This window comes from Actinopolyspora xinjiangensis, from assembly GCF_900104475.1.
Taxonomy (GTDB): Bacteria; Actinomycetota; Actinomycetes; order Mycobacteriales; family Pseudonocardiaceae; genus Actinopolyspora; species Actinopolyspora xinjiangensis.
Genome location: NZ_FNJR01000003.1, coordinates 323,138 through 377,055, shown reverse-complemented (window position 1 = coordinate 377,055; position 53,918 = coordinate 323,138). Strand labels below are relative to the sequence as shown.

62 protein-coding genes and 3 pseudogenes (2 of these 65 running past the window's edge) are annotated in these 53,918 nt (G+C 67.1%); 37 read left to right on the top strand and 28 right to left on the bottom strand.

Annotation, left to right across the window (positions count from 1 at the left end; translation table 11 throughout):
* Window positions 1–328 carry the 3' portion of a hypothetical protein gene (locus BLQ75_RS06680; RefSeq protein ID WP_092599363.1) on the top strand. The gene continues 62 nt to the left of window position 1, outside the view, so the window shows 328 of its 390 coding nt (coding positions 63–390); its start codon lies beyond the left edge, outside the window; it ends in the stop codon at window positions 326–328.
* A 293-nt stretch (window positions 329–621) separates the two neighbouring features.
* Here the strand turns inward: BLQ75_RS06680 and BLQ75_RS23380 are convergent, their stop codons facing one another.
* From BLQ75_RS23380 to BLQ75_RS06660, 7 genes and pseudogenes are all read right to left on the bottom strand, one after another.
* Entirely contained in the window at window positions 622–819 is a 198-nt protein-coding gene (locus BLQ75_RS23380; RefSeq protein ID WP_170837365.1) for a hypothetical protein, read from the bottom strand.
* Window positions 820–851: 32 nt separating this feature from the next.
* Window positions 852–914: pseudogene (locus tag BLQ75_RS24685) on the bottom strand (hypothetical protein); the annotation flags it as partial.
* Between the two features lie 23 nt (window positions 915–937).
* On the bottom strand, window positions 938–1,426 hold the full coding sequence (locus BLQ75_RS06675) for an NUDIX domain-containing protein (RefSeq protein ID WP_092599360.1): 489 nt from the start codon (window positions 1,424–1,426) through the stop codon (window positions 938–940).
* Window positions 1,423–1,680, bottom strand: coding sequence for a hypothetical protein (locus BLQ75_RS06670; RefSeq protein ID WP_170837364.1), 258 nt, complete (start codon window positions 1,678–1,680; stop codon window positions 1,423–1,425). The genes BLQ75_RS06675 and BLQ75_RS06670 overlap by 4 nt, the downstream gene beginning before the upstream one ends.
* Window positions 1,681–1,789: 109 nt before the next feature.
* Window positions 1,790–1,933: a hypothetical protein gene (locus BLQ75_RS23375; RefSeq protein WP_170837363.1), complete on the bottom strand. Its 144-nt coding sequence runs from the start codon at window positions 1,931–1,933 to the stop codon at window positions 1,790–1,792.
* On the bottom strand, window positions 1,930–2,202 hold the full coding sequence (locus BLQ75_RS06665; RefSeq protein WP_092599354.1) for a hypothetical protein: 273 nt from the start codon (window positions 2,200–2,202) through the stop codon (window positions 1,930–1,932). The genes BLQ75_RS23375 and BLQ75_RS06665 overlap by 4 nt, the downstream gene beginning before the upstream one ends.
* A 2-nt stretch (window positions 2,203–2,204) precedes the next feature.
* Entirely contained in the window at window positions 2,205–2,453 is a 249-nt protein-coding gene (locus BLQ75_RS06660) for a hypothetical protein (RefSeq protein WP_043573509.1), read from the bottom strand.
* Between the two features lie 199 nt (window positions 2,454–2,652).
* Here BLQ75_RS06660 and BLQ75_RS06655 point away from each other — a divergent pair, with 199 nt between their 5' ends.
* The 4 genes from BLQ75_RS06655 to BLQ75_RS06640 all read left to right on the top strand — a co-directional run bounded on the left by BLQ75_RS06655 (window position 2,653) and on the right by BLQ75_RS06640 (window position 4,327).
* A complete protein-coding gene (locus BLQ75_RS06655) occupies window positions 2,653–3,510 on the top strand; it encodes a helix-turn-helix domain-containing protein (RefSeq protein ID WP_092599351.1) in 858 nt (285 codons plus the stop codon).
* 76 nt (window positions 3,511–3,586) lie between these two features.
* Window positions 3,587–3,781, top strand: a complete 195-nt coding sequence (locus tag BLQ75_RS06650) for a DUF397 domain-containing protein (protein ID WP_092599348.1) — start codon at window positions 3,587–3,589, stop codon at window positions 3,779–3,781.
* Between the two features lie 147 nt (window positions 3,782–3,928).
* Entirely contained in the window at window positions 3,929–4,126 is a 198-nt protein-coding gene (locus BLQ75_RS06645; RefSeq protein ID WP_052428140.1) for a hypothetical protein, read from the top strand.
* A gap of 6 nt (window positions 4,127–4,132) precedes the next feature.
* Window positions 4,133–4,327, top strand: a complete 195-nt coding sequence (locus tag BLQ75_RS06640) for a DUF397 domain-containing protein (protein WP_043573503.1) — start codon at window positions 4,133–4,135, stop codon at window positions 4,325–4,327.
* Here BLQ75_RS06640 and BLQ75_RS22995 read toward each other — a convergent pair.
* Both BLQ75_RS22995 and BLQ75_RS06630 read right to left on the bottom strand, forming a co-directional pair.
* Window positions 4,269–4,985 (bottom strand): hypothetical protein, encoded by a 717-nt coding sequence (locus BLQ75_RS22995; protein WP_139182932.1) that lies wholly within the window; start codon window positions 4,983–4,985, stop codon window positions 4,269–4,271. The genes BLQ75_RS06640 and BLQ75_RS22995 overlap by 59 nt on opposite strands.
* A 2-nt stretch (window positions 4,986–4,987) precedes the next feature.
* Window positions 4,988–5,308 carry a zinc metalloprotease gene (locus BLQ75_RS06630; RefSeq protein WP_092599342.1) on the bottom strand — a complete coding sequence of 107 codons (321 nt, stop codon included), beginning with the start codon at window positions 5,306–5,308 and terminating at the stop codon, window positions 4,988–4,990.
* Window positions 5,309–5,450: 142 nt separating this feature from the next.
* Here BLQ75_RS06630 and BLQ75_RS06625 point away from each other — a divergent pair, with 142 nt between their 5' ends.
* From BLQ75_RS06625 to BLQ75_RS06615, 3 genes are all read left to right on the top strand, one after another.
* Window positions 5,451–5,630, top strand: coding sequence for a DUF397 domain-containing protein (locus BLQ75_RS06625; protein WP_092599710.1), 180 nt, complete (start codon window positions 5,451–5,453; stop codon window positions 5,628–5,630).
* Between the two features lie 1,020 nt (window positions 5,631–6,650).
* The gene (locus BLQ75_RS06620) at window positions 6,651–7,589 is read left to right on the top strand and encodes a serine/threonine-protein kinase (RefSeq protein ID WP_170837361.1); all 939 of its coding nucleotides are present in this window, start codon (window positions 6,651–6,653) and stop codon (window positions 7,587–7,589) included.
* Window positions 7,590–7,745: 156 nt separating this feature from the next.
* Window positions 7,746–8,213 (top strand): tetratricopeptide repeat protein, encoded by a 468-nt coding sequence (locus BLQ75_RS06615; RefSeq protein ID WP_092599336.1) that lies wholly within the window; start codon window positions 7,746–7,748, stop codon window positions 8,211–8,213.
* 130 nt (window positions 8,214–8,343) lie between these two features.
* Here BLQ75_RS06615 and BLQ75_RS23370 read toward each other — a convergent pair whose 3' ends face one another.
* From BLQ75_RS23370 to BLQ75_RS06595, 4 genes are all read right to left on the bottom strand, one after another.
* A complete protein-coding gene (locus BLQ75_RS23370; protein WP_170837360.1) occupies window positions 8,344–8,511 on the bottom strand; it encodes a hypothetical protein in 168 nt (55 codons plus the stop codon).
* 1,201 nt (window positions 8,512–9,712) lie between these two features.
* Window positions 9,713–10,183, bottom strand: a complete 471-nt coding sequence (locus tag BLQ75_RS06605; RefSeq protein WP_092599330.1) for a trypsin-like serine peptidase — start codon at window positions 10,181–10,183, stop codon at window positions 9,713–9,715.
* Window positions 10,184–10,195: 12 nt separating this feature from the next.
* Window positions 10,196–10,777 carry a trypsin-like serine peptidase gene (locus BLQ75_RS06600; RefSeq protein WP_139182931.1) on the bottom strand — a complete coding sequence of 194 codons (582 nt, stop codon included), beginning with the start codon at window positions 10,775–10,777 and terminating at the stop codon, window positions 10,196–10,198.
* A gap of 423 nt (window positions 10,778–11,200) precedes the next feature.
* Window positions 11,201–11,947, bottom strand: a complete 747-nt coding sequence (locus BLQ75_RS06595; protein WP_092599324.1) for a DUF427 domain-containing protein — start codon at window positions 11,945–11,947, stop codon at window positions 11,201–11,203.
* A gap of 334 nt (window positions 11,948–12,281) precedes the next feature.
* Between BLQ75_RS06595 and BLQ75_RS06590 the strand changes: the two genes are divergently transcribed.
* A complete protein-coding gene (locus tag BLQ75_RS06590; RefSeq protein WP_043573498.1) occupies window positions 12,282–13,199 on the top strand; it encodes an AurF N-oxygenase family protein in 918 nt (305 codons plus the stop codon).
* Between the two features lie 3 nt (window positions 13,200–13,202).
* Window positions 13,203–14,813, top strand: coding sequence for an FAD-dependent oxidoreductase (locus tag BLQ75_RS06585; RefSeq protein WP_092599321.1), 1,611 nt, complete (start codon window positions 13,203–13,205; stop codon window positions 14,811–14,813).
* Between the two features lie 158 nt (window positions 14,814–14,971).
* On the opposite strand, the gene BLQ75_RS06580 is transcribed toward BLQ75_RS06585, so the two are convergent.
* A complete protein-coding gene (locus tag BLQ75_RS06580) occupies window positions 14,972–15,607 on the bottom strand; it encodes a TetR/AcrR family transcriptional regulator (RefSeq protein WP_092599318.1) in 636 nt (211 codons plus the stop codon).
* Between the two features lie 93 nt (window positions 15,608–15,700).
* Here BLQ75_RS06580 and BLQ75_RS06575 point away from each other — a divergent pair, with 93 nt between their 5' ends.
* The gene (locus BLQ75_RS06575) at window positions 15,701–16,918 is read left to right on the top strand and encodes an FAD-dependent oxidoreductase (protein ID WP_092599315.1); all 1,218 of its coding nucleotides are present in this window, start codon (window positions 15,701–15,703) and stop codon (window positions 16,916–16,918) included.
* A gap of 122 nt (window positions 16,919–17,040) precedes the next feature.
* Here BLQ75_RS06575 and BLQ75_RS06570 read toward each other — a convergent pair whose 3' ends face one another.
* Window positions 17,041–18,090: a DUF4185 domain-containing protein gene (locus tag BLQ75_RS06570; RefSeq protein WP_092599312.1), complete on the bottom strand. Its 1,050-nt coding sequence runs from the start codon at window positions 18,088–18,090 to the stop codon at window positions 17,041–17,043.
* Window positions 18,091–18,224: 134 nt separating this feature from the next.
* Here BLQ75_RS06570 and BLQ75_RS06565 point away from each other — a divergent pair, with 134 nt between their 5' ends.
* Window positions 18,225–19,187: a DUF2332 domain-containing protein gene (locus tag BLQ75_RS06565; RefSeq protein WP_092599309.1), complete on the top strand. Its 963-nt coding sequence runs from the start codon at window positions 18,225–18,227 to the stop codon at window positions 19,185–19,187.
* A 355-nt stretch (window positions 19,188–19,542) separates the two neighbouring features.
* Window positions 19,543–20,175 (top strand): DUF4360 domain-containing protein, encoded by a 633-nt coding sequence (locus BLQ75_RS06560; RefSeq protein ID WP_170837359.1) that lies wholly within the window; start codon window positions 19,543–19,545, stop codon window positions 20,173–20,175.
* Window positions 20,176–20,798: 623 nt separating this feature from the next.
* Here the strand turns inward: BLQ75_RS06560 and BLQ75_RS06555 are convergent.
* On the bottom strand, window positions 20,799–21,779 hold the full coding sequence (locus BLQ75_RS06555) for an Acg family FMN-binding oxidoreductase (protein ID WP_092599303.1): 981 nt from the start codon (window positions 21,777–21,779) through the stop codon (window positions 20,799–20,801).
* Window positions 21,780–21,855: 76 nt separating this feature from the next.
* Window positions 21,856–22,659 carry a universal stress protein gene (locus BLQ75_RS06550; RefSeq protein ID WP_092599300.1) on the bottom strand — a complete coding sequence of 268 codons (804 nt, stop codon included), beginning with the start codon at window positions 22,657–22,659 and terminating at the stop codon, window positions 21,856–21,858.
* Between the two features lie 695 nt (window positions 22,660–23,354).
* Between BLQ75_RS06550 and BLQ75_RS06545 the strand changes: the two genes are divergently transcribed.
* From BLQ75_RS06545 to BLQ75_RS06510, 8 genes are all read left to right on the top strand, one after another.
* Window positions 23,355–23,732 carry a 6-pyruvoyl trahydropterin synthase family protein gene (locus BLQ75_RS06545; protein ID WP_092599297.1) on the top strand — a complete coding sequence of 126 codons (378 nt, stop codon included), beginning with the start codon at window positions 23,355–23,357 and terminating at the stop codon, window positions 23,730–23,732.
* Window positions 23,733–23,780: 48 nt separating this feature from the next.
* Window positions 23,781–24,545 (top strand): 7-carboxy-7-deazaguanine synthase QueE, encoded by a 765-nt coding sequence (locus tag BLQ75_RS06540; RefSeq protein ID WP_092599294.1) that lies wholly within the window; start codon window positions 23,781–23,783, stop codon window positions 24,543–24,545.
* A 3-nt stretch (window positions 24,546–24,548) separates the two neighbouring features.
* The gene (gene folE, locus BLQ75_RS06535) at window positions 24,549–25,154 is read left to right on the top strand and encodes a GTP cyclohydrolase I (protein ID WP_092599291.1); all 606 of its coding nucleotides are present in this window, start codon (window positions 24,549–24,551) and stop codon (window positions 25,152–25,154) included.
* Between the two features lie 42 nt (window positions 25,155–25,196).
* A complete protein-coding gene (gene guaB, locus BLQ75_RS06530; RefSeq protein WP_092599288.1) occupies window positions 25,197–26,369 on the top strand; it encodes an IMP dehydrogenase in 1,173 nt (390 codons plus the stop codon).
* A gap of 222 nt (window positions 26,370–26,591) precedes the next feature.
* Window positions 26,592–27,155: a phosphoribosyltransferase gene (locus BLQ75_RS06525; protein ID WP_092599285.1), complete on the top strand. Its 564-nt coding sequence runs from the start codon at window positions 26,592–26,594 to the stop codon at window positions 27,153–27,155.
* A complete protein-coding gene (locus BLQ75_RS06520; RefSeq protein WP_092599282.1) occupies window positions 27,152–27,661 on the top strand; it encodes an NUDIX domain-containing protein in 510 nt (169 codons plus the stop codon). The genes BLQ75_RS06525 and BLQ75_RS06520 overlap by 4 nt, the downstream gene beginning before the upstream one ends.
* The gene (locus BLQ75_RS06515; RefSeq protein WP_092599279.1) at window positions 27,658–28,866 is read left to right on the top strand and encodes a UbiD family decarboxylase; all 1,209 of its coding nucleotides are present in this window, start codon (window positions 27,658–27,660) and stop codon (window positions 28,864–28,866) included. The genes BLQ75_RS06520 and BLQ75_RS06515 overlap by 4 nt, the downstream gene beginning before the upstream one ends.
* A gap of 21 nt (window positions 28,867–28,887) precedes the next feature.
* Window positions 28,888–29,493, top strand: a complete 606-nt coding sequence (locus BLQ75_RS06510; protein WP_092599276.1) for a UbiX family flavin prenyltransferase — start codon at window positions 28,888–28,890, stop codon at window positions 29,491–29,493.
* A gap of 4 nt (window positions 29,494–29,497) precedes the next feature.
* On the opposite strand, the gene BLQ75_RS06505 is transcribed toward BLQ75_RS06510, so the two are convergent.
* Window positions 29,498–30,430 (bottom strand): PfkB family carbohydrate kinase, encoded by a 933-nt coding sequence (locus BLQ75_RS06505; protein ID WP_139182929.1) that lies wholly within the window; start codon window positions 30,428–30,430, stop codon window positions 29,498–29,500.
* Between the two features lie 109 nt (window positions 30,431–30,539).
* On the opposite strand from BLQ75_RS06505, the gene BLQ75_RS06500 reads away from it, so the two are divergent.
* Window positions 30,540–31,772 carry an MFS transporter gene (locus BLQ75_RS06500; RefSeq protein WP_092599270.1) on the top strand — a complete coding sequence of 411 codons (1,233 nt, stop codon included), beginning with the start codon at window positions 30,540–30,542 and terminating at the stop codon, window positions 31,770–31,772.
* Window positions 31,773–31,911: 139 nt separating this feature from the next.
* Window positions 31,912–32,385, top strand: a complete 474-nt coding sequence (locus BLQ75_RS06495) for a GNAT family N-acetyltransferase (protein WP_092599267.1) — start codon at window positions 31,912–31,914, stop codon at window positions 32,383–32,385.
* Window positions 32,386–32,471: 86 nt separating this feature from the next.
* Here BLQ75_RS06495 and BLQ75_RS06490 read toward each other — a convergent pair whose 3' ends face one another.
* A complete protein-coding gene (locus BLQ75_RS06490) occupies window positions 32,472–33,311 on the bottom strand; it encodes an NAD-dependent epimerase/dehydratase family protein (protein WP_092599264.1) in 840 nt (279 codons plus the stop codon).
* 1,572 nt (window positions 33,312–34,883) lie between these two features.
* On the opposite strand from BLQ75_RS06490, the gene BLQ75_RS23365 reads away from it, so the two are divergent.
* From BLQ75_RS23365 to BLQ75_RS06480, 3 genes are all read left to right on the top strand, one after another.
* The gene (locus BLQ75_RS23365) at window positions 34,884–35,048 is read left to right on the top strand and encodes a hypothetical protein (protein WP_170837358.1); all 165 of its coding nucleotides are present in this window, start codon (window positions 34,884–34,886) and stop codon (window positions 35,046–35,048) included.
* A 45-nt stretch (window positions 35,049–35,093) separates the two neighbouring features.
* Window positions 35,094–36,353: an MFS transporter gene (locus BLQ75_RS06485; protein WP_092599261.1), complete on the top strand. Its 1,260-nt coding sequence runs from the start codon at window positions 35,094–35,096 to the stop codon at window positions 36,351–36,353.
* A 92-nt stretch (window positions 36,354–36,445) separates the two neighbouring features.
* Window positions 36,446–37,435, top strand: a complete 990-nt coding sequence (locus BLQ75_RS06480) for an aldo/keto reductase (RefSeq protein ID WP_092599258.1) — start codon at window positions 36,446–36,448, stop codon at window positions 37,433–37,435.
* A gap of 140 nt (window positions 37,436–37,575) precedes the next feature.
* Here BLQ75_RS06480 and BLQ75_RS24155 read toward each other — a convergent pair whose 3' ends face one another.
* The 5 genes from BLQ75_RS24155 to BLQ75_RS06455 all read right to left on the bottom strand — a co-directional run bounded on the left by BLQ75_RS24155 (window position 37,576) and on the right by BLQ75_RS06455 (window position 42,220).
* Window positions 37,576–39,348, bottom strand: a complete 1,773-nt coding sequence (locus tag BLQ75_RS24155; RefSeq protein WP_244515283.1) for an MAB_1171c family putative transporter — start codon at window positions 39,346–39,348, stop codon at window positions 37,576–37,578.
* 7 nt (window positions 39,349–39,355) lie between these two features.
* Window positions 39,356–39,898, bottom strand: a complete 543-nt coding sequence (locus BLQ75_RS06470; RefSeq protein ID WP_092599255.1) for a hypothetical protein — start codon at window positions 39,896–39,898, stop codon at window positions 39,356–39,358.
* Between the two features lie 368 nt (window positions 39,899–40,266).
* Window positions 40,267–40,965, bottom strand: coding sequence for a hypothetical protein (locus tag BLQ75_RS06465; RefSeq protein WP_092599252.1), 699 nt, complete (start codon window positions 40,963–40,965; stop codon window positions 40,267–40,269).
* Window positions 40,962–41,864: an ATP-binding cassette domain-containing protein gene (locus BLQ75_RS06460; protein WP_092599249.1), complete on the bottom strand. Its 903-nt coding sequence runs from the start codon at window positions 41,862–41,864 to the stop codon at window positions 40,962–40,964. Before BLQ75_RS06460 ends, BLQ75_RS06465 begins: the two co-directional genes overlap by 4 nt.
* Entirely contained in the window at window positions 41,861–42,220 is a 360-nt protein-coding gene (locus BLQ75_RS06455; RefSeq protein ID WP_092599704.1) for a GntR family transcriptional regulator, read from the bottom strand. Before BLQ75_RS06455 ends, BLQ75_RS06460 begins: the two co-directional genes overlap by 4 nt.
* Before the next feature lie 486 nt (window positions 42,221–42,706).
* Here BLQ75_RS06455 and BLQ75_RS06450 point away from each other — a divergent pair, with 486 nt between their 5' ends.
* The gene (locus BLQ75_RS06450) at window positions 42,707–42,913 is read left to right on the top strand and encodes a nuclear transport factor 2 family protein (RefSeq protein WP_092599245.1); all 207 of its coding nucleotides are present in this window, start codon (window positions 42,707–42,709) and stop codon (window positions 42,911–42,913) included.
* A 255-nt stretch (window positions 42,914–43,168) separates the two neighbouring features.
* On the opposite strand, the gene BLQ75_RS06445 is transcribed toward BLQ75_RS06450, so the two are convergent.
* Both BLQ75_RS06445 and BLQ75_RS06440 read right to left on the bottom strand, forming a co-directional pair.
* Entirely contained in the window at window positions 43,169–44,257 is a 1,089-nt protein-coding gene (locus BLQ75_RS06445; RefSeq protein ID WP_092599242.1) for an LLM class flavin-dependent oxidoreductase, read from the bottom strand.
* Window positions 44,258–44,357: 100 nt separating this feature from the next.
* Window positions 44,358–44,570 (bottom strand): RNA-binding S4 domain-containing protein, encoded by a 213-nt coding sequence (locus tag BLQ75_RS06440; protein WP_092599239.1) that lies wholly within the window; start codon window positions 44,568–44,570, stop codon window positions 44,358–44,360.
* A 168-nt stretch (window positions 44,571–44,738) separates the two neighbouring features.
* Here BLQ75_RS06440 and BLQ75_RS06435 point away from each other — a divergent pair, with 168 nt between their 5' ends.
* From BLQ75_RS06435 to BLQ75_RS06420, 4 genes are all read left to right on the top strand, one after another.
* Window positions 44,739–45,530, top strand: a complete 792-nt coding sequence (locus BLQ75_RS06435; RefSeq protein WP_244515282.1) for a pyrimidine reductase family protein — start codon at window positions 44,739–44,741, stop codon at window positions 45,528–45,530.
* Window positions 45,531–45,668: 138 nt separating this feature from the next.
* Window positions 45,669–46,538 (top strand): dihydropteroate synthase, encoded by an 870-nt coding sequence (folP, locus tag BLQ75_RS06430; protein WP_092599233.1) that lies wholly within the window; start codon window positions 45,669–45,671, stop codon window positions 46,536–46,538.
* 66 nt (window positions 46,539–46,604) lie between these two features.
* The gene (locus tag BLQ75_RS06425; RefSeq protein ID WP_092599230.1) at window positions 46,605–47,642 is read left to right on the top strand and encodes a glucosyl-3-phosphoglycerate synthase; all 1,038 of its coding nucleotides are present in this window, start codon (window positions 46,605–46,607) and stop codon (window positions 47,640–47,642) included.
* Complete coding sequence (locus BLQ75_RS06420; RefSeq protein WP_092599227.1) at window positions 47,633–48,337, top strand: class III extradiol dioxygenase subunit B-like domain-containing protein; 705 nt, start codon at window positions 47,633–47,635, stop codon at window positions 48,335–48,337. Before BLQ75_RS06425 ends, BLQ75_RS06420 begins: the two co-directional genes overlap by 10 nt.
* A 68-nt stretch (window positions 48,338–48,405) precedes the next feature.
* On the opposite strand, the gene BLQ75_RS06415 is transcribed toward BLQ75_RS06420, so the two are convergent.
* Complete coding sequence (locus BLQ75_RS06415) at window positions 48,406–49,743, bottom strand: NAD(P)/FAD-dependent oxidoreductase (protein WP_092599224.1); 1,338 nt, start codon at window positions 49,741–49,743, stop codon at window positions 48,406–48,408.
* 262 nt (window positions 49,744–50,005) lie between these two features.
* On the opposite strand from BLQ75_RS06415, the gene BLQ75_RS06410 reads away from it, so the two are divergent.
* Complete coding sequence (locus BLQ75_RS06410; protein WP_139182928.1) at window positions 50,006–50,260, top strand: hypothetical protein; 255 nt, start codon at window positions 50,006–50,008, stop codon at window positions 50,258–50,260.
* Window positions 50,261–51,601: 1,341 nt separating this feature from the next.
* Here the strand turns inward: BLQ75_RS06410 and BLQ75_RS24680 are convergent.
* Window positions 51,602–51,748, bottom strand: a pseudogene (locus BLQ75_RS24680) (helix-turn-helix domain-containing protein); the annotation flags it as partial.
* Between the two features lie 157 nt (window positions 51,749–51,905).
* Between BLQ75_RS24680 and BLQ75_RS06400 the strand changes: the two are divergent.
* The 5 genes and pseudogenes from BLQ75_RS06400 to BLQ75_RS24675 all read left to right on the top strand — a co-directional run.
* Window positions 51,906–52,154: a hypothetical protein gene (locus BLQ75_RS06400; protein WP_092599217.1), complete on the top strand. Its 249-nt coding sequence runs from the start codon at window positions 51,906–51,908 to the stop codon at window positions 52,152–52,154.
* 687 nt (window positions 52,155–52,841) lie between these two features.
* Window positions 52,842–53,114: a helix-turn-helix domain-containing protein gene (locus BLQ75_RS23790; protein WP_211481198.1), complete on the top strand. Its 273-nt coding sequence runs from the start codon at window positions 52,842–52,844 to the stop codon at window positions 53,112–53,114.
* 54 nt (window positions 53,115–53,168) lie between these two features.
* Window positions 53,169–53,570: a transposase gene (locus BLQ75_RS24450; RefSeq protein WP_425286436.1), complete on the top strand. Its 402-nt coding sequence runs from the start codon at window positions 53,169–53,171 to the stop codon at window positions 53,568–53,570.
* Entirely contained in the window at window positions 53,518–53,850 is a 333-nt protein-coding gene (locus tag BLQ75_RS24445) for an IS30 family transposase (protein ID WP_211481214.1), read from the top strand. Before BLQ75_RS24450 ends, BLQ75_RS24445 begins: the two co-directional genes overlap by 53 nt.
* Window positions 53,851–53,900: 50 nt before the next feature.
* Window positions 53,901–53,918 (top strand): annotated as a pseudogene (locus tag BLQ75_RS24675) (carboxymuconolactone decarboxylase family protein) (its annotated part continues 33 nt past the right edge of the window); the annotation flags it as partial.

Genomic DNA, 53,918 nt, shown 5'->3' with positions numbered 1-53,918 from the left:
CGTTGTGGCCCTGGCCGCTGTGATCGCGCTGGGCTGGGCCGGGGTGTCGGCGTTCGTGTGTGCCGCTGTATTCACCGGCGTGCAGGCGATCCTCGTGACAGGGTGGGTCGCGATCCGCTCGGGTGGGAGTGATGCGCTGCGTGTTGGCCTGGCGGGGCTGGGTGGGCTGATCGTCCTGTTCGCGTTCGGCGCTACCGGCATATTCACCTTCGCTGACCAGAATGTCTGGTCCGGGCTCAGCGGAGTGATCGGTATCGTGACCGCGACCGTGCTCCTGCGGGTATCCATGCCCCGTCGGAACCACGGCATCCAGTCCCAACAGTGCTAGTCGGCCTCGTGCTCCCAAGACTGGCCTGAGGCGAGTGCGGCCAAGATACGCCCGAAAGGGCCGAAAGGGACAGTGGGGCCGGATAGCCAGTCCGCACTCACGAGAACCCGCGCCGGAACCCCGAACATCCGGATCGTTCTACGCTGCCCACAAAGCGACACTCAGCATCTCTGACTCTGTGAACAGCAGAAACGACCCCTTCCTTTCCGGGTTTTCCCGGCCGGGAGGGGGTGTTTTCGTGTCTGCCGCCGAGAGCGGCATCGTTCAACTCGTCGGCGATGTGCGGACGGGTATTACTCCGCCTGATCGATACGCTCGCGCGGGCCACCGGCCAACTCGGCCAGGTCCTGGCGCTCCTCGGTCAGGGGCCCGCCCTCGTGGCCGGCCTGCCGACGTTGGCCCTCGGTGTAGCGCTGCGGCGCCTCACGCGGCATGGTGTAGGTGTCCGAGGTCCAGTGTGATCGTGGCGCTGTCCGGAGGACTTCGCACACGGCGGCTCAGCAATCTTCAGCTGTCCTGCCAGAAGGTCCACCACAGCAGTGGGAACCTCCAACGGATCCGCCAGGAACGTGCCCGAACAGCGCACCGTATCCGACTGCGGAGCAAGTCCTAGCTGTAGGTGCTTGCGGGGTTGTTCAGTGTGTGTAGGCGGTGTGCGGGGCTGGCGAGGTGGGCGTCGATGAGTCGTTGTACTTCGGCGCTGACCGGATGCTGGTCGGTGGTGACCACCCAGGCGGACTCGTCGTGTTCGCTGAGGTGTACCTCGGCGGGGTTGGCCACGGTGACGGTCCAGGTGTGTTGGCGGGTGTGCTTGCCGGAGCCGGAGGTGTAGTCGAACGCGCCGAGGTAGCCGGTGATGGTCGAGATGGTCAGGCCGGTTTCTTCGGTGACTTCGCGGTGAAGCGCGGCGTACAGGTCGGTATCAGTGGGTTCGACTTTGCCGGAGGGTAGTTCCCAGGTGCCGCCGCGGAAGTCGTCGGCGGGGCGTTTGAGCAGGAGGAGCGTGCCGCCGTGGTCGATGACGGCGCCGACGACGTGTTGGTCGATGCCGTCGGCGGCGTCGGCATGGGTGAGTTCGTCCAACTCGGGTGTGTTCATGCGAGGATGCCTTCTTTCAGATCGTGACGATGGGTCCAGATTTCGTCGAACGCGGCGAGACAGCACTCGGTGAGGCCGTCATCGTCGTGAGGCACGGGCAGCTTGAGAGTGTGCCGTGCCAGCGCGTCGGCGGTGGGGAACTGTCCCGGACGGCGGCCTGGTTCCGGGGCTGTGTAAGGCTGCAGTGGGTTGCGATCCGAGACCAACACCGAGTCGGCACGACCGGGGAACCAGCGGAAAACCGCGATGGCCAACAGATGGTCCACAGGGGGCAATACGGTGCCTTATCCGCTGGTTCGACCGTCGTATCCAGGGGTGACGAGGACACTCGCTTGTCGGTGTTCCTTTCCCCCGTGGGCGTTCTCAGAGCCTTCGGAGTCCGTCGAGTACTCGTACGAGCATCGAGTACGGCACCGTGGTTCGTCTCTTCGGTGGTTCGTACAGGTCGCCGGAGAAGGCGGGGACGTAGCCGCGTACGCGGTCCGGCTCGCGGTGCCGTCCGGTCACCGTTCCCCCTCGGGGCTGCCGGTATCCGGCTGCTCGGCACTGGCGGTGCCTGACTGTTCGGTGATCAGGAGTTCGGTGCAGTCCGGGCAGGTGGGGGCCTGGAACCAGTCCAGTTCGCTGGGTTTGGCCATCGCGCACGGCTTGCCGCACACCGAGGTGTCGGCCGGTCGGCCGTCCCAGTGCTTGCCCCGGAAGGCGTGCCGGTGCCACTGAAACCCGCTCCGGCTCGGCACGGGTAGCCAGTAGTGCTGTCGTTCGACGGTGTCCACGGTTAGTCCTTCCAGCTCGGTTGTCCACGGTCCAGCCGCAGGTATTCGTTGAAGCAGTCCTCGCAGAACGGTCGAATATGGTTCATGCGCCGGTCTTCGACCGGGGGAGCTTCGGCGTAGGCATGTCGCCCCAAGGTCAGCACCGGCCCACCTTCGGCCGGTGGCTCGCGCAACGTCGCGTGCTGGTAGCGATCTCCTTCCGGAGTGAACCAGTACACCGCGATGCGCTCCATCTCCTCACCGATCTCCACAGAGCTCCCCCCGTTCCACGGCAGCCCGCCCCAGATCGCGGCCTGCCCACACGGCGCTGATCGGCCGTGGTGATTGCGCTGTGCTCACGATCAGTCACACTAGCGAACTGAAATCTTTGACTCAAGATTTGAACAACATAGATGCGTAGCTCATTTAGGTGATAGTCGTGAGATAGTTGATCGACTACAGTGCTTGGCTATGGCACTCGGACCAACAGCACGTAGACGACGGTTGGGCGCGCATCTTTCCGAGCTTCGCGAGAAGGCGGGGCTTACCGTCTCCGGTGTGGGCGAGCACATGGGCGCGTCGCCGCAGACCATCCGTAACTGGGAAAAGGGCCAGGCCAGCATGAAGAAGATGGAGCTGGCCGCCCTGTTGGAGCTCTACGACGCACCCCACGAAGTTCGACAGACTTTGGAGGACGCGCGCCGGGAAGGCTCCAAGCGCAGCTGGTGGTCGACCTACCGTCTCCCCGAGTGGTTCAAGCCGTTCGTCGGTCTCGAAAGTGATGCCGCGTTGGTGTGCAACTTCGAGCAGGAATTGATCCCCGGCTTGCTACAGACCGAGGATTACGCTCGGGCGATCCACACCTCGGGTGGACACATCACCGATCCCGAGGATGTCGAGAAACGCGTGGCCGCACGGATGGAACGGCAACGCCGTCTGTTGGACAAGGACAATCCGCTGGAACTGCGTGGGGTGGTCAGCGAGGCGGCCCTACACCGCAAGGTGGGCGGCAGGAAAGTTTGGAGTGAGCAGCTGGAACACCTGTTGGCTCTGGCCGAACGACCGAATGTGATGTTCCAAGTCGTCCCGTACGATACTGGGGCACATGCCTCGATGACATCCGGTTTCGCGGTGCTGAGTTTCGCGGAACAAACCGACCCTGACGTGGCTTACATGGATGGTCCGTTGGGAGGGCACGTGATCGAGGACAACTCGGACGTGACGCTGCTGCGGAACTTGTTCGACGAACTGCGATCCTCGGCGATGCCGCAGCGCGAGTCCATCGACCTGGTGCGCGAAATCGCCCCAGGGCAGCCTCTGACTGCGTAGTTCGCCCCTGCCCTGTCTCGTTAGTCTGGGGTCGTACGATGCCCTCGGCGAGATCGAGACTTCGAAAGGGGCGGCAATGGCAGACCTGTCGCGCGCGACGTGGCGGACAAGCTCGCGCAGCGGAAACGGTGGCAACTGTGTTGAGGTTGCGGTGACCTCGGAGGTCGTCGGGGTTCGTGACAGCAAAGACCGTGCGGCCGGTCACTTCGCAGCGGCCCCCGCGCAGTGGTACGCCTTCATCGATGCTGTTAAGGCCAACCGGTTCGATTGATCGACAGCCGGAGAGCATCGCACCCTCGGATCCGTTCCGGGGGTGCTTTTTATCGCGTGCACAGTCGGTAGCGAACGGCGAAGCCACGCTGTATCGACAGATCGGTGAATACCAGGTGTTCGTGATCAGCTTCAACACCCGCGCGAGATGACCAAGCGCTACAACGTCGTTCCGCGGGTAATCCCGTTCACGACCGGCGAGTACGTCGTGCTCGGCAGCGGATGGAAACTGTCGCCGACAAGCGGTCGATTCGATAGGCTGCGCGCGGCGGCGGCGTCCGAGCGCGAAACCGCGACGATGCTTGACCGTCGAATCAAGGAGCTGCGACACCAGACCACGGAGTAGGTAAACATGGCTGATCTGACCGGCGTGACCTGGCGGAAGTCCAGCCGCTCGCAGGGCGCGGACAACTGCGTTGAGGTCGCGGTGACTTCAGACAACGTAGGCGTTCGCGACAGCAAGGACCGCGAGGCTGGTTTCTTCACCGCTACCGGCTCGCAGTGGTCGGCCTTCCTCGACGCCGTGAAGACCAGCCGGTTCGACTGAATGAAGTTTTCCGGTCGGACTGTCGGGTGCGACCGAACACGAATTCGGCCGCACCCGTTGGGGCTCGCTCAGTCGAGGCGAGCCTTCCGTAGGCATCATTCAGCGATATCGACCGGTCGAGTTGAGAAGGCTTGGCCCCTTGGGGAAGCTTCCCGTTTTTCACGGCGTTTTTCCATTGCTCCATCGCGGGATCGTCGATGCCGCTGACCTCGCTCGGTTCGAACGAAGAGGGAACATTGTGCCATCCGGCTTGGGTGTTCAGCCGACTGGCGAGAACGTAGGTCTGTCCCGCACGTAGCGAGGGAGAGTCTCCTACTCGCACGTTGTCCCGGGTCACAGGGTTCTCACTGCCGATCCGCGCGACCCGCACTGTTCCCTCGGCCTTGCCTTTGAGCGTGGACACCACCTCGGCCCGGTACTTGGTGTACGGGATACCGGACGGGCTGTTTTCCGAGCCGATCTTGCTCGTGATCCGGGCGACGAAGACATCATCGGCCCACCCGGCTGCTTTTTTCGGTGTATCCAGCTTGAAAGCGTAGGTCGCCTCAGCCTCGCCCGGCTGAGTGGGCATCACGAAAAACCAGCCCACTCCGAACGCGATTCCCACGGCACCGACGAGGGCTCCGGCCCACAGCGAGATGCGTTTCGTTCTGTTCATGATCAACCCCAATATGAACGGTACTGCGCTATGTCCGACTGCGCCGGAGCGTTGGGCACTCTACTGTCGTCGTAGCAATACATGAGCGTGTATCGATCATTTCGGTGCCCCGATTTCAACGCATGACCGAACTCGTGTTCGACGACGGCCTGCCTGTTGTACAGGCTGTAGTCCTGCAAAAAATAATTATTCAGATGGATCTCGTGAGAACCGACGGTGGCCGTCCACAGGCCCGACCAGTCGGCTGTCTCTTCATAGGCATCCATGACGTTCACATCCGCGTAGACACCGGCACTGTCCGGGCGGACGTCAATGCTTCCCAAGGCACTCCAGTCCCGGTCAGCAGCGTCGACTTCATTACATCTTCGACGAGGTCCGCTCGGCAACGCTGTCGCAGCGGGAGTCCGTGAAGTTGGCGCGTACGATGATCCCCGCATGAGCGGATGCGACATGAGGGAACGCACCATGAGCGCGTGGCGTCCGAGCTCGTGCTCCGGGCAAGGCGGTCAGTGCGTCGAGGTCGCGGTGACTTCAGACAACGTAGGCGTTCGTGACAGCAAGGACCGCGAGGCTGGTTTCTTCACCGCTACCGGCTCGCAGTGGTCGGCCTTCCTCGACGCCGTGAAGACCAGCCGGTTCGACTGACCAACAGCCGAACTGCTTCGCACCCTCGGATTCGTTCCGGGGGTGCTTTCTATCGTGTGCACGATCGGTCACGAACAAAGAAGAGTCCCCTGATCGTGACCAGGGGACTCCGTGTTATTTTGTATCCGCCAAGAAGCAAAATAACAGTGCTGAGCGTAGCACGGAATACGCTTCCCGCCACATGCGGTCCAGGCAGCGTGTGGGGAGGGTTACAAGTCCTGGCCACGGTTCACAGCCGTGCGGGCCGCCGTCAGAGGGCGTGCAGCTCGCGCGTCAGGCAACGCACGATCCAGGCGAACCCGGCCGTGTCCTTGGTAAGCCCTGGCGTTCATGTTCGGGCACTATCGGCCCATCATCGCCGCTCTGCCCGTAACCCCCGGCTCGGCGAGCCCTTAATCCGGCTCGCGGGGTGAAGCTCCGAAGTCACAATTCCGGTAGACCGAGACCTTCACCTCCCCCTCGATCCCAGGAGAACTGTGTCCGTTTCACGGCTCACCCGAGATCGAGGGGGGCTCGCAGCCTTACGGGTCCACGCGGTTCCCGAGCCCCGGCATCGCCTCCGGCTCAAAAGACGGACGGCGGCCTGGTTCCGGGGCCGGGTGAGACTGTCGGGGGCCGCGGTCCGAGACCGGGATCAGCCCCGAACGCAGGGGAGGTCTCTGGACCTCACTGGGAGCCGGTGCGCTGCGAACTCGAAGCAAAATCTCCGAGGCTCGGGGTAGCGACGAGTCAGCGCGAGCGCGGCCCCATCGGGAAACCGCGAGGTCCGACAGACGAGTCGCAGCGGACGACACATCGCCTTGCCCGCTGTTTTGACCGCTGTTCTCCGGGGTGATACGGATGATCTTCTGTCCGTGCGTTGGTAGTGGGACGCTGTCGTCCCGGTTTCGGGCGGTCATTCGGCGGAACCTCTCGCCGGCCCTCGCGGCGGTGGCGGTCGGCGCGCACCGGACGCATCGGGCGGGACACGCGGTTCCGGGTGGCTCGGGCTCGCCCGCCGGAGTGGTGCTCGGGTGCGGCGTGACGGTGGAAGGTGACGAGGAGGAGCCGGTGAGCGGCAACCGGGTGATCGCGCGGCGCTACGAGTTGACCTCGCCGATCGGGCGGGGATCGATGGGCGAGGTCTGGTCCGGCTACGACCAGCGACTGGACCGGCGGATAGCGGTGAAGCTGCTGCCTTCGGCCAAGCTGGCCGAAGCCGACGACCCGCAGCTGTTGACCAAGCGGTTCGTGCGCGAGGCGCAGCTCACCGCCAAGGTCGAACACCCCGGCGTTCCGGCGGTGCACGACGTCGGCACCGAGGGTGACGAGCTGTTCCTGGTCATGCAACGGATCTCCGGCACCGATCTCGCCGACATCATCGCCGAGCACGCGCCGCTGTCGGTGTCCTGGGCGGTGTCGGTCACCGCGCAGATCGCCGCCGTGCTGACCTCGGCTCACGAGGCCTCGTTGATCCACCGCGATCTCAAACCGAGCAATGTGATGATCGCCGAGAGCGGCACGGTCAAAGTGCTCGACTTCGGCATCGCGGCCGTGCTGGAAGGCGGGCACACCAAACTCACCCGTGCGGGCGACAGTATGGGCACCCCCGCCTACATGGCACCGGAACAGGCCATGCACAACACCGCCACCCCGGCCGGTGACCTGTACTCGCTGGGATACGTGCTGCACGAACTGCTCAGCGGTGAACGGGTGTTCGACGCTCCCGGTGCGCCCGCGATCGTCCACAAGCACATGAGCGTGCCACCGACCCCGTTGCGGGAGTGCGGCGTGGCGGTTCCGGCGGAGCTGGAACGGCTCGTGCTCGATCTGCTGGCCAAGAACCCGCAGCAGCGCCCCGAGGACGCGAGGGAGGTCTACCGGCGGCTGCTGCCGTACCTGCCCGCGCCGGAGGACTCCGCCTCCGTCATCGACAGCGGTGACCCGACAGCTCCCTACCGGCATCCGCACGCCCCGTGATCCTCGCGACGTCGGCCCGAGTCCACCGAGCCTCCCGGCGAGGTTCCGGTCGCCGACCCGCGAGCGGCCGAGGAACGCATCCGCTCGGAGCAGCAGCGGGCCAACGAACTGGTCGACGAGGCACGCTTCACGCAGGCGGCGGAACTGCTGCGCTCGTTGCTGCTGGACCGCTCGTTGCGGCGACGGCTCACCCCGGAGCGCAGAACGAAGATCAGGCGCAACCTCGCGACCTTCCACTTCCTCGGCGGCGACTACCGGGCGGCGCTGGAGGAGTACACCACGCTGCTCGCGGAGTTCGGCGACGATTCGGGCGTCCCGGTCGCGTCCGTGCTGGAGTGCCGGTTCATGGCCGCGACCTGCCGCATGGAGCTCGGCGAGGACCAGCGGGCGGCCCGCGAACTCCGCTCACTGCTCAACGAATACCTGCGCCTGCTGCCGAGCGAGCTGGAACGCATCCTGGAGGTTCGTGTCCAGCTCGCGACGCTGCTGTCGAACACCGGTGAGACGAACGCGGCCAGGGAACTGCTGCGGCAGGTGCTGGCCGCCGCCACCACCGAGGAGTCCCAGCTCCACGCCGAGCAGGCACGCCGGATGCTGGCCCGGCTCGACGAACTGGGGCGATGAACCGCACGCCAGCGCGTCCCGGCCTTTCGCGGCGCCGGGAGCCGTCGCCATGGTGGTTCCCGCGAGCCACGTGCCGAGCCCGCACGGCTCGTCGGCTGAGCGGCGGCCGGCACCGTTCAACCGGCACCGCTCACCCGAAGAGCTTGGCGAAGAACCACCCGATCCGGCTGACCTTGCGGATCCTGGGGTTGTCGGCGACACCGTGGATCTCCCACTGCTGTCCGCACTCCTCACAGCGCCACAGCCCGATCCGCGAGGTGTCCGGTTCGCACGGATGCCCGTTGCGTCCTCGTCGCATAACCCGATCACACCACGGATCAGGCCGGATGTCCTGAGATCGGGGCTTGATCCTGGTGAGCTCTTGTAGTCGAGTGATCCGAATTCGGTCGGGGTGTGGTGGGGGCACTGGTCGTGGTGGCTGGGGCGTAGCGGTTCCAGGTTCCTCCGGCTTCGGTCAGGACGCGGGTGGTGTGTTTGTCGTGGAAGTCGAGCAGGGTGGCGGCGAAGGGTGCTGGGGCTTGAAGCATGAGGGGGCACAGGGCTGAGGTGCGTCCGGTTCGGGTGGGGACGCCGTTTGTGGTGGAGGGACTCGCTGAGGCTGCGTGGCTGGAGAGGTTGGCCTGGTTCGCGGACGAAGGAGGCTGTGTGCCGGTCCGACAGTGCGGCCAGTGCTTCTTGCGTCATGGGAAGCTCTCCGTGAGCCACGGTCGTCAGCGGAGCGGGGCCGGGTGACCGCGAGCCAGTCCAGGTCTCGTTTCGGGTGCCGAGTCGCCAGGACACCTTCCAGCGCCGGCACCAGTTCCGGGCGGATCTGCCCGGCGCCGTCGTCGAGGGGCTGGGTGAGCTTGTAGCCAGGGTGCGGGGTTCGCAGCGGCGCCCGCCCAGCAGGCAGCCCTCGAATCCGCATCGTCCGCAGACGAAGTCGCGGGTGATGCCCGCGCAATCCCGGCAGACCGAGTCCGCATCACCCGGATTTCGGCGGCCGGGCAACAGACGGTGGACGCCGCGATCGGGCAGTCGTCCCGAAAGGCCGTCATTCACCTACTGACATGCCTCGGCATTCTGGGTAAGTGATGCGTCACGTCCCCGCAGGACCCTTTTCGTCGAGGGCGGTCGAGTAAGAGTGTTGGGAGATGGTCGGACTTACCGGCACGGACCGTTGTAACTGTGCAACCGTGAGACGGTTGCGTCGCGTCCTCCCTGCGAAGGAGGTAGTGCCATGCGGCGTGGAATGTGGTTACTTGGCAGCGCAGTCGCTGTTGGTGTTCTGCTCCTGGGAGCTTGGGGGATCGCGCGGATGGATGGCTCCTCATCCGAGTCCGAATCACCGGGGGGTACCCCTGGCGCGGGCGTGGTTTCCACCGACGTGGAACGGAATGAGGGCGTTCCGTGGAGACGGTTGAAGGAAGAAGGAGCTACGTTCAAGGACCCTGTCGAGGACCTGCGGGATGGCTGACCGTGCCATCCCGCGGACGTAGCAGTAGGAGCCGAGTGGGAGGTCAGTAGGTCGAGGCGTCCTCGTGGACGTTTATCGCCGCGTCGCCGTGATTGGACGAGAAAAAGTAGTTGTTGATCAAATCTCCAGTGTCAGGGTCAGTTTGTCGGTGGCTTGAGGCCCCGATGATGTAGCCGAGACCGTTCGAGTTCATGTCGTCGATCCACGGTCCACCGCTTGCCCCGCTGTGCATGTCGCAGTCGGTGCGCACCTTTTCGTTCAGGGGGTTCCAGGAACTCGCATCGACTGTGTCGCCGCGGCAGTACCACAGCAGTTCACCATTGAAATCTGTGCGTTGGTATCCCGCTGCCGGGTATCCGAACACACGCACATCCGTGAATTCCTGGCCCGCGTTGAATCGGTATCCTTGTGAACCTACCCTGTGTTCGAGGTCGGACGACTGCGGAAATACCGCGAACGCGGCGATGTCGTATCCCCAGTCCCTGTTTTCGGCCCAGCCCGTGGTAGTCACCATGTAGCTGGCATTTCACTCACCGTAGGGTGCCTCTCCATTGTCATGGGCTGGCACGAACGTGATGTTGCTGTAGAACTGTCCGTTTCCGTTGTGGAGACAGTGACCGGCGGTCCAGACCGTGTTCTGATTGTCGGCAGTGATTACCGAACCGCTGCACTCGTAAAGTTGCCCCTGAGGGCCTTCGGCGAAGATCTTGCCCGTGGTCGAGGCCGGAATGCCGGGCTCTGTCCATCGCTGAGCTCGGGATATCGCACTCGCCCGCGGCTCGGTCGACGACTGCGGGGTGGAAACTCCTCGCGGGAGGCTTCCCTGTTCCGACTGCTGCGGCAGAACGTTTTCCTGCTCCTCGGGATCGGAAACCTGGCCATCGCTCGGCCGCGGCATCGGCGCCGGCACGGCCCGTCGCATCCGTTCCTTCGTCCAAAAATCAGCGGTGTTCGAGGTGCTGACCACTTCCTTGGTCACCGTCTCGGTGAATTCGGACGGAGTTGTCCCTGCTGTGGGGGATTGATCGGCGACAGCGATCGCGTTGCTACCGGTCGCCAGAACAGAGGTCGCAACCACCAGCCCCGTTACCAAGCGTCGCGTACGCATCTCACCCAGTGTCTTTCCTGTCTCTTGGCGGCATTGTCGTCGTGTGATGTGCGCTTGTGATCATCGCTATCCACGAACGGGACAAACACCGCCAAGTTGCCCAAACGTTCACAGCTCCCAGAAGCAGGGGCAGCTGCCCAGCACGGCTTATCGAGGCGCTGGCCGTTCGCATTAACGCCGCGCGGGCCGACTTTTCCGTGGAAGAATCAGCGCGGCTGGTTACTCACAACGCTGTAGCGGTCAACGAGGCGGGAAGGTCTGCAACGACTGCGGGAATGTCTGACGCCGCTGCTGGTCGGGGTTCGAGTCCGGTGAGCTCTTGTGATCGAGTGAGCCGAATTCGGTCGGGGTTGTGGTGGGTGGTCACTGGTCGTGAGAGCCGCACTTTCCCGACCGTTCCCGGCCACTGTGGTGGGATCTCCGTCAGGAGAACGGAGTCTCGGGTCGCCGCTGGAGCTCGCCGTCCAGGAGGACGTCCACGCGTTCGTCGTAGAAGCACGCCAGCCCGGCGATCTTGTGGCTCTCCGGCAGCGGGGTGCGGTAGGTCCACACGGTGTCGGGATGTTCGGCCTCGCCGGTGTGCACGTGCCAGTAGCTCGCGGTCCCCTTGTACGGGCAGTGGGTCTCGTGGTCGCTGGGCCGAAGCAGGTCCATCCGCACGTCGGGCAGCGGCAGGTAGTAGCGGGGCGGCAGGCCGGTCTCGAACAGGATTCGCGGGTGGTGCGAGTCGGCGAGGGTGACGCCGTCGAGCCGGATCTCCACGTGCCGTGAGCTCTCCAGGACGTCCACCCGCGTGTAAGGGTCGCGGGGGTGGACGTAGACCGGCTCGTCCTCCTCGAACCACTCGTCCATCGAGTTCCAGTCGATCCGGACCAGGTCGCGCAGTCGGGGCAGCGGGCAGTCCCGGTAGCCGATCGCGGCGGCCGGTGCCGTCGCCGAAGCGGTGACGACGTCGTAGATCGTGCCCTCGCCCAGCCGCCGCGACCGCCGCACTTCGCCGGTGTCGGTCAGCTCGGCCCGCACGTCCTCACGCGGGACGTAGTAGGTGGGGTAGTGGGGGTGCTCCCAGACGAGAACCGGTCGCCGGGTGTCGGCCACCACCCGCCCCGCCAGCATGGTGCGCACGCGCTTTTCGGAGTCCTCGGCCCGGATCTCCTCGTGTTCGCTCATCGGTCCCGCTCGTTTCCGCGTGGGGTCAGGCTCGTTCCCCACTCTGCACCCACCGGGTGCTGTCCGGAAACTTCGTGCCCGTCCGGACGAGCCCGCGCTCCCGCCGACGGGACGGGGCCCGCGCACCGGATCCGGCCCCGACGGCGACCGACCCGCCGCGCGCTCCGTCCGGGGCGGATCGCGCGGTCACGCCGACAACGCGGGGTTTGTCGTGACGTAAGTCACACATGTAGCGTATGTCGCACTCTCGCGGTTACGCGCGAGTAGCTGTTACCTTCAGTAACACTATTTCGGCGGCACCGAAATATCGTCGTCATTTCGGTAGGGAGTGCCCATGACCAGCAGTATCACCGGATCAGACGCGACCGCTGCGACGCCCGACCGCGAGGAGGTGGCCCGCAGGTTGCTGGACTCCTCGGAGACGCTGTCCTACGACCCGGTCCAGGAGGTCGACTGGGAAACGCCGCTCGACACCGACTATCACGGTGCGAGTCCGGAGTGGAGCACGCTCTACGGCACCGCCTACTGGTCCGAGATGACCCCGGAGCAGCAGCGGGAGCTCACCAGGCAGGAAGCCGCCTGCGTGGCCAGCACCGGCATCTGGTTCGAGATGATCCTGCAGCAGATGGTGCTGCGGGACTTCTACGCCAAGGACCCGGCCGACCCCGCTTTCCAGTGGGCGCTGACCGAGATCGCCGATGAGTGCCGACACTCCATCATGTTCGGCCGCGGCGCCGCGAAACTGCGCGCACCCGCCTACCGGCCGCCCCGTCCCGTGCTCGAACTCGGCCGGGCGTTCAAGACGTTGGCCTTCGGCGAGGCCGCCTATGCCGCGATCCTGGTCGCGGAGGAAGTCCTCGACGTGATGCAGCGGGACTGGATGCGCGACGAACGGGTCGCCCCCTTCGTTCGCACCATCAACAACATCCACGTGGTCGAGGAGTCGCGGCACATGAAGTTCGCCCGACAGGAGACCAAGGAGCGTCTTCGTGGGGTGGGGCCGGTGCGCAGGCAGATCCAATCCGTGGTGGTCGCCGCCGCCTCGTACTTCATCGTCACCAGCATGGTGAACAAGAAGGTCTACGAGAACGCGGGACTGGACGTGGACCGAGCCGTCCGCGAGGCCAAGGCGAACCAGCACTACAAGTCCCTGGTGCGCTCCAGCTGCGCCGGACTGATGGAGTTCCTCGACTCGGCCGGACTGCTCACCAAGCCCGCCACCTGGTTCTACAAGCGAGCGAATCTGATCTGATACATGGCCTACGCGATTACCCAGACCTGCTGCACGGACGCCTCCTGCATCGCGGCGTGCCCGGTCAACTGCATCCACCCCACGCCGGACGAGCCGGACTTCGGCTCCACCGAGATGCTCTACGTCGACCCGAGCACCTGCATCGACTGCGGTGCCTGCGCCGACGCGTGCCCGGTGGACGCGGTGTTCCCGGTCGACCGGCTCACCGGTTCCCTCAAGGCGTACGCCGACATCAACGCCGAGTACTACGCCAAGCGCGACACCGGCGCCGACTCGGCGGCGGAGACGACCTCGGAGACGGCCTCGAACACTGCCACAACCGAGTCCAAGCCGAAGCCCTCGCCGAACTTCCACTCCTGGTCGCCGCCGGTGTTCGACCGCGTCATCCCCAGTGACTTCGCGCCGCTGGACGTCGCGGTGGTCGGCACCGGTCCGGCGGGGATGTACGCCGTCGAGGACCTGCTGCTGCACACCAACTCCCGGGTGACGCTGCTGGACCGGCTCCCCGTGGCGGGAGGCCTCGTGCGCTACGGGGTCGCCCCCGACCACCCGTCCACGAGACGGATCGGCGAGACGTTCGCCCGGTTCCACACCCACCCCCGGCTCCGAATGAGGCTCGGGGTCGAGGTCGGCAGGGACGTCTCCGCCGAGGAGCTGGCCTCCCGCCACGACGCGGTGATCTACGCGGTCGGCGCTTCCTCCGCGCGGGAACTCGGCGTGGCGGGCGAGGACCTGGCGGGCAGCGTCAGTGCCACCTCGGTGGTGTCCTGGTACAACGGCCACCCCGACGCGGTCGCCGACGCCGTCGACCTCTCGGCCGAGCGAGTGGTCGTGGTGGGTAACGGCAACGTCGCGCTGGACGTGGCCCGGGTGCTGACCACCGATCCCGACCGGCTCGCCGACACCCCGATCTCGCCGCGAGCCCTGCGGCAGTTGCGCTCCAGCAGGGTCCGCGAGGTGGTGCTGCTGGGACGCAGAGGCCCCGAGCACGCCGCCTACACCAGGCCGGAGCTGCTCGAACTCGTGCAGCGCGACGACATCGAGCTCGTGGTGGACACGCACGACCCGCGCATCGCGCCGACCATCGACGCCGCCGACAACGACGACAAGGCGGGGTTGCTGCGGGAGCTCGGCCGCGAGTCCGTCGACTGGTCCGCTCCCGCCGGTGGTGCGGGAACGAGCGGCCGGAAGCGTATCGTGCTGCGGTTCCACTCCGCCCCGGTGGAGCTGGTGGGCGAGACCGAGGTGCGCGGAATCCGCGCCGGGGCGGGCGACCGGGACGTCGAGATCCCCGCCGGTCTGGTGGTCAAAGCGGTCGGCTACCGCGGCGTGCCGCTGCCCGGACTGCCGTTCGACGAACGGACCGCGACCGTGCCGAACTCCGCCGGTCGGGTCAGCGACCGGCCGGGAACCTACGTGGTGGGGTGGATCAAGCGCGGTCCTTCCGGCGGGATCGGCGCGAACCGCGCCTGCGCCAAGGAGACGGTCGGCACGCTGCTCGACGACGCGGTGGCCGGGCGGCTGACCGAACCGAGCGCCCGGAACTCCGGGATGGACGGGCCGCTGTCGCGGCTGCGCGCGAAGTTGTCCGGCGGAGCCGCCCGCCTCGGCTGACGGTCACGACGACCGCTACCGCGCCCCGCCGAACAGGGTGTCCGGCGGGGCGCGTTCGTCGTCGAGGCTCCGAACACGTTTCCCCCGACCGCGTTCTCGGCCATCGGCCGTCCGGATCTCGGAGACGCGCCTCGTGCACGGCTGCGGTCGATCCCGCGTCACCAGCCTCCGGCGGCGCCGGTGTCGCGGGCCAGCATCCGGTACAGCGTTTCCAGCTGTGCCCGCGCGATCCGCTCGCGCTCCCGTTCCGAGTACTCGTGCAGGTGGTGCAGTGACCAGTCGTCCAGGCACCGCAGCGCCGCGAACACGAGCGAGGCCTGCAGCGAGCTCGGCAGGTCGTCCCGCACCGCGCCGCACTCCCGTCCGACCTCGAGCGCCTCGTCGAGCCAGCCCCGCACGGACGAGATCGCGCCGCGCAGCGCCGGGCTGTGCTCGACGGGGGAATCGGCCGAGTAGAACAGTTTCCCCGCTTCGGCGAACCAGCTTCCCCGGCCCGCCAGCTCCAGCAGCTCGGTGACGAGTCGGGTGATGTGGTCCCAGAAGCGGGGACCGGCCAGCTCCCGAGGGGTCGGCACGTCGATCTCCCGCCCCAGCAGCCGCATCGCCTCGGTCACCACCGTCTCGAACAGCGCCGCCTTCGAGCCGAAGAAGTGGTAGAAGGAGCTCTTGCTCATTCCGCACGCCCGGATGATCGAGTTCAGCGAGGCGTGCTCGTACCCACGGCGGGCGAACTCGCGCGTGGCCGTCTCCAATACCCGTTCGCGCCGTTCCGGGGACGGATCGTGTAGTGCCATGCGCTCACCCTAAGGCATTGGACCAGCCGGTCCAAGCGCTGCTACCGTTGCTGTGGACCAGGTGGTCCAAACTAGGTGCGGAGGTAACCAGCGATGTTCGTCCCCACAACAGTGACCGAGCAGCTCGCCGCCGTCGGCGAGCGCGAACCGCGAACCCTGATCGTCGGTGCCGGGGTGGCCGGAGTGACACTGGCCCGGTCGTTGCGCGACCGGGGACTGCACCCCGTGCTCGTCGAGCGGGCGGAACAGCGCCACGAGTCCGGCTACATGCTCGGGCTGATGCCCTTCGTCGATCCCGTGATCCGCGAACTCGGCCTGGAACGCGGCTATCTGGAGCGGAGCGTGGCCGTGCGCGAGTACCGGCTGTGCTCCTCGACCGGTGCGAGGCTCCACGACTACTCGGTGGCCACCGCGTTGGGCGAGTTCGGCCACTACCGGGGCATCGAGCGCGGCGAGCTGCTCGAACTGCTGGCCACCGACGACGTCCCGGTCGCCTGGCGAACCCGACCGACGCGGATCGACCACAGCGGACGGACCGTTCGGGTCGGTCTGACCGAGGACGGGACCGAGTTCGAGGTGGAGTTCGACGCCGTCATCGCCGCCGACGGGATACACTCGGCCACCAGGGAACTGGTGCTCGGCCCCGAACGGGTGCGCACCTACGACACCGCCTGGGGCGGTTGGGTGACCTGGACCGAGTCCGACGAGCGTCCCGACCTCTACCAGGAGGTCTGGGGGCCGGGATGCTTCGTGGGGCTCTACCCCGTGCCGGGACGGCTCGGCGTGTTCGTCGGTGGCCCCCGTGCGGACACGCGGCGGGGACCGGCCGCGTTCGCCGAACTGATTCGCGACAGGCTGCGCACCCTCGACGCCCGTTGCTCCCGCGCCCTCACCGGGCTTGCCACCAGCCCGGAGAACCACTACTGGAGCCTGTCCGACGTGCGGTGCGCGGAATGGACCGCGGGACGCGTCGCCCTGCTCGGAGACGCCGCGGCCGGTTTCCTGCCCACCGCCGGGGTGGGCGCGGCCATGGCGATGGAGTCCGCCGGTGCCCTGGCGCGGCGCCTCGCCACGACCGACAGCACCTCGGTGGGCCAGGCGCTGCGGGACTACGAACGCGTCCAGCGCCCCCGAGTCGAGTCGGCGCAGCGCAACTCACGCCAGCTGGCCGGTCTGATGATGCGCCGAGGCAGGACGCTCTGCCGGGTCCGGGACTTCGCCACCGCGCTGGTCGGGGTGAACACCGCACTCGGCCCGATCCGCAAACTGCTCGAACGGCGTGACCACGAGCGGGTCGAACCGGCCCGGTAGCCGAGCGTGCCGGCCGGACGGGCTCGCCGGTGGTGCGCTTGCCGAACCGGACACCGAGCACCGTACCGGCAAGAGCTTCCGGCTCGGTCGGTGCGCGATGAGCCGGACACGTCGTGACCGCCCTATCCGGCCAGACGGGACAGATCACCGGCGAACTGCATGGACCGGTAGGGCCAGTTCCTGGCGGTGTTCCACTGGCTGACCACGAGGTGCAGGTCGTCCAACGTGGTCGTCGGGACGATGTAGCCGCCGTAGAGCTGGGCGACGCGTCCGCTCGCGTGGTCCTCGTCGTGCCAGGAGCTGCCGCGCAGCACCGTGGTGCGCGGCGCCTCGTGCGGGTTCGAGTTCGGGTGGGCCGGTCGCGACACGTCGATGCGGTAGTTGCCCGCGTCGAACAGGCACAGCAACCACTGGTCCGCCACGCGGCGCAGGCACAGTTCACCGTAGGAGCCGTTCAGCACGACCGTCGGCGGATCGCCCCACGACCACGCGCCGTCGCGGCGGCCCCAGCCCTGCCACGCGGCGGGGTCGGTGAGGCGCTCGGCGGGGACCCGATGCAACAACAGCCCCTTGTCCCGCTGGAAACCGGTGGAGAAGGCGTAGACGTAGCCGTCGTCGCCGAGCGCCCAGGTCAGCATCTGGAACAGCCCGCCGTGGTGGTCACCCGGCCAGGTGGTCCCGGTGTGGTGCCAGGTCTCGCCGTTGTCGGTGGAGCGGTGCACCTCGGTCCAGTGCACCCTGCCGATGCCCGCGCAGACCATCACGTGCAGGTACATCGTCGCGCCGATCGTGATGACATCGGTGGGGATCACGGTGCTCACGCGCCTGCCGTGGATGATCGAGTCGTGCCGGTAGGGCAGGATCTGCTCGGCGTAGCGGCCCCGGCCCGCCGCGCCGACCCACTGGATCCCGGTGCGCGCCGTTTCCGGGGCACCGAACAGCACCACCGGGGAGCGCCAGCCGGGCCCTCCCACACCGGCCCGCTCGAAAGTGTCCCCGAACACCGCCACCAACCTGCCGTCCGGAGCGGTGGCCATCACCCCCAGATCGGTGCCCCCGATCCCGAACTCGCCGGTCACCCCCGGCCCGGTCAGATCCCGTATCTTGCGCACCGTCGCCCCCGTTCCCACCAGCTCGGGCCTTCGCGGTCTCCGCCACCGATCCTCACCCATCCACCCGGTTTTCCGTTCGAGCCTGGCCGGGTGAGCGAGGTAACGGAAACAGCCGCTCGCCACCGCTCCCGGTTTCGGGCATCCCATCCGGGATGGACGATCGACAGTGGTGCGGAGGCCCGGGTGCACGAGGCATGGCGGGCCACGAACAGGACCTGAGCACCGCCGAGAACTACCGGCGGTTCGCCGCGGCGGTCGCCGAGCGCTCACCGGAGTACGGCGCCCTCGCCGAGGCGGTCGCCGACGACGAGGAGATCCTGGGGCTGCTGGCCACGCTGCCGGGCGACAAGCGCCAACCGAACCTGTTGTTCGCCGCCGCGCGGTACCTGCTCGGTGCTCCGCCCGAACCCGCCACCCTGCGCGGACTCGTCCGCGAACGCGCCGGGGAGCTGACCGCGGTGGTGCTGGCCCGGCGCACCCAGACCAACGAGGCGGGGCGCTGCGCCACGCTGCTTCCCGCGCTGGCCCGGCTGCGGGAGCCGCTGACGCTGCTGGAGGTGGGAGCCTCGGCGGGGTTGAACCTGCTGCCCGACCACTACTCCTACGACTACACGGGCCACCACGTGATCGGCACCGATCCCGAGGCCCCGGTGCTGCGCTGCCGTCCACACGGTCCGGTACCGCTGCCCGACAGGGTTCCCACCGTCGTGTGGCGGGCGGGGATCGACACCGCTCCGCTCGACGTCGGGGCGGAGGATCACGCGAACTGGCTGGAGTGCCTGCTCTGGCCGGGGGAGGAGAGCCGTCGGGAACGGCTGCGTGCGGCGTTGCGCACCGCCGCCCGGCACCGTCCTGTCGTCCATCGTGGTGACCTCCTCGAGGACCTCGGGCGGATCGCCGCCGACGCCCCGGCGGGGGCCACCCTGGTGGTGTATCACTCGGCCGTGTTGGCCTACGTGCCCGAGTCCGTTCGTCGTGACTTCGCCGCTGCCGTGCGCGAGCTCGGAGCGGTCTGGCTGTCCAACGAAGCGCCCGGTGTGATCGGTCCGGTCGAAACCGTCGACGCCCCGAACGACTCGTTCGTCCTGGTCCGGGACGGCAGCGAGGTGCTGGCATCGACCGACCCCCACGGTGCCTGGATGCGTTGGTACGACTGAGGCGGGTATTCCGCGCGGGACGTCCCCGACCGCCGCGAACGAGGCGGGGAACGCGGTGACACGTTTCGGGAGAATTCGCGGTCCGCGCGGCGTTCCGGAAAAATCCGAGTGGCACGTTGGTACTTTCAGGTGATCTCGGTATGGACGCCGTTTTCGGAATTCCGGGTCATCCTACCATTGGTTCTTTGTCTGCATTTCGACACGAACGTGGAAGCGATACTACTCCGAAAGGATCTGTGACGTATGGGAGCGTTCTCATAAAGTGATCCAAGCTGCCGAGATAAATGGGGCAGCCGTTTTCCGTGCTGCGGGAACGAACAGTGTTGTCATTTTTCACTCGAAGAGGTGAAATTCGGTGTTAAGCAGTCTGATCGCGTCCGGTATGGCGTTGTCCACTCTCTTCGCTCCGACAGCGGTGGAGTTCGACTCGCCGCCTTCGGACGAGATAGTAATCGACGTCGCCACCGTGAACGGCTCCGGATGTCCGGAGGGGACGGCCGACGTGGCCGTTTCCCCCGATAACAAGGCCTTCACCGTCACCTACAGCGATTACCTCGCCGAGGTGGGACCGGACTCGGACCCCACGGCGTTCCGGAAGAACTGCCAGCTCAATCTCGTCGTGCACGTGCCCCAGGGGCTCACCTACGGGATCGCCCGGGCCGACTACCGCGGTTTCGCGCATCTGGCCGAGGGGGCAACCGGCACCCACCAGGCCAGTTACTACTTCCAGGGTGACTCCAGGACGACGCACTCCAGCGAGACGTTCGAGGGGGCCTACAGCGACAACTGGCAGGTCACCGACGAGACCGAGATCGGCGACGTCGTCTACAAGCCCTGCGGCGTGCAGCGCAACTTCAACATCAACACGGAATTGCGCGTGAACGCGGGCACCTCGGACTCGAGCGAGACCAGCTTCATGACCATGGATTCGACAGACGGGAGCATCAAGACCACCTACCACTTTTCCTGGAAGAAATGTGAATCCTGACCGCTGTTCTGAAAGACCGTCCGGTTGAGGTCTCCCTTTCCTTCGGCGGGAATGCGCGGTTGCCGGTGTCTTCGCTCGGATCCAGCCGCGCTTCCGTGTCGTCGAAATCTCGGAAGACCTCGTTGAATTCTCCGGAACGGGCGGTGGACGGGCCTTTGTCGGTGATCCCGGTGGTCGGGCCGCGATCACGATCGGCAGAGGCCCGCATCCCGCCGTACGCTCCCGCGAACCGTGCGACCGGACCCCACGGCCCAGAAGTCGTCCTCGGCCGGCTTCCCCGCTTCGGCGAGCACTCGGGACTTCGGCGAGTGCCCCTGAACCGCGTCGTGAGCCCGAACCGCCGATCCGCTCGCGTCCGGGACGACACGGTGGGGAGGGGAGATGTCCGTCCGAGTCGCCGCTGGAGGAGGTGAGCGAGTCCAACGCCGACCCGCTGGTGGTCGGAAGCAGCGAGGATCGGGTGGGTTCGCGGCCGCTCTGTCGGGCTCGGTAGCCCGGTACCGTGTGCGGCACGCGCGCGCCGTCCGGTGGTCGTGCTCCGGGCGGCTCCGACGAGCTCGCCCCTCGGAAGCGACGGCACGTGATGTCGGAGCGGCCGGGCGGTAGCGCGGACGGCGTGGAAGCTACAGCAGCAGCTCGCGTGGTTCGAGTCGCGGTGTCGGTGCGGTGTGCGAGCCGTACCCGACCCGGAGCAGGGCTCGTGGGTGCGGGCTGCCCCCGAGCAGTCGCCGCAACTCCTGCCTGGTTTCCTCGACCTCGATCACCTGTGACATCAGCGAGGCCACCAAACCGTGGGAGGTGGCGGTCAGCAGCATCCGTTGCAGGGCCTGTCCCGCTCGCAGGTCCGCCGCGCGGCCCTCGTGGTAGGAGCAGACGACCAGCAGCAGCGGGTCGTCCTCGAAGTCCTTGCCCGGAACGCGTTGTTTCGCCCGCCCCGCCGAGTAGTCACGCAGTACCCAACGGTCCTGAGGTTCCCGCTCGGGGCCCGCCGCCGAGGCGGGGACTCCCTCGCTGGCCTCGGGACCCTGCCCGGTCCACCTGGTCATTTCCGCTCGGAAACGCGGGTCGGCCAACTGGACTCGGTGCGCACGGTGCACCATGTCCTCCAGCCGCCCCAGCTCGCCGCGTTCCACGACGTGCGGCCAGCACCCCTCCCGCGTCACCGCTTCGATCAACGAGTGCCGCTGCTCCACCGGTACCGTGGCGGGCCGGAACGGACGTCTGTTGGTGTGGCGGTCACCGATCGCCTGATACAGCGTCCGCTGTTCCGGGGAAGCGCTCGAACGACCTTCCCCACGTACTTCGGCCAGCGCCGTTTCCTCACCGAGGTTCGGAAGCAGTGTGGTGACGGGCTCGATGCCTTCGTGCCAGAGCGCCAGCCGCAGGTTCAGCAGCGCCGCACCGCACCCGAGCCGCAGTTCCCGGTCCCACGGGTCGGTGGCGGGCAATCGCGCCCGCGGGTCGTAGTGCAGTTCGATCGAGTGGGGCAGTGGCCGGAATCGCCAGGGTTGCCGGTTGTGCAGCGAGGGAGCCGTGGCCGCGAGCCGGATCACTCGTTCGGTCCGCTCGGCCGACAGCCCCAGCGCCGGTGGAAAATCCCCCATCCCGTACCTCCCAGCCGCTGCTCCGGTGATGTGGCCGCTCGGCCCCTGTCCGTGCCGCGCGGTCCCGATTCGGGAGTCAGTCCTGCTCCTCAGCGCCGGGAACCACAGCCACCGGGCAGGACGCGTGGTGCAGCACCGATCGTGCCACCGAGCCCAGCATGAGCCCGCCGAAACCGCCGCTGCCGCGACGTCCCACCACCAGGTCCGCACTGCGGGCGAGTTCGAGCAGGCCGGTGACCGGATGCTCTTCCACGTCGACTCGACGCGCCGTCACCTCCGGGAACCACGCGCCCCAGCGCTTCAGCCGTTCGGTGAGGTCCCGACCGTCCGTGTCGTGTGCCTCCCGCCGCTTCCGGTGGGCTGCTCGCATCACCAGCAGTTCCGCGGTGCGTTCTCGCGCGGAAGCGAACCCGAACTCCAGCGCCGCATCGCTCGCGGCGGAGTCGTCCACTCCCACCACGACCTTCTCGCGGGGTTCGTCCTGCTCGCCTCGAACCACCACCAGTGGGCAACGCGTCCGCCTCGCCACCCCGACGCTGACCGAGCCGAGCAGCGCGTCGGCCACCGGCCCGTGGCCGCGCGAACCCAGTACCAGCAGGTCGGCTCTCGTGGACCGCCGTGCCAACCCCTCTACCGGGTGCCCTTCGACCACCTCGCTGTTCACCCGCAGGTGGGGGAGCGCCTCGCGGCAGCGATGTTCGATCTCGGCAGTCGTCTCCCTCGCGTATTCCTCACGAGCCGGATCGTCGTTGACCAGCACGATCCCCAGACTCGCAGTTTCGCCGCGCCGACGGGCCTCCGCGACGGCCCAGTCCGCCGCGCGTCGAGCGGACTCCGAGCCGTCAGCCCCGACGAGGATCCGGTAGTGCGAGGCGGCCATGCCATACACCTCGTTCGCCGATCAGGAACGTGGACGCTCCTGTTCCAGGCTGCCTCGGAGGAGCGCGGATCGCATCACCGGTGGCGCGTGGTAGGAGCGAGCCTTCGGTCGGCGCGATGCGCTCAGCCTCGGTTGCGGGGTGCCGAGCGCTTCGTCGCGCGGTCCCCTCTGGGGTCGAGGAACGGGTCGTGTTCGCTCCGGTCGTATCCGGATCGTGCCCGCCCCACCCGACTCTCGCCCCGCCGCCGTCCCGGATGCCGTGTCGGCTCACTCTCCGTTGCCCCGGCCGAACGATTCGCTCGCCCGCCACGGAACCGACCGGCTCTCCCGATCCGAGTGCGCTGAAGCAGTGCGTGCCTCCGCGTGCCGGAGAGGAGCGGGCTCGTCGTGGAGTGGGCCGTTCGGCGGTTGCGTCCGCGACTCGTTCGGTGATTCGTGGGGAACGGGTTACCGGGATTTCATTCGAAAAGGCAATTGAACAGGTTCGGTGCCACGGAGTGTGTTCTTACACCACTCGATAGGCGGTACCTCCTCCGGAGGAGGATCACGTTAATCTCATGATGTTCACACGGAGGAGGTCGAAGCTGGCCGCTGCCGGAGGTCAGCCGCCGGACGGAACCCTAGCCACCGGGACGTGAAAAGCTTTTCCGTGTTGGTGTGTCCCGTAAACCGATAACGGGAAACGAAGGTGAAGGATGCTGACGATCAGCAAAGAGTTTCGTTTTTCCGCGAGTCATGTGCTCGGCAATCTTCCCGAAGGGCATCAGTGCGGTCGGATGCACGGCCACAACTATCTCGTCGTGATTGAGCTCAGTGCCGCTCCCGAGGATCTGGACTCCGCCGGTTTCGTTCGTGATTTCGGTGAATTGTCGGTGGTTAAAAAGTGGTTGGACGATAATTTCGACCACCGGCACCTCAACGATGTCATGGGTGGTATGAACCCCACTGCCGAGAACATATCGAAGTGGATATACGAGAACTGGAAGGAAGAGATTCCGGAGCTGTCGGCCGTCTGCGTCTCGGAGACTCCCAGCACCTGGGCCAGGTACCACCCGTCCCCGAGCCCCGCCTGATCGCGGCAGCGGTGGTGGGGTGAACCGATTACGCGAGGAGCGTCGTATATGAGCGAGACCGTGTGCGATCCCGTGAGCGGCTCGGGAGGGGCCGGTCACCCGGACCGCTCGGGGCTGGTGGTGAACGAGATATTCGGCCCCACTGTGCAGGGCGAAGGCCCCAGCGCGGGCAGGATCTGCGCCTTCGTGAGGCTGGGCGGGTGCAATCTGTCCTGCCGCTGGTGCGACACGCCGTACACCTGGGACTGGACCGGAATCGCTTCTCCGGTCCCCCACGATCCGGCCGAGGAACTCCACCTGCTCGCTGTGGAGGAGGTGGCGGACAGGATCCGCGCGACCGGGGTGGACCGCGTGATCGTCTCCGGAGGGGAGCCGCTGAACCAGCAGCACAGGCTCGTTCCGCTGCTGGAGCTCCTGTCGAGCGAGGCGGTGACCGTCGAGGTGGAGACCAACGGCACGCACGAACCGGTCGCTCCGTTGGCCCGGCTGGTCGACCGCTTCGTCGTCTCCCCGAAGCTCTCCCACTCCGGTGACAGCGAACGACGCCGCATATCGGCCGCCGCGCTCCGTTCGTTCCGCGAGCTGGGGAAATCGGACTTCAAGTTCGTCGTCACCTCGCCGGAGGACCTGAGCGAGGTGGACGGGATCGTGGCGGCGAACTCGCTGCGGCCGGTGTGGATAATGCCCGAGGGGCGCGATGTCGACACTCTCGTTCGGAACCTTTCCGCCGTCGCGGACGAGGTGGTTCGGCGAAGGTGGAATCTGACCGGTCGGCTGCACATCCTTGCCTGGAACGACGCCCGAGGAGTGTGACACATGACTTCCTTTTCGCCGCCCAGGAGTGGCAGCGATTCCTTCGACGACGACTTCGAAAGCGGTGAGGAAGTGGGGGTCGATTCCGATCCGCTGGAGCAGATCGCCAGATCGTTGTTGGTGGAGATAGGTGAGGACCCGGATCGGGACGGGCTGCGTGAGACACCCGCGCGCTACGCGCGATGGTGGCGCGAGTTCATCGACTACGATCCGGGAAAGATCGAAACCTCTTTCCACTCGGTGAGCAGCGACCAGTTGATCGAGGTGAGCGGAATCAGGGTCTGGTCCCTGTGCGAACACCACCTCCTGCCGTTCTGGTGCGATGTCTCCATCGCCTATGTGGCCCGCAACAAGATTCTCGGACTGTCCAAGTTCGCCCGAATCGCTCACAAGCACGCCCACCGGTTGCAGGTGCAGGAACGCCTCACCGCGGGGATAGCCGATTCCGTGCAGGAGTTCACCGGTTCACCCGACGTGGCGGTCCGCGCGCGCGGTGAGCACCTGTGCATGACCATGCGCGGGGTGCGCACCTCGGCCGACATGTCCACGTCGGTGCTGCGCGGAGATTTCGAGCGGAACGCGGAACTGCGTACCCGGCTGAGTTCGTGACTTCCCGGCACAGCACCGGAACGGAACGCGTTTGGAGGTTTCGTGTCTTTTCGTAAACCGAGAGTTCGGAGCGGACTGTCCTTCGACGACGTGCTGCTGGTTCCTCAGCGGACACGCGCGCACAGCCGCCGCGATGTGGAGCTGTCGACCCGGCTGACCACTGACATCACGCTGGGGACGCCGCTGGTCTCGGCCAACACGCCGTGGTGCACGGGGGCCGAGATGGCGGTCGGCATGGCTCGTGCCGGTGGATGCGGTTTCGTGCACCGGATGCAGCCCGTCGAGGAACAGGCGCGACAGGTCGCCGAGGTCAAGAGCACCCCGGCCGAGGAGACGAGTTTTCCGGGCGCCAGTCGGGACGAGTGGGGGAGGCTGCGTGTCGGTGCCGCCGTCGGTGTCAGGGACGAGTTCCTGGAGCGCGCGAGGCAGCTGGTCGATGCCGGGGTCGACGTGCTCGTCATCGACATAGCCCACGGCCACTCGACGCAGACCCTGGCAGCGCTGGAGAAACTGCGGGAGAACCACCCGGACGTGGGGCTGATGGCGGGTAACGTCGCCACCGCGGATGGCACCCGTGACCTCGTCGAGGCGGGCGCGCAGGCGGTCAAGGTGGGGATCGGTCCGGGCGGTATCTGTACGACTCGGCAGGTGGCCGGCGCCGGCGTGCCGCAGATCACCGCGATCATGGACTGCGCCGAGGCCGCGGCCGAGTTCGACGTACCGGTCGTCGCCGACGGCGGTGTCCGCTCCTCCGGCGACATGGTCAAGGCGCTCGCGGCCGGGGCCTCCAGCGTCATGCTCGGCTCCATGCTGGCGGGGGTCGACGAGAGCGCGGCGTTGCTCGTGGAGCAGGACGGCGCGAAGTACAAGGTGACCACGGGGTTCGTCACGCTGGGCGTGCCACTGACCCTGAAGCGCCAGCGCGGTGAGCGCATCACCCGACGGGAACTCGAGGAGTACGTTCCCGAGGGGGTGGAGGCGAGCTTCGACTACCTCGGCGGGCTCGACACGGTACTCACCCAGTACACCGGAGGCATCCGTTCCGGTGTGAGCTACTCGGGAGCACTGGACATCGCCGAGCTGCACGACAAGGCCGAGTTCACCAGGGTCACCCCCGCCGGGCTGGGGGAGAACCGACCGCACGCCGTGGAACGGACCCGTCAGGTGCATCCGGACTACCGAGCGGACTTCCTGGCCGAGGCGTCCTCGTCCTAGGGCGGACACACCGGCCACAGAGGACGACGGCCGGAACCTTTCGAACACCCGCGCAGTAGGAACCGGTCGAAGCCGCGGGGAGGCCGAGCGGAACCCGCGCCTCTCACGGCGTGGGGCGCGGGCGGTTCGCGCCGCCCCGGCGTCGAGCTGGCCCCGGCGCGTTCGAACTGCTCCCAGCACCCGGTTCCCAGCACGGGGCCGACCTCCGGAAGGGATGGATCGATGTCAGTGGAAGAGACCGAGTCGCCGGACCTGTGGCGGCGGTCGGTGCTGTACCTGTTGAGCTGGCCCGACTTCGACCAGGCGGTTCGGGGAATCGCCGAGCGAATGACGCGGAACGGCTTCGGGTTCGACTGCGTGCTGGGGATCTCGCGAGGTGGACTCGTGCCCGCCGTTTCGCTGTCGAACGTCCTCGGGGTGCCCGAGTTCGGCATCGTGTCGGTGCGGCGCAACCTCGGGACCGGTCGCTACTCCGAGAAGGGCCGCCCCGAGGTGCGGTGGATGTCCGATCCGCGTGAGATGCGCGATAAGCGCGTGCTGGTGGTCGACGACGTGGCCGGTGCGGGCGATACTTTGGACGCGGTGCGTGCCGAACTGGACACCGTCGGTCCAACGTTCGTGTGTACCGTTGTGCTGGTCCGCATGCTGCGAGGAGGGAGCACGCCGGACATGGCCGCGGTGGAGTTGGACGACTGGGTGGTGTTCCCCTGGGAGGACCGACGAATCCCAGCCGATGCGGTCACGCGTGACGTACCGATGCCGACGGGATCCGGAGTTCGAGAGTGAGCGGAAGGCGTTACGAACGCGTACTCGTCGCCTGTTTGGCAGTGGTGCCGGGCCCGGCCGGGACGGTGACGTTCGTGCGGCAGCGCAACGGGCCGTTCGCGGGCAACTGGCTGCTGCCGGGCGGTGGCGTGGAGGTCGGTGAGCAGACGCGGGACGCCGCCGTGCGCGAGGTGCGCGAGGAGACCGGGTGTCGAATGCGGGACCCCCTGTGCTTCGCCGTCTACGACATCATCGGGTCCTGGCCGGACGGCAGTCCCTTCCAGATCAACATGACCTGCTACCTGGAACGGGGAACCCACACGCTCGAAGCGGGCTTTCGGGGGCACAACGTCGACGGACTCCGCCAGGCGGTTCCGGAGGAGATGCCGTTGCACTCGACGGACTACCGCATACTCAGCGACGCCGGTGTCATGGCGGTTCCCGAGCAGGAGATAGCGGACCGCCTGCACGAGGACAAACTGCGAATGAGCACTGTCGTCGGACGTGCGGTTGGGAGTCCCCGATGAGTGCCGAAGCGCCTTCGTTACGGCTGCCCGGTTTCTACCGGGCCACCGAGGTGAGCGTGCACGACACCCCGCTGTCGCCGATCGTGGAGCTGACCAGGTGGACGGCCGAGGAGGAGAGACGGCTGGGAAGACGTCCCACCGTGCTCTTCTCCGAGGTCGTGGGGCATCCGGGTGCGGCGGTGCTGGTCAATCCGTGCCCGAAGCCGGTCCTGCTCGAGGCGATGGGACTGGACGGCGCCCACTGGGCCGAACAGCTGGAGCGCCGACTGCGCGCCCCCGGCCCGGGAGTCCTCACCCGACAGCGGGACTGGAAGACGTTGTCCGGCCTGGACGCTCTGCCGGTCCCCCAGCACCGCCCCGGCGACGCCGGTCGCTACATCACGGCGGGGGTCGGCATCACGAGATCACCGGAAGGGGAGGTCAACCTCGGGGTCTACCGCGTGCAGATCGTCGACTCGCACCGGGCCAGGATCTTCTTCGATCCCCGCACCGACGCGCACCGGAACTGGTCCCGCCACCTCGAGGCCGGTGAGTCGATGGACGTGACGGTGTTCATCGGCGCCAGCCCCGTCCACCTGCTGGCCGGCGCCTCGCGGCTGACCTCGGGGGGAAGCGACTTCGAGGTCGCCGCCCGGCTGGCCGGTGAACAGCTCGTGCTCGACGACCGGTTCGGTGTGCCGGTCGACGCGCAGTACGTGTTGACCGGAAAAGTGGGAGGCACGCTCGAGACCGAGGGTCCGTTCGCGGAGTTCAAGGGCTACTACGTTCCCGCGCGGGAGAGTCCCGTGCTGGAGGTGACGGAGGTGGCCTCGGCGGAGAGCCCCTACTACCCGACCATCGTCACCGGGGCGGAGTCGGGGCTGACCCTCATGTCCCTGCAGAACGAGTACCTCATGTACGCGCATCTGGTGGAGCGGGGATTCCCGGTGGAGTCGGTGGTTTATCCGCACGCCGCCCGGGCCGAGTTCCTGGCCGTGGTCGTCAGCCCGGAACCGTCCGAAGAGCTGCTCCGCGCGGCCATGGACTTCGACGTGCGTTCGAAGATGGTGGTCTGCGCCCCGGAGTCCGAGGACTTCTGGCAGATGGTGGCGGTTTACGGTTTCTCGGTCGAGAAACACACCTACTACCGCAAGGGTGTCGAGTACGGTGATCGGGTCGGGTTCGTCTTCGACAGGAAACCCGATGGCTGGCCGGTCGAATTCTGAGTCGAGCGAGAGCGGTTTCACATGCATCCAGTGATTGTCGGTATCACGGGGGCCTCGGGAGTCGTTTACGGCGTCCGCGCTCTCGACGCGTTGAACGAGCTCGGTGTGGAAACGCATCTGGTGCTCACACGGCACGCCCGCGCCACCCTCAGCCAGGAGACCGAGCTGAGTCCCGCCCAGGTCAAGGAAAAGGCCTCGGTCGTGCACGGTGAACACGATCTCGGCGCCTCGATCGCCAGTGGTTCGTTCCCCACCCGGGGAATGCTGGTGATGCCCTGCAGTATCAGAACGCTGTCGGGAATCGCGAACAGTTTCGACGACAACCTGCTGATACGCGCGGCCGACGTGCAGCTCAAGGAGCGGCGTCCACTGGTCCTGACCGTCCGCGAGACTCCGCTGCACGCGGGGCACCTGCGGCTGATGAGCGAAGTCACCAGCGCGGGAGGTGTCGTCATGCCTCCGGTACCGGCCTTCTACCAGCGTCCGCACACCCTGGAGGACGTGGTCGACCACACCGTGGCGCGTTGCCTGGACCTGATCGGTCTGCGGCCGCCCAACGCCGTGCGCTGGACCGGTGAGCGTTCGGAGTTCTCCACCGATCCCTCCCTGGAGTTCTCCGCTTCGTGACCGGCTACACCAGCGCGAGTCGTACGCAGGTGGCCTTCCGGCACCGCAGGGTCAGTGTCGCCGCGCTCATGCCGTGGCGCAGCGCGGTGCCGGGCTCACCACCCCGGAGCAGGTGCGCGAGGAACGTCGCCGCCAGCGCGTCACCCGCTCCGGTGTCGTCCCGGCACGGCCCGTCGCCCGCGGGGAGCCGTAACGAGGAGTGGTCCGGCCCGATCAGCAGCGCTCCTGACGATCCGCAGGTGACCACCACGGTGCGGGCGAAGTGGGCTCGCAGCAGCCGAGCGTGCCGTTCGGCCGTGGCCACATCGTCGTGCGCCCGCCCCAGCAGTCGCGCGGCCTCGCGATGATTCAGCACGAGCACGTCGTACGTGGACAACGATTCGGCGAGCACGTCCGGATCATCGAGCCTGCTCGGCAGGCCGCACAGGACGGCTCCACCCCGGCGCGACCCGTTCCGCAGCCATTCGACGAGACGCGGGTCGAGTCCGGTCTCGACCACCACGCCGTCGGCCGCCGAAACGAGGCGCTCGACTTCCCCGCACCGCAGGGCGAGGCTTTCCGCCCGGTCGGGAAGCCGCACCGTCGTGGCCGTGAGGTTGCGGTCCGCGTCCAGGAAGAGCTCGACGACTCCGAGACCGTCGGGGACGCGGTGAGCCGTGACCGACACCCCGGCCCCGCGCAGTCCGAGTTCGAGTTCCCGGGACCGCTCGTCGTCCCCGGACACCGCGACGAAGGAAACGCGCGCTCCCAGGCGGGCCAGGTTGATCGCCACGTTGCGCCCGATCCCTCCGGGGCGTTGTTCGACGTGCCACACGGTGCCGTCCTCTCCGCCGGTGGCGTACTCGCCGGCCTCGAAGAACTTGCGGTCCACCACCATGGAACCGACAACGACGACACGGGGATTTCGACGGTTCTGAACATCCGCTGTGATCGTCACCGTTTTTCCTTTCCGGAGTTCGTCGCCGGAACCATACCCGGAGAATGTCCGGTTGTGATCGGCCGAACGCACGAGAACCGCCCGTCACGTGTCGAAAGGTGACTCCGCAATGCGTGAAGATTCCGAGGTGAGTGATGACCTCCGAAAGGACGCGGCTGACTCGGTGGGGATCAGGGCCTATTGGCCGAAGTTCTCGGCGATCTACGCCTCGGGCGTGCTCGCGGCCGCCAGCATCGGAAAGATCGGTCCGGTATCGGGTGAGCTGCGGGGAGAGCTCGGACTGTCGATCAGCCAGGTGGGGCTGATCTCGTCGTCCGTGACGGCCACCGCCGCCGTGCTGGGGCTCCTGGTCGGTTTCGTGACCCGTTCGGCGGGCAAGAAATCGTTGTTGTTGAGCGGACTGGTCGTGATGGCGGCTTCGGGGGCGTTGCTCGCCCGGTTGGACGGGTTCACGGCGTTGCTCGCCACGAGGCTGCTGGAAAGCCTCGGTTATGTGGTCGTCGTGGTCACCGCTCCGGTGCTGGTGATGTCGCTCGGGAACGGTGCCCGCCGCACGGCGGCGTTGGCCGTGTGGGGGACCTTCCTCCCGGTGGGACTGGCGCTGGGCTCCTTCGCCGGGGGAACGGTCTCGGCGGTCCTGGGGTGGCGCGCTTGGCTCGCGATCGCCGCCGGGGCAGTGGCGGTGCTGGCCGTTCTGGTGGCCGCGACGGTGCCGCGGGGCACGATCGGGGAGGGCCGGAGCGATGATGCGGACGCCGAGCGGGCTCGTAGCGCGCCGCTGGAGTTCGCGCGGCCGCTGGCGTTGGCGTCGGGATTCGCCACCGCGAGTGCCGTGATCGTCTCCCTGGTGACGCTCTTCCCGACCTATCTCGCGGAGTCCTTCGGCGTACCCACGGCTCAGGCGGGAACTCTGACCGGGCTGATCTCCCTGATCGGAGTGATCGGTGGTTTCGTCACCAGTGGGTTGCTGCGCAGGGGGACGCGGATCGCGCGTGTGTTCGTGGTCGGCGTGCTCATGCCGGTCGGGGCGCTCGTGGCCTTCGCCGGTTTCGGAGGAGTGGTCCTCTCGGTGGGCGGGGCGGTGCTGGTCGCCCTGGCCAACGAGGCGGTCGTGGCCGCCGTCTTCGCGGCCGTGCCGATGGTGGTGTCGAGCGCGCGGCGGATCGGAACCGCCAACGGGCTGGTAGCCCAGCTCGGGAGCCTGGGCTCGTTGGCGGGCCCGCCGTTGATGGGGCTGGTCGTCACCGTCGCCGGTGGCTGGTGGGTGATCGGTCCGGTGACGCTGGTGGTGTGCCTGGTCGGTGTGGCACTGCTCCGGGGTTCGGTGAGGTACGGGCACTGAGCACGCGAAATGTGAGTACGAGTGGTACCGCCCGAGGAGCCTCGTCGCGTTCCGACACGGAACGGAGGTCCCGGGACGGAATCGGTGGAGCGCCGCGGATACTTCGGTGCCGCCGGGTGATCGGCGGTACTTTCGAGGAATGGACACGTCGCGAACCCGTTGTCGGGTGGCTGGTACTGCCGAGGCGGAGGAGGTCGCGGAACTGCTCGATCGGTTCCAGCGGGAGTTCGACGAGCCCACACCGGGCGCGGGCAGGCTGGTCGAGCGGGTTCGTACGCACGTCGCGACCGAGCTCAGCGTTTTCGTGCTGGCAGGCCCCGAGCACGTGGGGGTGGCACAGCTTCGGTTCCGCGACCACCTGTTCACCGCCAGGCCGGTGTGCCTGCTCGAGGAGTTCTACGTGGTACCCGAACAGCGGGGGCGGGGCCACGGCAGCGAGGTGCTGGACGCCGCGATGCGCGTCGCCCGGCAGCGAGGTGCGGCCACGATGGAACTGGGCACGGCGTTCAGCGACAGCGCGGCGCGGGCGGTGTACGAGAAGTTCGGCTTCACCAACCTCGAACGCGAAGGACGCCCCGAGACACGGATGCTGTACTACGAGCGTGAACTGTGAGCACGACCAGTCGGAGCGACATCCGTGGGATCAGCCCGTGCCGTGTCCCGTGGGGACCGACCGCGGTCTCGTCGTCCGGCACCGCGTCACGGATGACGGCTGCCCTCCCCGGCGAGCACGGCACGGTACCCCTCGCGATAGGTGGGGTAGGTGAATCGAAAGCCCGTGCCCCGCAACCGGTCGCCACGGCACCACTTGCCGGGGCCTCTGTCCGGGGCGGAATCGTCCACGGCAGGCTGTGGTGCCCCGAGCTCATCGGCCAGGAAGCGCAGCAGTTGAGCCCGGTCGACCGGTTCGTGGTCCACTCCCACGTAGAGCGGGGCCGGGTCCGGTACCGCAGTCGTGAGGTGGACGATGGCCGAGGCGGCGTCGTCGCGGTGGATGCGGTTCGTGTTATGGGGCACGGCGTCCGCTCGTGCGGTTCCGTCACGCACCTGGTCGATCAGAGCGGTGCGGCCGGGACCGTATATGCCGGCCAGCCGCAGCACGGTCGCCTCCGGTGAACGCTCGCGCAGCCTGTGCTCGGCTTCCAACAGCACTTCGCCCGTCTCCGAGGTGGGCTCGGTGGGGGTGTTCTCGTCCACCTCGCCGTCGATGTCGCCGTAGACCGCCGTGGAGGAGACGAACAGCACCCGTGGCTCGATCCCGGCCGCTTCGACCGCGTCGAGCACGTTGGTCGTACCGTCGACATAGATGGAGCGGTAGCCCGCGGCGTTCCGCCGGTCGGCGGTGAGCACGATGACCACGACGTCGGTGTCGTCGGGAACCCGGGGGCGCTGCCGGGTGAGATCCACGGCCTGACCGGTGATCCGCGCGGGAAGCGGGCTCGGGTCGCGTCGCAGGCCGAGGACCCGGTTCCCGGCGGCCGCGAAACGCAGCCCCGTCTCCGTGCCGAGGTCGCCACACCCGGCGAGCAGCACCTTCATCGTTTCGTCACTCTCGTTCTCGTCGCTCGTTTCTGGGTTCGTACATCTCCGCACCGCAGGCGCCCGGGGCGTGAGCCGGGGAGCGCGGACTCCGACGGTTCGCGTCCCCGGCGTCGTCCTCGGTGTGCCGACGGGAGGATCCCGTGGTGCGTGAGCGGCGGCTCACTTCCGGTGACCGGCGCTCGCCGGTCTGACCGCCTCACTGATCATACGCTCGGCGGCTTCGCGGAGCTCGGTCTCGCTGCGCTGGGACCCACTCGACCGGAGCGGTCAACACCTGTTCTGCGCCCCGGTCGGGGGCGGCCGTTTCGTGCTCCTGGGCGTGGAACCGCGGGGGACAACGGGGTGTGAATTTATTTCGTAAATTGGTGTTGCTTGTTTCTTTGTGGTTTTGATCGGAGGGATCGTAGCTCGTTCGTGTGTTTCGAGCGGTGGGAGATTGTCGTCCGGGATCTCGGTGTATAGACTTCTTGATCAGCGAGTGCGATACAAGTTTTCGCGATGTTGGTTGATCCCGTCTCGGCTGGGCCTGAGTGGTTGGTCGAATGGCTTCGGGTGAAACAGCTCGATTCGAGGGGAGGTGTGGCCGTATGTGGCGTGGTTTATAGCATCCGGGTTCACGGGAAGACTCGTTTTCCTCGTTGTGAACACCACACACCGTTGAACGATGAGTTGTGAAGCTCGTGCGTTCGGTGCCCACCGGCCGGTACTGCTTGGGATCGGAAGCGAATTCCGTTACCGCTGGGGCAGGGTGACCGAAAACTGATTCGCGCTGAGAAAGTGGACGGACTCAGTCGTCGCGCTCGTTTCGGTCACGCTTGTGTGCTCGTCGTCCGAGTAAGGGTACCCGTGGCTTTTCCGGGAGGGAAAGAGTCACCAGGAACCACTGGTGACTCCATCGCGGAGCCGGGATGCATCCGTTCGTTCCCGGTTCGGTCGGTGACGATTCGTTCGTCGCGGTGTGTGGTGTTCCCTCGGTGTGTGAAACACACGCCGAGCTGTGCGAACAGTGATTTCGCGCGGTTCTCGGAGCCCCGACGGGCGTGTGTGACGAAGTTCGACAGACAGGTGTGTCGAGTCGCCCCGGATTCCAGGTCGGTTCCGACGATTACCGCGATGGTGGGCGACACCGTCCACTTCCGAAAACCGTGCGATAGTGCCGGGAAGATTATCCGGTCCTCTCCTTCGTGCCGCTCTGCTCGACGGAGCATCGTTGGCCTTCGCGCGCGTCGGCGGGGTGGTTCGTCCCGGTGGCACGTGGTCGCCGTGGGAGCACCGGGGCGGCGCGACGTAACAGCATCCCGATTCGGCCGTTGGGAGAACGCGTCGGGGACGTGTGCTTTTCGTATTCTCGGCCTCTGGTCGGCCGCCGCTGAGCCGCGCGGGACGTCCTGCGGGGCTTGCGGCTGTGACCAGCACAGAACCGATATTTCAGTGATGCTAACAAGTAGTGAAGAAAGCTTCACTTGTGCTACCGTGATTCTGTCCGCATCGTTGACGGTGACAGCGAACGGTGACCAACGGAACCGTTATCAGGTCCGGTGGTCGTACTGGAAACACCGGGAGACGACGATGCCAGAGCAGACTGTTCAGGACGGGACGGCCACATCCGAGCTCCGGCCGCACGCGGTCGAGGAGATCGACGAGCAGCCCCCCACCACCGAGATCGATACCGCGCCGACTCGGCGTTCGTGGTTCGCCGAGATCGGACGCTGGCGTGCCGACGCGCTCAAATGACATCGCCGAGAACTCGGGGCCGGATCGATCGATGAGGTGTGACTGATGGGGTTTTCCGCGCGGCTGGGGGTTCCCGGTGCGTTTTGGTTGCTGTGGTGGGGACAGGTTGTCAACCGGCTCGGCATGTTGGTCCCGGCCTTCGTGGTGCTGTACGTGCGCCAGGAGGGAGTCGTTTCGCCGTCGCTGATCCCGGTGATGGTCGGACTGTTCGGCGCCGGAGTGCTGGTTTCCAGTGTGGTCGGCGGTGTGCTGGCCGACGTGCTGGGCAACCGAAGGGTGATCCTCGGTGCGCAACCGGTGGCGATACTGACCGCCTCGGGGTTCGTGCTGGCTCAGCGGGGATGGGTGGTGTGCGGGCTCGCCCTGCTCGCCGGCTTCGTGTCGATGGTGGACCGTCCCGCTTCGGCGGGGGCGATCGCACGGCTGGTACCCGCCGACCGGTTCGCGCGGGCCTACGGGATGCACATGGTCGGCTTCAACGTCGGCATGTCGGTGGGGCCGGTGCTGGCGGGGTTCGTCCTGGCGCTGTGGCCGCCGCTGCTGTTCGGGGTCTGGGCGAGTTGCGCGCTGATCTACGCGGCTTTGGTGTGGTGGCTTCCTCAGGACGAACCCGTAGCGGACGGGGGAGCCTCGTCACGGGGACGCGACGCGTTGGTCGGACTCACCGAGCCGTTCCGCAAGCCCGGGCTGGTGTCGTTCCTGGTGCTGACGTTCCTGCTGGGGTGTGTCTATCTGCAGATGAACTCCGCACTGCCCGTGGACATGCGCGCCAGCGGTCTGGATCCCACCCGTATCGGGATGATCCTGGCCGTCAACGCGGTGCTGGCGATCGTTCTGGTGGGACTCGTGCCGCGTGTGGTCGGACGGTGGCGTGACCACATGCCCCTGGTGCTGGCCGCGGTGCTGATGGCCGTGGGATTCGGCCTCAACGGGCCCGCCTCGGGCATGGGGATGTTCGTGACCGCCACCGTGATCTGGACCCTGGGCGAGGTGGTCTGGGCTCCGATGTCGGCGGCCTACATCGCGGGCCGGGCGCCGGAAGGGCGAGTCGCGACGTATCAGGGGTCGTACTTCTTGGCCTGGAACGCCGCGTTCGTGTTGGGTGGACCCATGGGGCTGGCACTGGGCCAGGCCTACGGCTTCACCACGCTGTGGTCGGTCGTCCTCGTGGTGGGGCTGGTCACCGCCGCCGGATTCCTCGTCCTTCCGCTGTTGTCCCGCTCCGCTTCGGAAAGCCCGCGCGACGAGGAATCCCGCGACGAGGAATTCTCGGCAGCGGAGCCCCAACACGTCGGAACCTCCTGAACTCGCGGCGGCGGGGACGCGTGAGGAATGCTCGCGGCCCCCGCGACGTTCCCGCTGCCGCGAACCACGAACCGATCAGGAAGGGGGTCGGAATGCTCTCCGACCAAGTGATCCCCACGCGTGTGCTCGGTGAGCGGGGGCCGGAAGTCAGCGCCGTGGGATACGGAGCGATGGGACTGTCCGGAGTGTACGGTCAGGTGGAGGACGCCGAGTCGGAGCGGCTGCTGCGCGCCCTGCTCGATCTCGGGATCAACTTCATCGACACCGCCGACGTCTACGGCGACGGCCACAACGAGCGGTTGCTAGCGCGTGTCCTCGCCGACCGTCGTGACGAGATCGTGCTGGCCACCAAGTTCGGCGCGGGACACGAGACCGGGGCGGGCAGGCCGGACTACGTGCGCACGGCCATCGACGAGAGCCTGCGGCGGTTGGGGACCGACCACGTCGATCTCTACTACCTGCACCGCGTCGATCCCGACACCCCGATCGAGGAAACGGTCGGCACGCTCGGAGAGCTGGTCCGGGAGGGCAAGGTGGGTCACATCGGCCTTTCCGAGGTCAGTTCGGACACACTGCGCCGGGCGCATGCCACCCATCGGATCGCCGCCGTCCAGCAGGAGTACTCGCTGTTCAGCCGCGAGCCCGAGAGCGGACTGCTGCCGACCCTGCGGGAGCTCGACGTCGGGTTGGTCGCCTACTCACCACTGGGACGCGGAATGCTCGGTGGCTCCTTCCGGGAGAGCTCCGAGGTGGAAAACCTCGACCAGCGGCGGCGACGCTACCCCCGGTTCGCGGCGGAGAACCTGGAGCGGAACCTGGAGCTCGTCCGACTGCTGCACCGCCGGGCCGAGGAACTCGGACGAACTCCCGCCGAGCTCGCGCTGGGATGGCTGCTCGCACAGGGCGAGGACATCGTCCCCATTCCGGGGAGCAGGAGTCTCGACAAGGTAGCCACCAACGTCCGGGCCGCCGAGCAGCCGTTGGAAAGGGCCGTTGTCGCGGAGCTGGGGGAGCTGTTTCCCCGCGGGGTGGCGGCCGGTGAACGCTATGCCCCGGAGTTCTCCGCGCGCCTGGAGCTGTAGGGAAATCGGCGGCGCCCGTTCGGCCGGCCCCCTCCCGGAAGCGGTTCGCCCGGGCCCCGAGTGGTCGAGGACGTGGCACCGCGGTGCCCATGTCCCGGCACTCGTAGGTCAGCGGACCCGTTCGGCGGTTGGTCGCGGCATCACACGAGTACCGCGTAGACGCCACCGCCGACCAGCGTACCCGCGATCGTCCCCACGGTGACCTGGGCACTCGTGTGGTCGTTGACGGCGACCCGCGACCAGCCGATCGCGGCGACCAGTGGCGCCGCCGCCCACCAGCCCGCTCCGTAGGTCACGGCCAGGATCACGACGGAACCGGCCGCCACAGCGGTGTGCATGGAGATCTTCCACCACACGGTGACCACCCCGGTCACCAGCAGCGTCAGCACCATCGTGATGTCGAGCGCGATGAGCATCCAGGGACTGCCGAGCGCGACCAGCAGTCCGAGCCCCAACACGCTGGAGCCCAGCAGCACGAGGAAGGGGACCAACCTTCCGGCGCGGTCCCGGACGTGGTGACCGTCCCAGCGGCCGGTTCGGGCTCCCCACACGATGACACCCATCGGCAGGAGGCTGCTGGTCAGCGCGACGAGCAAGCCCCACGACAGTGTCGCGAGCAGCGTTTCGGTGGCCTGCCGGGCCACCATGAGCGGTAGGAGCAGAACCAGGACCCACGGTGCGAACACCTCGGTGAGCAGGTGAGCGCACGCCGTGCCGATCCTGGCCGTCCTGGACCTGGTTCGGGTCGGATTCAGCGGGGTCTGCGGGGTGGACGTGTTCACAGTGGGAAGAATACGGGCCACCCGCTTCAGCCAGGCGATCTCGGTGCTCGGGTCGGCGGGTTCGGTCGGCGTCGGTGCGCGCGGCACCCACACCACCGGGGACTCGCCGGACCGCCACCTGTGGAGGGCCCGCACGATGCCGACGGCCTCGGTCGCCGCCGGATCGTGGGAACGACCGGGGATTTCCTGGGGCAGTTCCCCGGCGGGCGGACGGTACGGGGCCAGGAACAACAACGCGTCGCGAATGTCGACGACGCGGCGGGTCAGCCGCCACTCGATCGTTCCCGGTCGGTGGCCATCGGTGCTCGACGAGTTCGCGGCCCCGTCCAACACGGGGTGCAGGGTGGTCCACAGCGGCGCGAGCGCGTGGTAGGTGTGGTGCTGCCGGAGCCGGTGGGCCGACCGGGCCAGGACCGGTCCCCACCCGGGCATGGTGGCCCCGATCGCGACCAGGGCCACGCACGTGGCCGAGAAGATCGTCGACAGGTTCGCCTCGATCCCCGTCGAACGGCCGTCGCGCGCGAACACGACGATCGAGCTGGCGCTCTTGCTCAACGCCCATCCCAGGGCGCTCGCACAACCGAGCTGGACCACGGTCAGCCCGGCGCGCAGCCACGGGCGATCACTGAGCCGGACATATCGGCGGATGAGCCGGATGAAGTTGAGCTGGCTCCACCCGACATAGCCGCAGAAGACGAGGACGTAGCCCAGAACCTGGGGCACATCGGAGTAGGTGGCTACGAAGTCGGGATCGAAGGGGACAGGATCGAGGGTCAGCAGCGCGCTCATGGTGCAGATGCCGAGGATCAGCACAACGGCCTGGCGGCGGAGGGCGGGCAGGGCGCGTTCGGTGGGCAGTACCAGGTGGAACAACAGCCCCTGTACACACCAGGCGGCCCCCATCGCGAGACTGTTGGCCAACAGCCGTGTCGTGTTGGGCACGGGTTCCAGTGGGGCCGCCAGTGCGAGCGTGGCCGGGGCCGACAGCGCGGCTGACAGGCCCACCCCGGCGAGTGCCCCGCACAGGTGGAGCACACCGGGGGTGCGCACCCCGTGCGTGGTCCGGAACCGGTACGCGGCAGCCAGCAGCCCGGCCACCCCGACGCCGTACATCACGAAACTGGAGAACATGTTTCCGTCAAAGTCGGTCGAACGCCGCAGTCAACCGGCTCAGCGTAGCGGCCGTTCCCTCGTCCGGTGATGCCCGTGCCCGCCCGCGGCGACGGCGCTTCCGTGGTTGCCGCGTGATCCGTGCGAGGAGCAACGTGGCCACGGTCTCGGCCTCGTGTTCCTCCACGGCGGCGTCCACCCGGTGCAGCAGGTGCGCGAACGCCGCCGGAGCCAGGTCCGGGGCCCGGTGCTGGGCCTCCTGAACGGACAGTACGCACCGGCCGCGGTGTTCGGATATCAAGTGGCCGATCTCGTGCAGGATGATGTAGTCCTGGTGCAGCGTGCTGGTGTTGTCCGGATAGGCGATGACGTCGTGGTCCTCGTTGCGCTGCCAGGCGCCGGTACTGTCACCGACGCTCCAGGACACCGCGCACAGGTCGATCTCACGCCCGCGGTGCTCCTCCAGCCGGTCGAGGAATTCGTCGACGTTCCACGGCTCCGGCAGAGTGACCGCGCCCAGCAGATGATCGACTCGACGGACGCAGCGGGTGCGCAGCTCGTTCCAAGCCACTGACTCCTCCGTGGAACTCGTTCTCCGTTTCCACACCCTGCTCGTCCCTCGTCCTCTCGGTACAGCGGAAGTGGATGCCAACCGCGGGCACCGGACATCGTCCCGGAGGGCGGTCCGCCTCCGCTGCTCGGTGTTCACGGTCACCGGTGGAATCGGTGGTGATGGGCACCGGACCCTCTTCTCCCCACCTCGCGGAGTTGGTCGCGGTGCCATCGGCTCGACGATCACCCCCTCACCGGGAAAGCCGAACAGTGGACACTCCTTCCCGAGGCCGTCCCGGCTTTTTCGGTGAGTACCCGGGAGTACACCCGGTCCGAGGGGCTTCCGGACCCGGATGTCCGCACCGGCGCGATTCGATGGCGGGTGGATCACGGCACCGCGCGGCGTATCGTCACGTATCCGGCACCGGCGAACACCGCTGCCAGCGCGAAGGGGTAGGCGAACAGCAGCGCCAGGCTCGGCTGTTCGACGAAGAAGCGCGCCACCGAAGCCCACTGCTGCTGCCAGGTCACCAGGAAGGCGAACGCCACGGCCAGCAGCCCGGCACCGATCACGATGGTGTAGATGCCGGGTTGGCCCCAGCGTTTGAACACGATGCCGATCCAGACACCGATGAACGACATGAGCAGGAGGGGCGCTGTGTAGACCAGGAGTTGCAGCAGTGGGTTGTGCTGTACCAGGAACGGCAGCCCGAAGAAGCGCAGGCCCATTCCCCAGCCGCCGGTGCCCGATTCGACCAGCCGCAGCAGGGTCAGCAGAATCCCGTAGGCCAGTGACTGGCCCAGCACCACCAGGGTGGTGGCGCCGAAGAAGGTGCGTCGGGTGACGTTGAGGCCGGCGGCGAACGGGAAGATCTGGGTCATGGTCTGCAGGTGCACCGACAGCAGGACGAAGTAGAACGAGACGACCGCCCCGTTGACCGGTTCGCTCGCCCGTGCCGAGTCGTTGATCACGGCGAATATCGCCAGGTTCGCGAGCAGGACCAGCCCCAGCACCAGCAGTGGCAGGCCCAACACGACGGGCAGGTTGACCAGCTGGATGCGGCTGACGTTCAGCAGGCGCCTCATGAGCGCGTCCCCCTCTCGTGCGCGGCGCCGACGAATCCTCGCTCACCGGTCGCCTGTTGGGTGGTTCGTACGACGAGCTGCTGCAGTGAGACCGGTTCCACGTGCAGGTCCTCGGGACTCCGCTCGGGGATCGCTCCGCTCAGGGTCACCCGGAGGAAGCCACCGAGCTGTTCCCGGTGCAGTTCGGTGTGGTCCGCCGCGAACTCCGCCACGGACCGCGCCGGTCCGGTCACCGTCACGGCGCTGGCCCGCAGCTCGTCCGAGTCGCCGTCGAGCAGCACTCGTCCTTTGTCCACGAGCGTGACGTGTTCGAGCAGGTCGCTGATCTCGTCGATGAGGTGCGTGGACAGCACGATGGTGCGCGGGTGTTCGGCGTAGTCGGCGAGTAGGAGCTCGTAGAACCGGTGTCGTGCCACCGCGTCCAGGCCCAGGTACGGCTCGTCGAAGAAGGTCAGCTTCGCCCGTGAGGCGAGCCCGATGATGACGCCCACCGCCGACATCTGTCCCCGGGAGAGCTTCTTGATGCGGCGTTTGGGCGGTAGCGCGAACTCCTCGACCAGCTCGGCGGCGAACTCCGCGTCCCAGTTCTCGTACAACAAGCTCGCCGCGGTCAGCGCGTGGTGCACCGCGAACATGTCCGGGTACTTCTGCGACTCCTTGATGAAGCAGACGTCGCGTAGCACCCTGTCGTTCTCGTAGGGGTGTTCGCCGAAGACCTCGACCTTTCCCGAGGTCTCGAAGTTCTGCCCGGTGAGGATCTGCATGATCGTCGTCTTGCCCGCACCGTTGCGGCCCAGCAGTCCGTGGATCCGGTTCTCGGTGAAGCCCAGCGACACGTCGTCGAGCACGACGGTCTCGCCGTGCCGCTTGGTCACCCCGCTCAATCCGGCCACCGTCATGTCTCGTCCCTCCAGGCGTCGATCATCTTCTTCAGGTCCTCGGCGTCCATCCCCAGCTTCTGCGCCTCGCCGAGCAGCGGCGCGATGAACTTCCGCCCGAAGTCCTGCCTGCGGCGTTCCAGCAACTGCTCGCGTGCCCCGCTGGCCACGAACATCCCGATCCCCCTTCGCTTGTAGAGCACCCCGTCGGTCACCAACTGGTTGATTCCGTTCGCCGCGGTCGCGGGGTTGATCCGGTGGAACGCGGCCAGTTCGTTGGTGGAGGGGACCCGTGTCTCCTCCGGAAGCGAGCCGTCGATGATCGAGCCCTCGATCTGCTCGGCGATCTGGAGGAACAGCGGGCGACCGTCGTCCATCACGTCCACCACCGGCACGCGAACCAGTTAGTTGGTTCATTAGTCATGTAGGTAACCATGTCACTAGGTTACCCTGGTGTCAATCCACGGAGCCGGGGGTGACTGCCCGGGGGAAGCGCGTTCGCGCACCGGGGACGGTAATTACCGGCGGTGGGCTTCGGGGGTCTTCGGGCTCCGGTCCAGCCCGGTCCGAGCGGCGCGGTGTCGGCACCGGGAACCGGAGCTCCGGTAACGGGACTCGCGACCAGAGGAGGCCCCCATGTCACACGCTCGGACACATCTGAAGCCGCACCAGCTGTTCAACGAGCGCCGGTTCGACGAGATGGACGCCTAAGCCGGGGACCAGTACGCCTACATAGACCATGCGCGGGGGATCACCATGCACTCGCTCGACGAGTTCAAGGAGTGGACGGGGGAGTGGACCACCGCCTTCTCCGACGCCCGCGTGCTCGGTGAGTCGTTCGTCGAAGGGGAGAGAACGTCTCCGTGGCCTACTTCCACGGACGTGGCGACAACAACGGCCCGATGGGGGCACTGTCCCCGACCGGGCGCCGGATGGACGTGCCCTTCCGCGAGAACCCGCGCTACGACACACGAGGCAGGGTCATCGGATGCGAGATGTACTACGACCAACTCGGCATCCTCACACAGCTGGGAGACCCGGAGAGTTCGAAACTGACAGGGGCTTCCTGAACGGCGCCGGTGGGCAGCGGCGCTCCCGGCCGGGCCAGTTCCAGCCCGGCCGGAAGCGGGTGGGGCCACGCACTCGTTCGGGCGTGTCGTAACGGTGGCGTCCGCCCGACCGGGCACGGAGTCGGGATGAACCCGTAGTCACGGCGGGAGCGGTCGGCGCCGTCGCGGTACTTCCTCGCTCTTGCCGCGGGGCGTCCGGTGACGGAAGTGGCGTCTTCTCCCGTCGGGACCGCGGCCGTGGTCGTGGCGCGGCGTTCAGTTCACCGCTTCCCCCTGCCGCGCCCGCAGCCGGGAGTCGTGCGTGGGCGCCTCGGGCACGTGCGAGGGCTTGCGGGCGTCGAACTCCTCGCGCAGCACCGGCAGCACCTCCTCGCCGAGCATGTCCATCTGCTCCAGCACGGTTTTGAGTGGCAGCCCCGCGTGGTCGATGAGGAACAGCTGGCGCTGGTAGTCGCCGACGTACTCACGGAAGGAAAGCGTGCGGTCGATGACCTGTTGGGGGCTGCCGACCGTCAGCGGGGTCTGGGACATGAACTCCTCGAGCGAGGGGCCGCCGCCGTAGACCGGGGCGTCGTCGAAGTAGGGCCGGAACTCGGCCACCGCGTCCTGGGAGTTGGGGCGCATGAACACCTGGCCTCCCAGGCCGACGATCGCCTGGTCCGCCGCGCCGTGTCCGTAGTGCTCGAAGCGCTGCCGGTACAGCTCGACCATCCGTTTGGTGTGCTCGGGAGGCCAGAAGATGTGATTGTGGAAGAAACCGTCGCCGTAGTAGGCGGCCTGCTCCGCGATCTCCGGGCTCCGGATGGAACCGTGCCAGACGAACGGCGGCAGGCCGTCCAGGGGACGCGGTGTGGCAGTGAAGCCCCGCAGCGGGGTGCGGAACTCGCCCTGCCAGTCCACGACGTCCTCGCGCCAGAGCCGGTGCAGCAGGTGGTAGTTCTCGATCGCCAGCGGTATCCCCTGGCGGATGTCCTGCCCGAACCAGGGATACACCGGAGCCTGGTTGCCTCGGCCGAGCATGAGGTCCACCCGGCCGTCCGCCAGGTGCTGCAGCATGGCGAAATCCTCGGCGATCTTGACCGGATCGTTCGTGGTGATCAGCGTCGTCGAGGTCGACAGGACCAGCCGCTCGGTGTGGGCGGCGACGTGGCCCAGCATGGTGGTCGGGGATGAGGGCACGAACGGCGGGTTGTGGTGCTCGCCGGTGGCGAACACGTCCAGCCCGATCTCCTCGGCCTTGCGGGCGATGGTCACCATCGCCTTGATCCGCTCGTGCTCGGTGGGGGTTCGGTTGGTGGTCGGGTCCGGCGTGACGTCGCCGACGGTGAAGACTCCGAACTGCATGGCCCGACCTCCCGGGGCGGTGGAACAACGGCTTCGGCGACGACAACACGAGCGCGGCACCGCCTTGTTCCGGTATGTCGCGTTCGTTACACCGGGCCATTCAGGCCGAGGTGACCCGCACGGTCTCCGAGCCGACGCTGACGCGGTCACCCGGTGACAGCTGCCGTCCCCGCCGGGTCTCCGGCAGCTCGTTGACCATGACCTCGCCGTCCTGGATCAGGCTCTTCGCCTCCCCACCGTTCTCGACCAGGCCCGCCAGCTTCAGCAGTTGTCCGAGACGGATGGTGCCCTCGTCGATCTCCACGTCCTCCATGGGCCCGATTGTCCCCGAGCTCTGCCGTGCTCGACGAACCGCTCGCCACCAGCGACGCCCCGCTGCCGTCGGTTTCCGGAGTTCCTCTCGTACTTCGACCGCGCGGTGGTGAGTGAGCCGCTCCGACCGACTCGTGAGTAGGATCGTGCCGGTGGTACACGGCCTGGAGTGCCGACGAAAGGGGCCGCGGTGTTCGTGCGGGACGTGGAACGCAGTCGCGACCTCGACGTGGAGGAACTGGCTTCGAGCTACGCGTACCCCGAGTCGCTGACCCACCCGTGGACGAGAGTCAATTTCGTGACCAGTGTCGACGGGGCCTCCAGCATCGAGGGGCGCAGTGGCGGTCTGGGACACCCCGCCGACGGAGTGGTCTTCGAACTGGTGCGCGACCTCGCCGACGTGGTGCTCGTCGGTGCGGGCACGGCGGTGGCGGAGGGCTACGGCGGGGTCTCCCGCACCGCCGAGCGGGTAAGGCGCCGTCGTGCGCTGGGCCGCTCCGACGTGCCACCGCTCGCCGTGGTCACCCGGGGAGCCCTGCCACCGGACGCCGGGGTGATCACCGACACCGAGGTTCCCACCCTGGTGGTCACGTGCGCCACCGCGGGGCGGGAACGTGTCCAGGCCTACCGGGCGGCGGGGGCCGAGGTGCTCATGGCCGGTGAGTGGGAGGTCGACCTCTCCGGGGCCGTGGCCGAGTTCGGTCGGCGCGGCTGGCGGCGGATCGTCTGCGAGGGCGGTCCCGGACTGTTCGGCAGGATGCTCGCCAACGGACTCGTCGACGAGGTGTGCCTGACCGTTTCCCCGTTGCTGGCCGGTTCCGGCGCCGGGCGGATCGTCAGCGACCTCGTGGAGGACGCGGACAGACGGCTCCGGCTGCGCTCGGTCGTGCGGGCCGCCGACGCCCTGTTGCTGCGCTACCACACCGCCCAGGCCGTCCGGCGCCTGGAGGAGCCCCGTTGATCACCCTGGTCGGGTGGTGCGGCGGCGGGAGAGAAGTGACACCGCTTCCGGAAGTGAGCACGGCAGCTGGGGCCGCCCCCACCGCTCGATGTGGCACATTGGTCGGGGTGATGGTTCCGACGAGGCGGATTGGTGGATATGCGGACGACCGTGCGCTTTCGGGGACGTGAGCTCGGCGTCCGGTGCCCACTGGTCATGGCGATCGTGAACCGCACACCGGACTCCTTCTACGACAGGGGGAGGACGTTCGAGTTCGACGCGGCACTGGCCGCGGTCGACGAGGCCGTCTCCGACGGCGCGGACATCGTCGACATCGGCGGTGTGAAGGCCGGTCCCGGAACCGTCGTGGACGTGGACGAGGAGGTCGAGCGCACCGCCCCCTTCGTGGCCGAGGTGCGGCGGCACTTCCCCGACCTGGTGATCAGCGTTGACACGTGGCGCCACGAGGTGGGCAGGGCGGTGTGTGCGCGGGGAGCGGACCTGCTCAACGACACCTGGGCCGGAGCCGATCCGAAGCTGGTCGAGGTGGCCGCCGAGTTCCGGGCGGGGTACGTGTGCTCCCACACCGGCGGGGCCGTCCCGCGCACCCGCCCGCACCGCGTGCGCTACGAGAACGTGGTGCGCTCCGTGATCCGGGAGACCACGCGACAGGCCGAGCGGGCGGCCGAGCTCGGGGTTCCCGAGGACGGCATCCTCATCGATCCGACCCACGACTTCGGCAAGAACACCCGGCACAGTCTGGCCCTGCTGCGGCACACCGACGAGCTGGTCGCCACCGGATGGCCGGTGCTGATGGCGCTGTCGAACAAGGACTTCGTGGGTGAGACGCTGGGCACGGAACTGTCCGAACGCGTGACGGGCACACTGGCCGCCACCGCGCTGGCGGCCAGGGACGGTGCGGCCGTGTTCCGGGCCCACGAAGTACGCCAGACGCGCCAGGTGCTGGACATGGTCGCGGGCATCACCGGGGACCGGGAACCGGCTTCGACCATGCGTGGACTGGTGTGATCCCTCCGAGCCGATCGACGGCGACGTCCGGAGGTCGTTGCGAGGACCCGAGCTGCTGGGAGACGTATGACGCCCGAGGCTGAACGGTGGTTCGCCGCCCGTAGCTGGCAGGAACCGTCGTGGTCGGTCGAGCGACTGGCACCGCTCAAGGGGCGGACCCGCGTCAGTGTCGTGTTGCCCGCGTTGAACGAGCAGGACACGATCGCCCCCATCGTCACCGCCCTCGCGCCGCTGGCCGAGCCGGAGGGCGATCGGCCACCCCTGGTCGACGAGATCGTGGTGCTCGACTCCGGTTCCACCGACAACACCCGTGAACGCGCCTCGTGGGCGGGAGCCAGCGTGGTGAGCCGCGAGGACGTGCTCACCGAGTTCGAACCACGGGCGGGTAAGGGCGAGGTGCTGTGGCGCTCGTTGGCCGCCGTCTCCGGTGACGTCCTGGTGTTCCTGGACTCCGACCTGGTCGACTTCGACGCCGGTTTCGTCCCGGCCCTGCTGGGGCCGCTGCTCACCCGACCGGAGCCGGTGCTGGTCAAAGGGTTCTATCGGCGTCCACTGCGCCTGCCGAGGGAGGGCCTGCAGCAGGCAGAGGGAGGGGGGCGAGTCACCGAACTGCTCGCGCGTCCCGTGCTGTCGTCGGTGCGGCCGGACCTGGCCGGCGTGATCCAGCCGCTGGGGGGAGAGTACGCCGCCAGGCGGGAGTTCCTGGAGGCGGTGCCCTTCGCGCCCGGTTACGGGGTGGAGACGGGACTGCTGATCGACGCCTACGACCGGTACGGGCTCGACGGGCTGGCTCAGGTCAACCTCGGCGTGCGCAAGCACCGCAATCGGGGGCTGTTGCAGCTGGGGGTCATGTCCCGACAGATCCTGGCCGCCGCCTTGTCCCGCACCGAGGGGCACCCTCATCCGGCCGAGGTCCCCGGCGGTTCGGGCACCGAGGTTTCCTACACCCAGTTCGTGCAGCTCGAGTCGGAATGGGTGCCCCACGAGCAGGCGATCCCGACCGCGGAGCGCCCACCGCTGCGAAACCTTCGGGAGAGCCAGACGCGAGGAGCGGGCAGCCGGACGCCACCGGACGCGAGTGATGTGAGGCGAACATGCTGGTAGCAGCCGGAATCTTTCCCCACCCGCCGGTGCTGGTCCCCGAAGTCGCCGGGCGTCGTTCGGCAGACCTCGACGGGATGCGGACCAACTGCGAGCGGGCGGTTACCCGGTTGTTCGACGCCGGACCCGACCTGCTGGTCGTGCTCGGCGGGGACGAGCGCACTGCCTGCCACGGCTCGGACGTGCGGGGTACCCTGCTTCCCCACGGGGTGGACATGACCTTCGGCGACGGGGGTGTCCGGCTGCCGTTGTCGTTGACGATCGGGCGCTGGCTGCTCGGTTCCCGCACCGAGCTGGTGAGCACCGAGTTCCGTTCGGTGGGGTGGGGAACCGCTCCGGCGGACTGCCTCGAACTGGGGGAGCGGCTCGCCGGGCTCGCGCCTCGCGTGGCGCTGATGGTGCTGGGGGACGGTTCGGCGTGCCGCACGGAGCGTTCCCCCGGGTTCCTCGACCCCGACGCGGTGCCCCTCGACGACCACGTCGCCGAGGCGCTGCGGGGCGGGGACACCGCCGCGCTCGCCGCGTTGGACCCGAAGGCCGCCGAGCGGCTGTTGGTGGCGGGGCGCCCCACCTGGCAGGTTCTCGCCGGAGCTGCCGAGGGACGGTCCCCGGAGGGCGAACTGCTCGACTACCAGGCGCCTTACGGGGTGGGCTATTTCGTGGCGTCGTGGCGCTTCGATGCTCCCGCCGACCGGTGAGCACGGCGGCGCGGTATCGGCCGGAACCACTCCCGACCGTGTGGCCCGTCCGGGACGAGGCTGTTCTTTCAGGTTCGGAGCGAACTCTGCTCCCGCCGCTCGCCGCGCAGGTTCGGCAGCTCGGGGGAGGCGGTGTCCAGCGGGACGGTGCCGGAGCGGACCATGCCCAGCTGCACCCCCTGCCGCTCGGTGGTGGCCTCCAGCAGCCAGTCGACGGCTACCCGCAGCCGGTTCTTCGGCATCGCCATGAGGTGGTATCCCCGGGTGACGGCTTTGGCGGCGAGGCCGGACAGCGGAACGTGCAGGGGGTTGGCCGCGGCCTCACGCGCCCCGAGGTCCACGACGAACCCCAGGTCGCGATGCCGGTAGCGGCTCAGCCGCTCACCCCGCAGCGAGGCCAGCACGTTGGCCCCGGCCAACTTTCCCTGGCGCGTGGCGTGCTGGGCGGTCATTGCCGTGAGCTGCCCAGGGTTGGTGCGGTCGGGAACCCCGGCGGCGTCGCCGCAGGCGAAGACGTGCGGATATCCGGGCACGGTCAGCGTCTCGTCGACCGCGAGCCTGCCCTCGGTGGTCCGCAGCCCGAGTGAGCGCACCAGCGGGTCGGGACGCACCCCCACGCACCAGATCAACGAACGTGTCGGCACCTGTTGCCCGTCGTCGAGGGTGACGCCGCTGTCGGTGGCTTCGCTGATCGAGGTTTCGGTCAGCAGCTCGACACCCCGCCTGCGAAGCACCTCGGTGGCCGTGCGCGACAACCGTCCGTCCAGCCCGGGAAGCACGCGAGGGGCCACATCGAGCAGCTTCCAGCGGATCGGCTGGTCGCGCAGCTCCGGGTGCCGCGCCGCCAGCATCCGGGTGAACTCGGGGCCCTGGGCGGCGATCTCGGTCCCGGTGTATCCAGCTCCGACCACCACGAACGTGCAGCGGGCGTCCCGCTCGGCCTGGTCGGAGGTCGCGGCGGCGAGCTCGATCTGCCTGGTGACGTGATCCCTGAAGTACAGCGCTTCGGGCACACCCCGGAAACCGTGCCCGTGCGTGGCGAGACCGGGGATCGGCAGGAGCTTGTTGACGCTGCCCGCGGCCAGAACCAAGTTGTCGAAGGTCACCGACCCGGTGTTGTCCTCCGGGTCGGTGTAGGTGAGGTGACGGGCATCCGGATCGATCGCGGTGACCTCGCCCAGCACCAGCCGGACGGCGGGCAGCGTGCCAGGCAGGGACACCGTGATCGCGCGCGGATCGAGGATCCCGGCGGCCACCTCGGGCAGCAGTGGCAGGTACAGGAAGTAGTCGGTGGGGTTGACGAGGACGATCTCGGTTTCCCCGGGGTGGGTGTTCCGGGTGAGTCGCTCGGCCGCGTGGTAACCGGCGAAACCGCCCCCGACGATCACTACTCGGTTTCGTCCCATCGCGTTCCCAACTGCTCGGTTCCGTCCGTTACCGCATACCCGCGGTGGGTCCCGATCAAACCGGAGGGCCGGGTCCGGCTTCGGAGAACTCGGGGCGGAAGACTCTGGTGTCGGTCGGTTCCCCGCCACACGATGGATGCGTCGTGATGGTTACCGGAGGTGAGCTCTCGGCCGGACGTGGCACCGAGCGCCGCGTGGTGGTGTGACCACGACGGCCCCGGCCCACCGAACGGTCGCGTGGCGGAAAGAGCAGGTGGGAGGCATGACGACCACAACACTGACCAGGGCTGAGGTGGAGGCCGACATCAGGGAGACCCTCGGCCTGGTTCCCAGCTTCTTCTCCCGTATCCCGGACGAGCTGTTGGCCCCGGAGTGGGAGCTGTTCAAGCGCCTGGAGCTCGACCAGACGTTGATCCCCAACAAGTACAAGGAGCTGATGGGGGTCGCGCTGCACGCTGAGACCAAGTGTGCCTACATTCGTGCTGACACAAAAATGTATTATCATCCCTGGATATAGAAGTCAAATCAGCAGGTGAGATGGAGTTTTAACAGCTTTGTCTTACCTGTTGGTTATCGCTTTTTACCTCTCGTGACCTCTCTTGTGCTGACTCGGTGCTGACCCCGTGAGGTTCAGAGACCTCCCAAACACCGGGGCTGAACCCGGTCTCAGACTGCAACCCCCGACAGGCACAACTCAGCCCCGGAACCAAGCCGCCGTCTCTGCTGCCGGTCGCTCGGTGGTTCGGAGATTGACAAGGAACCTTCCCCACAGCTACCGGGGTCCGTTGGACACGTTGGGCTGCGTTCCCCCCTGAACACGAGCAAGCCGTGAAACAGGCACAGCTCACCCGAGTCCAAGGGGAGGTGAGCAGTCGAAGGGAACGACTCCGGTACACCGTGTCTTGTATCGGGAGACTCACCCCGTGAGCCGGATTAAGGGCTCACCGATCCGGGGGTTACGCGCAGTGCCGGGATGATGGCCGGGCTACACGAGCATGAGCGCCAGGGCTTACCACTTACACGGCCGGGTTCGCCTAGATCGTGCGTTGCCTGACGCGCGAGCTTCACCCGCTCTAACCGGGAGCCTCACGGCTGTGAACCGTGGCCGGGACTTACACCCTGCCCGTGACCTGCCCGGAGCGACCACGGAGGGAAGCATATTCCGTGCTATGCTCAGCACCGTATTCTTGATAGTGGCATTGAGAGAATACAACGAACCCCCGGCCTTGATCGGCCGGGGGTTCTCTCGTTTCAGGGGGGGCGATCTTGTCCCTTACGCGGTTGTAGTTGGTCGTCTGTGGCTAACTCACGGATCTTTGAGAGCCGCTGTAAGCGATCAGCGGCCTACTACTGGGGCGAGGTGCCGCAGCATGTACGAGCCACACCAGCGGCTCTCTGTGTCCTTGGGGTCTACAGCTTCCTTTGCTGCCTTCCGCGCGAGCTTCCTCGGTTCCGGGTGCGACGGAAGGTCGTCGGCTACCCGTAGCGCTGTCTTCCAATCCACCTGAGTCAATCGGGAGATGTCCGAGGCGAGGCACAACCGCCGAACCTTCGGGTCCTCTTCGAGTACCTGAACGACCAGTTCCGCGTTCTCACGGCCAGGAAGCTTGGCCAGCACGCTGAGGGAGTTCGTCCGCAGCGTTGCCGTCTCACCTTCGGTCATCCACTGACGGAACTGCCGGATACCGTCCGGGTCCATCCGAGTTCCCACCGCCACATCCGTGGCGTGAGCCGTAGGGCGCTTGCTGAATACATCCGGACTACCCGAGCGAATCGAGTGGACGAGAGCGGAAAGGCGCTGTTCTCCCTTGATCCTGGTTAGTCCTGGGTGGGTGATCTCCTTACGCCACATACCGGCCCCTAACACGCGCTCGTAGGCGTCTACTACGTCCATCGTTGCCGTACGTGTCCCGGTCTCGACTTGCCCGAGGTAGGGCTTTGAGAAGTGCGTCAGCTCAGCCATCCGGGACAGCGATAGGCCAGCGTCCAGCCTAGCCGCTCGCATGAGCGTCCCTACGTCCTCGATTGCAGACACGTGCAGACACCTAACCGCTTCACCTAGTGATCAGTACTGGCGACGATAGCGGTAGGGCACTTCGCCGGGTAACCCCCCGAACTCGGTGGAGTGCCCGCCTATTCGGGGCAATGAGGGAGGGACACCAATGGAAACCACCGAACGACAGCACTACTGGCTACCGGTCCCGGATCGGACCGGGTTCGCCTGGACTCGCCATGCCTTCCGGGGCAAGCACTGGGACGGCCGGTCGGCCGACACTTCGGTGTGCGGTGTCCAGTGCGCGATGGCGAACCCCAGCGAGCTGGACTGGTTTCAGTCCCCTACCTGTTCGGACTGCATGGAGCTCCTGATCTCTGAGCAGTCGGGCGCCGGGAGCACCGAGGGGGAACAGTGACAGGCAGGCGCCACAAGTCGAACCGTGTGACCGGGTACGTCCCTGCCTTCTCTGGAGACCTGTACGAATCTCCGAGGGTTGTTCCCTCGGTATCGTACTCGGTTCTTGAACGGGTGCTCGATGGACTCAAACGACTCTAGACGTGTTCACCACGGCACGTGGACGGATCTAGCGGGCACGGTGCACTGCAAGTCCGAGCATTTCCGCACCACTCGGTGCGGTATGAAGATGGAATCTTCAAGCAGTTACCCGTTGAGTGCGTGCGAAGAGTGCACTCGCCTGGAGAACAGAGAGATCCTTCAAGAATAGAACGAGAAATCATCCCCCGGTTTCGACCGGGGGTTACTTCTAGCATAAAACGATCGTGCTATCCGGGTACACCCAATACAGGCGATAGTCGTTTGTCAGCCCGATGTTCCACCCTTGGACGTTCAATGGTGATCCAAAGTGGATCGGTTCGGGTTCAATCTCGTAGGCACGATACTTCAATTCGTTGATTTGCTCGCGAGCTCGGATCGCTCGCTCGTAATAGTTGGTTTCTGGTTTCTTTCGTTTCTTTGGTTTGGCTCCACTCGTCGCACACCTTTCAGATTTCCCCAACGAGTGTTAGCGCCTTTTTCAGGCCAGCTCCAGTGGTCAGTGCGTCACGTGGGATAATCAAGTGACCTATCATGAAAGGTGACCTGAGTGGCGCGTGGCAAGCCAATTCTATCCGAAGAGCGGGAAACCATTTCTCGTGGAATCGCGCGTGACATGTCGCATCGGTGCATCGCAGCCGAACTCGGACGACATCCGTCGGTCATCTCACGGGAAACAGCCCGCAATGGCGGCAACGCCAACTATAGCGCGGTGACAGCGCAACATCGTGCCGAGGAGCAGGTGGAACACCCCAAAGCGCGAAAACTGGAAACACGACCCGAGTTGTCTCTGGCGGTCAACGAGGGATTCGACAAGAAATGATCGCCGGAACAGATCAGCCGTTACCTTCCCACGCAGCATCCATACGATTCCTCGATGCGCGTCTCACACGAAACGATCTACCGGGCCTTGTTCCTGCAAGCACGAGGACAGCTGCGGACCGATCTGAAGCTGGCGCCGCGCAGCGGGCGCGCACGCCGCGTGAGCCCGTCGCGGACAGCGGAAACACGCGGCAAGATCCCCGGTATGACCATGATCAGCGACCGCCCCAAAGAAGCCGACGACCGGGCCGTACCCGGCTTCTGGGAAGGTGACCTGATCCCGGGGAAAACGAATCAATCCCAGATCGCCACACCGGTGGAACGCCACACACGCTATACGATGCTCCGTCCGCATTCCCTACGACCGACGCGCAGAACGGGTCGCCTACCTGCTGACCAAGAAGATGGAAAAACTTCCCTCATTCCTACGGAACAGCATCACCTGGGACCAGGCTAAGGAAATGCCCCGCCATGCGGACTTCACGATGCGGTCGAACATGCCCGCGTATTTCTGCGACCCCCGTTCGCCGTGGCAACGCGGCACCAACGAGAACACCAACCGACTGCTGCGTGAGTACTTCCCAAAAGGAACCGACCTATCCGATTACAGCCAACCCGAACTCGACGCGGTCGCCGACGAACTCAATGATCGGCCACGCGAGACTCTCGGATGGCGCAAACCCAATCAGGTCTTCAACGAACTCCTGCTCAACCCTACTGACGCACCCACCACCTGAGGACGCCCTGGTCATAGTACTTGTGTCTGAACTAGTGTGCCTATTGCACCCTGTTTCACACCGAGGCG

Bases quoted from the DNA above. Each gene is read 5' to 3' on its own strand.
- BLQ75_RS06655 (WP_092599351.1), top strand. From the start codon at position 2,653: ATGGCACTCGGACCAACAGCACGTAGACGACGGTTGGGCGCGCATCTT.
- BLQ75_RS06425 (WP_092599230.1), top strand. From the start codon at position 46,605: ATGACGCCCGAGGCTGAACGGTGGTTCGCCGCCCGTAGCTGGCAGGAA.
- BLQ75_RS06480 (WP_092599258.1), top strand. From the start codon at position 36,446: ATGCTCTCCGACCAAGTGATCCCCACGCGTGTGCTCGGTGAGCGGGGG.
- BLQ75_RS06525 (WP_092599285.1), top strand. From the start codon at position 26,592: ATGTCAGTGGAAGAGACCGAGTCGCCGGACCTGTGGCGGCGGTCGGTG.
- folP (WP_092599233.1), top strand. From the start codon at position 45,669: ATGCGGACGACCGTGCGCTTTCGGGGACGTGAGCTCGGCGTCCGGTGC.
- BLQ75_RS06590 (WP_043573498.1), top strand. From the start codon at position 12,282: ATGACCAGCAGTATCACCGGATCAGACGCGACCGCTGCGACGCCCGAC.
- BLQ75_RS06565 (WP_092599309.1), top strand. From the start codon at position 18,225: ATGGCGGGCCACGAACAGGACCTGAGCACCGCCGAGAACTACCGGCGG.
- BLQ75_RS06575 (WP_092599315.1), top strand. From the start codon at position 15,701: ATGTTCGTCCCCACAACAGTGACCGAGCAGCTCGCCGCCGTCGGCGAG.
- BLQ75_RS06675 (WP_092599360.1), bottom strand. From the start codon at position 1,426: ATGAACACACCCGAGTTGGACGAACTCACCCATGCCGACGCCGCCGAC.
- BLQ75_RS24155 (WP_244515283.1), bottom strand. From the start codon at position 39,348: ATGTTCTCCAGTTTCGTGATGTACGGCGTCGGGGTGGCCGGGCTGCTG.
- BLQ75_RS06570 (WP_092599312.1), bottom strand. From the start codon at position 18,090: ATGGGTGAGGATCGGTGGCGGAGACCGCGAAGGCCCGAGCTGGTGGGA.
- BLQ75_RS24450 (WP_425286436.1), top strand. From the start codon at position 53,169: ATGCGCGTCTCACACGAAACGATCTACCGGGCCTTGTTCCTGCAAGCA.
- BLQ75_RS23370 (WP_170837360.1), bottom strand. From the start codon at position 8,511: ATGCGACGAGGACGCAACGGGCATCCGTGCGAACCGGACACCTCGCGG.
- BLQ75_RS06650 (WP_092599348.1), top strand. From the start codon at position 3,587: ATGGCAGACCTGTCGCGCGCGACGTGGCGGACAAGCTCGCGCAGCGGA.
- BLQ75_RS06550 (WP_092599300.1), bottom strand. From the start codon at position 22,659: ATGGCCGCCTCGCACTACCGGATCCTCGTCGGGGCTGACGGCTCGGAG.
- BLQ75_RS06640 (WP_043573503.1), top strand. From the start codon at position 4,133: ATGGCTGATCTGACCGGCGTGACCTGGCGGAAGTCCAGCCGCTCGCAG.
- BLQ75_RS06460 (WP_092599249.1), bottom strand. From the start codon at position 41,864: ATGACGGTGGCCGGATTGAGCGGGGTGACCAAGCGGCACGGCGAGACC.
- BLQ75_RS06540 (WP_092599294.1), top strand. From the start codon at position 23,781: ATGAGCGAGACCGTGTGCGATCCCGTGAGCGGCTCGGGAGGGGCCGGT.
- BLQ75_RS06455 (WP_092599704.1), bottom strand. From the start codon at position 42,220: ATGGACGACGGTCGCCCGCTGTTCCTCCAGATCGCCGAGCAGATCGAG.
- BLQ75_RS06410 (WP_139182928.1), top strand. From the start codon at position 50,006: ATGACGACCACAACACTGACCAGGGCTGAGGTGGAGGCCGACATCAGG.
- BLQ75_RS06515 (WP_092599279.1), top strand. From the start codon at position 27,658: ATGAGTGCCGAAGCGCCTTCGTTACGGCTGCCCGGTTTCTACCGGGCC.
- BLQ75_RS22995 (WP_139182932.1), bottom strand. From the start codon at position 4,985: ATGAACAGAACGAAACGCATCTCGCTGTGGGCCGGAGCCCTCGTCGGT.
- BLQ75_RS06600 (WP_139182931.1), bottom strand. From the start codon at position 10,777: ATGCGTACGCGACGCTTGGTAACGGGGCTGGTGGTTGCGACCTCTGTT.
- BLQ75_RS24445 (WP_211481214.1), top strand. From the start codon at position 53,518: ATGGAAAAACTTCCCTCATTCCTACGGAACAGCATCACCTGGGACCAG.
- BLQ75_RS06545 (WP_092599297.1), top strand. From the start codon at position 23,355: ATGCTGACGATCAGCAAAGAGTTTCGTTTTTCCGCGAGTCATGTGCTC.
- BLQ75_RS06580 (WP_092599318.1), bottom strand. From the start codon at position 15,607: ATGGCACTACACGATCCGTCCCCGGAACGGCGCGAACGGGTATTGGAG.
- BLQ75_RS06400 (WP_092599217.1), top strand. From the start codon at position 51,906: ATGGAAACCACCGAACGACAGCACTACTGGCTACCGGTCCCGGATCGG.
- BLQ75_RS06445 (WP_092599242.1), bottom strand. From the start codon at position 44,257: ATGCAGTTCGGAGTCTTCACCGTCGGCGACGTCACGCCGGACCCGACC.
- BLQ75_RS06625 (WP_092599710.1), top strand. From the start codon at position 5,451: ATGAGCGCGTGGCGTCCGAGCTCGTGCTCCGGGCAAGGCGGTCAGTGC.
- BLQ75_RS06485 (WP_092599261.1), top strand. From the start codon at position 35,094: ATGGGGTTTTCCGCGCGGCTGGGGGTTCCCGGTGCGTTTTGGTTGCTG.
- BLQ75_RS06585 (WP_092599321.1), top strand. From the start codon at position 13,203: ATGGCCTACGCGATTACCCAGACCTGCTGCACGGACGCCTCCTGCATC.
- BLQ75_RS06595 (WP_092599324.1), bottom strand. From the start codon at position 11,947: ATGAGCGAACACGAGGAGATCCGGGCCGAGGACTCCGAAAAGCGCGTG.
- BLQ75_RS06555 (WP_092599303.1), bottom strand. From the start codon at position 21,779: ATGGGGGATTTTCCACCGGCGCTGGGGCTGTCGGCCGAGCGGACCGAA.
- BLQ75_RS06490 (WP_092599264.1), bottom strand. From the start codon at position 33,311: ATGAAGGTGCTGCTCGCCGGGTGTGGCGACCTCGGCACGGAGACGGGG.
- BLQ75_RS06605 (WP_092599330.1), bottom strand. From the start codon at position 10,183: ATGGTGACTACCACGGGCTGGGCCGAAAACAGGGACTGGGGATACGAC.
- BLQ75_RS06440 (WP_092599239.1), bottom strand. From the start codon at position 44,570: ATGGAGGACGTGGAGATCGACGAGGGCACCATCCGTCTCGGACAACTG.
- BLQ75_RS06645 (WP_052428140.1), top strand. From the start codon at position 3,929: ATGACCAAGCGCTACAACGTCGTTCCGCGGGTAATCCCGTTCACGACC.
- folE (WP_092599291.1), top strand. From the start codon at position 24,549: ATGACTTCCTTTTCGCCGCCCAGGAGTGGCAGCGATTCCTTCGACGAC.
- BLQ75_RS06500 (WP_092599270.1), top strand. From the start codon at position 30,540: ATGCGTGAAGATTCCGAGGTGAGTGATGACCTCCGAAAGGACGCGGCT.
- BLQ75_RS06495 (WP_092599267.1), top strand. From the start codon at position 31,912: ATGGACACGTCGCGAACCCGTTGTCGGGTGGCTGGTACTGCCGAGGCG.
- BLQ75_RS06420 (WP_092599227.1), top strand. From the start codon at position 47,633: ATGCTGGTAGCAGCCGGAATCTTTCCCCACCCGCCGGTGCTGGTCCCC.
- BLQ75_RS06415 (WP_092599224.1), bottom strand. From the start codon at position 49,743: ATGGGACGAAACCGAGTAGTGATCGTCGGGGGCGGTTTCGCCGGTTAC.
- BLQ75_RS06465 (WP_092599252.1), bottom strand. From the start codon at position 40,965: ATGAGGCGCCTGCTGAACGTCAGCCGCATCCAGCTGGTCAACCTGCCC.
- BLQ75_RS06510 (WP_092599276.1), top strand. From the start codon at position 28,888: ATGCATCCAGTGATTGTCGGTATCACGGGGGCCTCGGGAGTCGTTTAC.
- BLQ75_RS23365 (WP_170837358.1), top strand. From the start codon at position 34,884: ATGCCAGAGCAGACTGTTCAGGACGGGACGGCCACATCCGAGCTCCGG.